This is a genomic window from Mycolicibacterium canariasense, from assembly GCF_002101555.1.
GTDB classification, from domain to species: Bacteria; Actinomycetota; Actinomycetes; order Mycobacteriales; family Mycobacteriaceae; genus Mycobacterium; species Mycobacterium canariasense.
Genome location: NZ_LQOL01000061.1, coordinates 1 through 57,671 on the forward strand (window position 1 = coordinate 1; position 57,671 = coordinate 57,671).

Consider the following 57,671-nt stretch of genomic DNA (forward strand, 5'->3'; position numbering starts at 1 on the left):
CGTACTACCCTCACCACCAGATCGGGAAGCACACCGGTCACACGAAACGAGGTGTGCATCAAACCCGGGATGCTTCACCTGCTCCCAGCCACACGTACCCCTGGGTGCGGGCGCGATGCTCGTTCATTGCCCGGTGTCGACCCGTCATCTCTCAATTCCCGTCTCACGTCTTCACGTCACCAATCTGACCTTGACCCTATCGAAGACCCTATCGAATTAATACCCCAGGAAGGGACGCGGCGGCCAGCTGACACTGAACCATCCCGCGTTTGATGCACGTTTGATGCACGTTTGATGAACACTTCTTTTCGTAGGAAGGTGCATTTCATGACGAGCAAGTACGATGTCGCTTGCCAGGATGAGATCCCCCCTCCCGAGACCGTGGAGGCACGATCTCGGGGCGCCGCTTAGTCTTACTTAGCACTGCGCCGATGCCGGTCGCCGCCGCCAACCCCGTCCACCACGGGCAGGTGGCGGTGCAACAGCAGCACCTCGACCAGCTCACGGGTTCCCCGGGCCATCACCGTGAGCACGTCGCGCCGCGGCCCAGAACGCCTCATGGGCGGCGGTGAACACACTCGCGCCGTGTGGCTCACGATGCCATTTCTCGCAGAGAAAACGGCTTGCAATCATGTTTTACTGTCAGTAAATGCGATGTAGCTGAAACCTCGGCATGCGCGACTGTCCTTGCCTGGTGTCAGGAGGAGGGTTGATGAAATGAGTTGCTAGGCAGCAACAAATCTAAACAGCGCGACGAATCGTTGACTGGAATGCTGCTGCTGTTGCGCAGTTCACATTGTTGCTAAAGCCGTGCTGAAGTCACTCTGGCGGGCAGGAATTTGACCGCGGGAGTGCAGAGGACGCCATGGCCGCCGCTTGACCGTCCTGCCCACGCCGGGCCGCACCCACGTGGGCAGCCCGCTTCCTTCGATACCGACGGAGGTCACACCATGACCGTGGACATCACCACCGACCCGCCCGCTCAATTGACCGCTCCACGCGCGACCACCGGCACGTTGGGAGAACTGGACGTCGACATGGTGGCGGCGCTCTGCCGGGCGAGTACTCGGCGGGGATTCAATCCGTTCATCGACATCGACTGGGACGCACCCGAGAACCTGTTGGATGCGAACGATCCGCGCTGGCAGCTCGATCCCGCCGTCGCTCCGCTCGCGACGACGTCTTGGTATGCGCAGCAACCACTTCAGCGGCGCATCGAGATGAGTCGCTGGATCACCGCGAACATCCTCAAGGTCACCCTCCAGTTCGAAATGATGTTGATCCGTGGCGTGATTCACTACGCCGGGACCTTGCCGAACGGCTCTGTGGTGTTTCGGTATCTGCTGCACGAGCTGACCGATGAATGCCATCACATCCAAATGTTCCAGGAATTTGTCAACCGCTCGGGCGACGACGTTCCCGGGATGCGGCGAGGCTCACGGATCTTCGGGCCAATCCTGGGCTTTATTGGCGGCTACGCCAACATCTTTCTGTTCATCGGAGTTCTGTGCGGGGAGCAGCCTCTGCACTTCCAGCAGACGCTGCAACATCGTGGCTCGACTGCGGTGCCCCCGCTGCTGAACAAGATCACCTCCATTCACCTGGCGGAGGAAGCCCGGCACATCTCGTTCGCCAACCAGTATCTGGCGCAGCGCGTTGCCGCGGCGGGACGGTGCCGGCGGATGTTGTACGCCTTGGCATTCCCTGTCTACCTTCGGTGGTTGATCGGCGAAATGATCGCACCACCACGCGCGTTCGCCCGGCAGTTCGGCATTCCCCGGCGCGTGTTCAAGGCCGCCTATTGGCGTAGCGCCCGATCGCGGCAGATGTTGGCTGAATCGGCCGCTGACGTGCGGCGCGTCGCCGAAGACCTTGGGCTACGCACGGTCTGGTCACGGTGGCTGTGGTCGCTGCTGGGTATCGACGGGCGGTTACCGCGGTACCGCGGTGAACCCGATCGGAGTCAACCGTTCATCCGTATGGCAGGGCTGCCAGCAGTGATGTGGCGGCGTGTAGCGGCCGCGGCGATGATGGCGGGCGTTGCTCTTGCGGCGACACCGGTCGGGTTGCGGATCATCGCGGTGGCCGCGGCCGCAGCAGCAGTGTGGGCGTCCTACCATCTGCTGCGGGCCCGTCGCGGTGGTGTGGTGGGCAACCAGCCTTTTGAGTGGCCCAGGCTGGTTGTCTGGGTGGTGGTCTGCGTGGCCATGGTTCCCGCCGGTGGGTTGATCGGACTGGCGTTGGTGGTGTTCATGATCCTTGCACTCGCCGAATTCATGCCGACGTTATGACCGAATTGCCATCCTTACTATGCACGCGCCGGTCGGCTGACATCGGTTAGCCTAGCTGGCGGTCGCCGGTGCGGGAAAGACGATGGCGGGTGACATCGCCGGAGGAGGCTGCGATGGGCGCGGCGCCGGTGTAGGTGGCGAACGCGTCGGCTGAGCGGAAGCGGGTGAACGGTGCCGACTCGGGCCACGATTTTGGCGGCGTTGAGGACCCCGATTCCGGTGAGCTCGGTCAGGGTGGTTCCGGATGCTTCGACGGCAGCTGCGATGTCGCCGGCGGCTTTGGCGATGCGACGGTCGAGTGCGCGGATCTCGGCGACGAGGTCAGCGGCCAGGCTGCGCAGCGTTTGAGGGCGACTTCGCGGGACCGGATCTGGCGCAGGATGTCGGCGGCGCGGTCAGCAGTCAGGCCACGCGCAGCGCCTGACGGTGTGAGGTGGGTCAGCAGGACGTGCAACCGGTTGAATGGTTTGAGTGCGCGTCTTGACCAGGTCCCCGCGGTGTTCCACCACGGCGCGCAGGGCGGTGATGGCCGTGTCGACCGAAGCAGCGTGAAGCCGAGTGGCAGTCCCCCTACCTTCAGCGGTTCCGCCCCGCGTGTTTTCGTGGCATCGGAACAACGACGTTGGTTCCGTAGGTTTCGTGCGTGAGTTCGGTGATCACCGCGGAAAGCGTTCTGATCTTGCTTCTCAGCTGAGCGTTTTCGGCAGCCAATTCCTGGTGGTGATGACGGGCCTGTGCAAGTTGTCGTTGCAGTGCCTCGGCATTCGGAGCGACGGGTCCGCACCCGACCGATGCCTTGAACTCGTTCAGCAGGTCGCTGTGATGTTCGTAGAGTCTCTGCCGTGATATTCCGGATTCGTCAGCCAAGGCCACAATAGTGTGCGCTCCGTTGCTGCGCTCGGCTTGGTTTTCTCGGAGGCGGATCATGGCGGCCTGGACCAGCAGTCGTTCCTCATCGTTACGGGTGGCTTTGCGCACGAGAGTCATTCGTTCTCTCCGCCCTGTTGTGGCGTCGGCGGTCGGCTGGATTCGTGTTCTGCGAGTGCCTTTCGGTGCTCGGTCAGGCGAGTCTGAATTCGTTGCCGCAGCGGTTCGGGGAGTGCGGGGGTAGCCAGGTCTTGTTGGAGTGCGTTGACATGCTGGCGAAGGTTGGCCGCGTCGCGGTCGGTACGGGCAGCATTGACGCAGCCAAGACGGCACCGACCCCAGGAGGGTTCAGCGGAGCTGTCAGTAGGGTCAAGACACGCCGCAGTGGCGCGCCGGAACACGCACGTCACGACCGCGCCGTGGTGGATCTGCAAGTCGGGGTTTGATAGTGCGGTGTTGATCTGACTCTTGGTGGTGATTGTCAAACCCGCAAATTTCCTTGCTCTGGTGACGCGGGCCCGGTACTCATCGGCAGCCGGACCGGAGACGTGCTCGCCGCGCTCGAGCCTTTGGGAATCGTCGTGGATGGTCTCAGCGCGGTGGAGAAACTGTTCGAACGTGATCTCGTCGAGAAATCCCGAGTCTGCTCCGCCGGCGTAACCTTGAATCAGTTGTGTGTGCAGGTGGCCGTATTGCGTTGCGCCGGCGATCGTTCCGCCAGGCCGCCGCACGATGTGCCAGGCCAGTGTGCGCCGCAGGCGCGGCACTTGGATCTTGCCCTGCGGATCGGCAGCGATCAGCGGATGGCTGATTGCTGGACAGAGCTCGCGGTTGAACCATTCAATGAATCGTGTGATGTCGGTGTTAATGGACCCTGGCGTCCTGGTACGGGTGGAGCCGTAGAGGAATCGCTCCTGGGAGCACAAATTGAAGGCTGGGAAGAGGAGGTCGCTGACTGTGATCTGCCCAAGGACGCTGACGGCATGAGCGGTTTCGTCGGTCACGACCCACGGGACCGTGGCAGGGGATCGGTCCCGGCGCCGGTCATCGGCCTTCAACTGGTGGCCGGACATGAATGTCAACGCCAGCTTCGAGTCTCGGGTTATGCAGCCGCGCCGCAGGTTGAGCGCCTCGCCGGTGCGAACACCCGAGAGGTAGGCGATCACGATGAAACAGGCTGCTGTGACGTGGCGAAGCAGTTCAACGAGTTCCATCGCATCGACGGGGTCTTCACGCCAGGGGCGCGTGCCGATGGCGCTGAATGTGTTGACGCGCAACATGTCAACTTCGATCGGCAATCCATACTCGGTCAACATGACCGAAGTTTCTTTCATACGTTTCAGTTCGCCGTGGTTCAGCCATCCGCCCACGGCCAAACCCATCAGATCGACACTGGTAGTTTCGCCCGTCCGGACACCCGGAAGTGAGGCGTCGTTGCGGTCAAGCGCGGCAAGCACGCAATCGAGTTGCTGCTTGGCGGTCTCGAATACCGACACCGTACGAGCAGGAGCACGGCGGATGTCGGGTGCGATCTGATGGGCTAAGTGACGCATCGCGAGAAGGTTGCGCGCTGCGGGAAGCAGATCGGCAGCGACCGAATTGGTAACCACCAACGCCGCCGAGAGCAGCGGTTCCATGACGTCGGGATGAATACGAGGGGTCGTGTTCGGCTTGCCCCAGGATGACTCATAGTTGGCAAGCCCTCGCGCACTCGCACCACCCCACAACGCGCCCGCGGGAAGCCGGCAATGCGCAGGCAGGACCTCCCGGTACAAGTGCAGACGCTTGATCGCCTGTAGCGCCGAGCGTTTGGATCCGGCGCTGACACCTCTCATTTCGGTGACATGGCGCAGATAGCCGTTGAGGTGTTCGGTGCTGACCTGCCCGAAGGATGTCACCCCCATCTCCACCAGCCACATCGTGAACCTTCGCAACGGCACCAGCTCACCCCAGATTGTCTTGATATGCGGATAGAGTGACCGGGCGCCGTCAAGCCGGGGTGCATCGTCAACCACGTTGAGCAAGGCGAACAGGTAGAGCTTGCAGGCGTGGCGAAAAGGCGTCGGGAACCCATCCCAGTGCACGGCTTGTCCGGCACTGTGCCGGTCCTCGATCGCCGCGGACAGGTCCCACACCGGGTCGCCAAATCGGCACCGGCTCCCATCGACGTGAAGGGTGCGGTTCAACAAGACCTCGGTGTCGGGGGCGACGTCGACACCGGCCACCAGGTCGAGTGCTACAACTGTTTGCGTCATGACGCTTCCAGGTTTCCCGACAGCAAGAGATTGACTGTGCGGTGATCGCTGTCGGTGATCTCGGCTCGCGCGGCGGTCAGCTGGGCCTGCTCGTACTCGGCGAAAATGTCGTCCAGTTGCGCGAGGGGACCCGCGTGATCGGTGATCCACTGCCCGATGGGCATCTCCTTGCGCAAGTCACGGAGCCGGTCAGCAACGACCAATTGAACGGGCAAGTGGCGCGGGAAGGCGCGGGCGTTGCTGCAGTCAAGGCATGCCATAAACGACTGGCGACACCGTTTACCGTCGATCGGCGAGTGCTCAAAATCGGCGCAATTGCCCAGCACAGCGTCCTGGGCGGATCCGTTGTCGTGGTTGTCCGGATGCACCGTCATCGAGCGCCGGGCCAGCGCTTGTGCTACCTGCTCATCGAGCGCCTCGGCCACGATCTGGAACCCCTCGTTCCTCACCGACTCCATTCGGCCCAGATAACGAGCCAACGTGGCCGGCGTGTGGGCCGTGGGCTTTCGGACCTGCTCCAGGTAGGTTTTGCGCAGCCGATCCATACTGATCCCGAGGAGCAAGTCGTCATGCCCGGGATCGCCGGTGAGCCACGGTGCCATCCAACGCCGTCGAGCGCTGACGCCGGACGCAGTTCTGCTGATGCCGTATCCGAAGGGTTTCTGTTCGACATTGTCTGGCTGGGCACTGTAGTAGACGAAGGCGTGCTGGCACCCGGTCAGCGTGCGGGCCGGTTCGGTCAGTTCCAGCAGCAGCATGAAGACCCCGTAAGCGGTAGTCAGCGACGTGTTGGCCACGGCGGCGCGCCGATTGTCGCCACCGTGCGGCATTGGTTCAGGGCGCAGCGCGGTCACTGGCACCGTCATGGCCGACCGGTTCCCACGGCGGGGCTTGTCGGCGTTGACGAACACGATGCCGGGCTCGTCTGGGCTGCTGGCTTGTCGGTGTGGGGCGGGCAGCGATTCGAGCGTTGACAGGTTCAGGCCGGTCAGTCCGGATAGGAGAACAGCGAACGCCCATGCTTCTCCCGGGCTCAAGTGCAGCAACGATTGAAGTCGGCATCCGCCAGCTGCGGTCACCGCGCGCCGCGTCACGAAAGCCCTTGCACCTGAGGCAGTGCGGGGGAAGTCGCCCTCACGGGCGCAGTGATCAAGCACTTCGGCCAGACTGCGCCCGGGGTGGGCACGGGGTTGATGATCGAACTGTCCCGCACGATAGTCAGCGACCATCCCCCAATGAGTCCGCAATCGTGCGCGCGCCCGCCGAACTATTCCCCGTGCCACCACGTTGATTCGGCGCATCTCGTCGGCGGAGTACGGTTGTCGCGCCTTCGCGTTCTTCTGGTGACGCACGCGCGCGAACGCCTGACGTGCCTCATCGGAGACGACAGGACTGCAGCGCAGCAGCGTCTTGAGGCTCGGTGCGGGGCCAGGGCCGCTGGGTACCCGACACGATAGGGCGAGCAGCCGGGCATCCGAGGCTGACAAATCTGCCAGTCCCCCTATTCCTGGACGGTTTTCGGCGAGCCAGCAGCAGGCATGCCGGGCAGCCTGCCACAGCGCCCCAGCCCCCCGCAATCGCTTGGATACGCCCAGCACACCGGTGGCATCCTCGAACGCGATCGCGAAATCGTGGCGGATTCCGCTGTTGCCCGGCAGGGAACCGAAGTCGAAATCCTTCGACTGAGCACCATCCTCGCTGACGAACGTCACGATGAGCCCGCGTCGCCGCAATACCGGTCGCCACGCCGGATCCGGCTGCGCCGCGCGGCGACCCGTCATATTCCGACCGTCAACACACGAGACTCACCGACGCCAGCTGCTTCGACGAGACGCTCAAGGGATTGCCGATCGTCAGCATCCATCAGCGCGATCAGCTCCTCAACCTGCAACGCCTGAAACGGCTCAAGATAAACGCTGCGTGTCACCTCAGCACTACGATGTCCAAGAAGTGTTGCCATGAGAAACCAGACATCACCAAGCTGATTGCGGAAGTCCCGCTGCTCCTGCTTCGTCAACATATCGGTACGGCGCCACGCCACGAAAGTGGCAATGCAATACCACCGCAGCGCAAAGGAATGCCTCAGCATGTGGGGACGGCACCACAACGGCGTACCTCCCACTTGCACAATCGCTTTCGCGACCCTGGCGTTCGCGCGGTCGAATGTCTTGTACCAGGAGTGTTTAGGGCGAGGTATCCCGTCGTGATTCAGCCACATCCACATCGGCTCCAGGCCATCGGGTCCCCTGCGGAACAACTTCATTCGTGTCGACGGCCCGAGTGCGTCCAGGAGGACCGTACGACGCGATCCCGTCGCATCAACAACCTCCAGTTGCCCATCCCGCCGAACGCGCTGAACAATCCAATGATCCGCAATGTGCTCATACCGACCAGCACCTTGCGCGCGGGCGATCGCAGCAGTGCGACTGCCTTCCTGCAGATAGAAGTGAACTTGTTGGGCGACGCGGCGCCGCATCCAGAACGGTCGCCCGCTACCACCCTTCGCGCAACAAGGCGCCACGCGCGAACGCACAAGCCCCTCAGACCCCGGCTTGGGCACCTCGATGGTTAACATGCTGGCCCACTCGCCGATTCGCAAACCCGTCCCGAACAACCCCTCAACGAACGCGACATCGCGGTCCTCAGTCACTCCGAGCCAATCCGGACGCGGCACGCCCTCCACCGTGAAACCACGCAACCCCAGGTTCCGCCACAACCGAAATGCCTGCGGGGTAAGCCACTTCACGTCGGCCCTGCGTATCCCGGAGGGAGTGCTCTCCAACACGACTTTGCCCCCAACCACCCGCGATGTGGCAATCACACGGGCTCGGACCGGGTTGTCGATTCCGTGCTGCTCGGCGGCCCACAAGTAAAAGCTGCGGATCGCGGCACGATCGACACAGAAACTATTGGCACTCACATGCTGAGGGTTTTCCTCAGCCGACAACCGCCACTCCTTGAACGCAGCCAGTTCCGATCGCGACGCCTGACCCCATCGAACGCCCATCGCGTGCAGAAAATCCAGCCACACCTTCAACGACAAGGCATAACGACGCAAAGTCCCCGTTGCTCGTCCCCTCACCAGCGGATCCCGCCAGTAGGCGTTCACCAACGCATCCGCACGCCCCCACGGATCAACAAAGAACGGAGTGCCATCACGCGCACCGTTTCGCCTCGCCCAGGTCTCGACATCACCCAAACCCGGAACCACTTCGTCCACCGATACGAACGGCTGGCGGAAATCGTAGAAATGAAGAGTCCAACCATCAGCCGAAGCACCAGCCATCCCCGGCCCCCTCGCCTCACGAACATTGCCCCCATCATCACCGACATACTTCCCCGAACGTCTTCGACACGCCTGTCGGGCAGAGAACGGGGGACTGGATCCGCCCGGGGCAGTCCACCACGGTCGAGGTGTTCACGAATTCGTTGACGGCCTTCTGCAGCGCGGCCGAATCCACCAGCAGCGAATAGGTCGCCGACACCGGCCCACCCTGATCGGTGTTGGCAGTGCAGGCCACGGTCGCCATCGCACCCGCCAGCCGCACCACCGGCGTGCACGCACCGGCCGGATAACCCGCCGGGAGCGCACGCATCAAACGGGACGTGGGATCGCCGGGCTGCTCGCTGGTGCCCGACGGCGCCGACGACGATGCAGTGGGCTGGGCGGGCGCTGCCGGCGTCCCGGAATCACCCGAAGACCGCAGCAGCAGGAAGGCCGCGCCGGCGCCGACCGCGGCCACGGCCGCCACCGCACCGACGATGATGCCGATGTTCGCGCCGCGCCGCGGGGGCGCCGGGCGCGGAATCACCGGCGGGGGCCCTCCACCATCCCATGACCCGGGCGTACTCACGCAGCAACCTCCTTGGCAGTCACCCCACCAAACTAAGCGATGGACAGCGCGATGCCGTCCAGGATGTCGTGCTCACTGACGACAAGTTCGTCGATGCCGGCCAGCTCACCGAGGACCGTGGCCAACTCCTCGACGATGATCGCGCCGCCGCCGATGACATCGGCCCGACCCTCGTGCATCGGCCCCAGCGCGGCACGTTCGGCCGCGCTCATCCGGATCAGGGTGTCACACATCGCTAGCAGATCACCGAAACCGGTGCGGGACAGGTGGATCAGCTTCGGGTCGTACTCCTGCAGGCCGTGCGCGAGCGCCGCCAGCGTGGTGAACGTCCCGGCCACCCCCACCCAGGTCCTGGCCTGGCTGACCGGAACCGCCCGTAGCGCCTCGTCCAGCCGTTCGCGCACCATGGCGCGCGCTTCCCCGATTTCGGCGGCGGTGGGCGGATCCGTCTGCAGGAAACGCTCTTTGATGCGCACGCAGCCGATATCCGCCGAGTAGCTGGCGGTCACGCCGGACTCGCCGAGCACCAATTCGGTGGATCCGCCACCGAGGTCGACCACGACGAAAGGCCCTGCGGCCGGGTCGAGTTCGCCGACCGCCCCACGGAACGACAACTCCGCCTCCTGGGTGCCGGTGATCACCTCGGCCACGGTGCCCGGCACCACCTGGCCCAGCAGCCAGGCCGTCATCGCGAAGAACTCATCCCGGTTGGCGGCATCGCGGGCGGCCGAGGTGGCCACCATCCGCACCCGCTGGACACCGTGGGCGCGCATGGTCGCCGTGTAGTCCGACAGCGCGGCTTCGGTGCGGGCCAGGGCGGCCGGGGCGAACTCGCCGGTCGCGTCGACGCCCTCACCGAGGCGCACGATGCGCATCTCCCGGTGCACATCGCGCAGCCCATCCGGTACGACGTCGGCGATCAGCAACCGGATGGAGTTGGTACCGCAGTCGATAGCGCCGACTCTCACGTCCACACCTTCGGGTCCAGGATGCCGGCCATGGCGGGTTCGACGGCCAGCAGTGCGAGTGCCTCGTCACCGAACGGGTTCACGCCGGGGCCTTTGGCCAACGCGTGGGCCATCAGCACATGCAGGCATTTCACTCGGTCCGGCATCCCGCCGCCGGAGAACGTGGTGCCCAGCGATTCGATGGCGTCACGTTCGGCCAGGTACGACTCGTGCGCACGCCGGTAGCCGGCGGCCAGCTCGGGATCGGCGGCCAACCGTTCGGTCATCTCCCGCATCAGCCCCGAGGATTCCAGCCGGCTGGCTGCCGCGGTCAGGGCGGGATGGGTGAGGTAGTACAACGTGGGGAACGGGGTGCCGTCGGGCAGCCGCGGCGCGGTCTTGACCACGCCGGGTTCCCCGTTCGGGCAGCGATAGGCGATCTCCAGGACGCCACGCGGCTCGCGCCCGAGCTGCTGGGCCACGGCGTCCAGATCTGCCGACTCAACCACCGGCGGGCGGGGGTCCGGGCGGCGGGGCATCCGGGCCGGGCGGTGCGCCCGGCGGGGGTGTCATCACCGGTGAAAGATCATGTGGCGCATCGGCAATGGTGTGCCACAACGCGGTGTACCAGGGATCGTCGGACTTCACCGGCGCCCCCTCGACCCCGGGCGCGACGGGTTGCGCCGCCGACGGTGGCAGCTGCACCTGGTACGGGATGTCGCCGGGCATGACGAAACCCAGTCGTTCCCGCGCCTGCGCGGCGATGAACACCGGATCGGCAAGTTTCACCTTCTGCTGCTCAAGATCTTCGATCTGCGAACGTAATTGGGTCTCGGCGGCTTTGAGCTGATTCATCTCGGCGCGCTGCGCGAAGTAGGTGCGCACCGGCCCGGCGATGGTGAGCGTCAGCACGCACACCACCACGGCCAGGATCGCCGCCCGCCGGGCGGCCGACCCGAACCGCTGCTCGGACTGGGTGTCCAGCGATTCGGCCGCCGCCTTGCGGATCGACTCGGCGACGCTCTCGGCGACCGGTTCGACGGACTCGGCGCCGTCCTGTCCCGGCTCGGCCGGACGCGGCTCGATCCGACGCGGAACGGCACGCGACCGGGCGGCACCCGGCTTGCCCGGCCGGGGGGCCGGGCCTCGCCGCCGCTGGTCGGGCCGTTTCGCGTCGGGCATAGAAGCGAAGTTACTGGCTCACCGGCGAGAACCGCGGGAACGCCAGGTCACCGGCGTACCGCGCGGCATCGCCGAGGGTTTCCTCGATGCGCAGCAACTGGTTGTACTTGGCCACCCGCTCGCTGCGGGCCGGGGCGCCAGTCTTGATCTGGCCGCTGCCCACCGCGACCGCGAGATCGGCGATGGTGGTGTCCTCGGTCTCCCCGGAACGGTGGCTCATCATGGTGCGGTAGCCGCTGTTGTGTGCCAGGGCGACGGCGTCCAGCGTCTCGGTCAGGGTGCCGATCTGGTTCACCTTCACCAGCAGCGCGTTGCCCGCACCCTTCTCGATGCCCTCTTCCAGGCGCTCGGGGTTGGTGACGAACAGGTCGTCACCGACCAGCTGGACACGGTCGCCGATTGCGGCGGTCAGCGCCACCCAGCCGTCCCAGTCGTCCTCGGACAGCGGATCCTCGATGGACACCAGCGGGTAGGCCTCGAGCAGGCCGGCGTAGAACTCGGCCATCTGCTCGGCCGTGCGGGTTTCCTTCTCGAAGGCGTAACCCGTTCCGTCGGTATAGAACTCGGTCGCGGCCACGTCCAGCGCCAGCGCCACATCGGTGCCCACCTTGAAGCCGGCGGCTTCGATCGCCGAACCGATCAGGTCCAGCGCGGCCCTGGTGCCGGGCAGGTCGGGAGCGAAACCGCCCTCGTCCCCCAGGCCGGTGGACAGGCCCTGCTTCTTGAGCACGGACTTCAGCGAGTGGTACACCTCGGCACCCCAGCGCAGTGCTTCCTTGAACGACGGCGCGCCGATCGGAGCGATCATGAATTCCTGCACGTCCACCCCGGTGTCGGCGTGCGCGCCGCCGTTGATGATGTTCATCATCGGGACGGGCAGCACATGCGCGTTCGGGCCGCCGATGTAGCGGAACAGCGGCAGCCCGGCCGCCTCGGCGGCACCCTTGGCGACCGCCAGCGAGACACCCAGGATGGCGTTGGCACCGAGGCGCGACTTGTCCGGCGTTCCGTCCAGGTCCAGCAGGGCCTGGTCGACCAGGCGCTGGTCATCGGCGCTCAGCCCGATCACGGCCGGGGCGATCTCGTCGAGCACGGCCTCGACCGCCTTCTCGACGCCCTTGCCGCCGTAGCGGGCGCCGCCGTCGCGCAGCTCGACCGCCTCGTGCTCGCCGGTGGACGCGCCCGAGGGCACCGCGGCGCGGGAGATGGTGCCATCGATCAGGGCAATCTCGACCTCGACGGTGGGGTTACCGCGCGAATCGAGGATCTCGCGGGCTCCGACCTGTTCGATGATGGGCACGGGTCCTCCTTGTTATGACGGGCGTGACGGGTCATGCGCTCGACCAAGAGCCTAAAGGGTGGGGTCGCCGACGGCGTCTTCAGAGTGGGTGCCCGGCGGCGTACGCCGTCGCCCAGTCCCGCACCGTGCGGGCGTACTGGTCGGAAAGGTTGTAGGCCCGCAACGCGTCCATCCAGCCACGCGGCTTGGACAGGTCTTTTCCGCGCCAGCACAGGTATCCCGCCGCCGACAGCGCGGCGTCGTCGATGTTGTCGGGGCTGACCACCCCGTCGTTGTTGGCATCCACCCCGTACAACCGCCATGTCTCGGGGATGAACTGCATGGGGCCCATGGCGCGGTCCATGGTGGCATCGCCGTCGAGCTTGCCCCCGTCGGTGTCCGGGATCTTCATGTTGCCCATGGTGCCGTCGAGCTGGACGCCGCGGATCGGTGGCCGCACGTCACCGTTGGGGGCGACGACGGCCCCGCGGTAGGTGCCGTGATGACTCTCGACCATGCCGATCCCGGCCAGTGTGGTCCACGCCAGATTGCATTTGGGGTTCTCCACCTGCGCGACCCGTGCGGCATAGGCGTACGCCTCCAGGGCGGTCACCGGGATGCCCAGTGCGGGTGCGCGTTCGGCGGCCCAGGCGTGCAGCGCGTCGGCAGGCCGGCCCTTGGCGTGGGTGTCGACGGATGGCACCGGGTCACCGGCCGGCGGCGGGACACCGTCGGGAATCGGGATGCCGGTCTGCCAGGAACAGCTCGAGGCCATCAACAGGGCCGTCGCGCCGATCACCACGACAGCCCGCAGCCAACGCACTGGCGACACCGGACTCCTCAAACCGCTCTGCTTGCTGCCATCGTCCCATGCGTCGACTGTGATCCCGCTCAGTCACACCCGGCCGGGTCCCCTGTCGCAGCGCTCGCCCCGGGCGGACTCCTTGCGCCCGCGGCCCCTGATAAGGTACGCCACACCTATCTTTGGCAAGGCAAAGCTGGGTAAGCACGGGTAGCGAGGACAACACCATGACGGCTCTGGCGGGACATCCGGCCACGCTGCTGGCCACCGCTCCCAATCTGACCTCACAGCTTTTCGGCAGCGGACTCATAGGTCTGCGCGAAGGGCTGGAAACCAGCATCGTCGTCTCGATTCTGGTGGCGTTCCTGGTCAAGTCCGGCCGCCGCGACGCCCTCAAATGGGTGTGGCTCGGCGTCGCCGGCGCCATCGCGATGACCATCGGGGTGTTTCTCACCATCCAGTTCAGCGCCTACACGGTGTCCGGGCTGGGCGCCGAGGCCATCGCCGGGGTGGCCTCCCTGGTCGCCGTCGTCATCGTCACCACGATGGTGCTCTGGATGAAATCGGCGGCCGCGACCATCTCCGGCGAATTGCGCACCGACATGGCCAGGGCCCTGGAAACCGGCGGATTGGCGGTCACCGCCCTGGCCTTCCTGGCCGTCGGCCGCGAAGGTGTCGAGACCGCGCTGTTCATGGTGGGGTTCGCCGAGGCCGAGACACTGTGGCCGCTGGTCGGCCTGGTGGCCGGGGTGCTGATCGCCATCGCGATCGCCTACGCGATGTACGCCGGGGCGATCCGCATCAACCTGGCCAGCTTCTTCAAGTACACGGCCGTGTTCCTCATCCTGGTCGCCGCGGGGATCCTGTCCTACGGGGTCGGTGCGCTGCAGACGGTCGGCTGGTTGCCCGGCCTGGCCAGCAAGGCCTTCGACATCAGCTCCTGGTTCAACTGGTCGTCCTGGTACGGCCAGGTCATCCAGGGCGTCTTCAACGTCACGCCCACCCCCACCGTGCTGCAGTTCGGTGCCTGGCTGGTGTATCTGGCCATCGTGCTCGCCGTGTTCCTGCGGCCGACCGGTGCGCCGGCCAAGGGTGCCGACGCACCCCAGCCCGAGGGCCCCTCGTCCGACGCGGTCCCGGATCCGGAACCGTCCTCCACCGCAGAAAAGCACTGAAAGGTCGCCCACGTGAACAATCGCACCGCTCTGACCGCCGCGATGCTGGCCGGTCTGACGGGCCTCTTCGTGGCGGGCTGTACCGCCAAGGAGACCGCCAACTCCAGCGATCCGTCCAAGGCCGGCGCCGCCGGCGACGCGACGATCACCGTGACAGCCTCCGACGACAAGTGCGAACTGTCCGGCACCGAGGGCAAGACCGGTCCGGTCACGTTCAACATCACCAACAACGGCACCAAGGTCACCGAGTTCTACGTCTACGGCGAGGGCGAGCGGGTGATGGGCGAGGTGGAGAACATCTCCCCCGGCCTGCAGCGCAAGCTGATCGTGCAACTGGCCGAGCCGGGCACCTATCAGACGGCGTGCAAGCCGGGCATGATCGGCGACGGAATCCGGGGTGACTTCAAGGTCTCCGGTGACACCGTCCAGGTCGACACCGAGGGCAAGTTCAAGGAAGCCGCCGACAGCTACAAACGCTACGTCAACAGTCAGACCGACGCGCTGATCCCGGCCACCCAGCTCTTCGTCGACGCCGTCAAGAAGAAGGACGTCAACGCGGCCAAGGCCCAGTTCCCCATCGCCCGCACCTATTACGAGCGCATCGAGCCGGTCGCCGAGTCGTTCCCCGACGACCTGGACCCGCGTATCGACCTGCGCGAGGCCGACCTGGAGCCGGGCCAGAAGTGGACGGGCTTCCACGCCTTGGAGAAGCAGCTGTGGGTCACCGGGTTGCAGCCCGACGCCGACGCGCTGGCCGATCAACTGATGGCCGATGTGAAGGAACTGGACGCCGGGGTGAAGGCGCCGGACTGGACCATCGACTCGACCCAGATCGCCGGTGGCGCCCAGGGCCTGCTCGACGAGGTCGGCGCCAGCAAGATCAGCGGCGAGGAGGACATCTTCAGCCACACCGACCTGTGGGACTTCAACGCCAACGTGCAGGGCAGCCAGACCGCGGTGGCCTCGGTGCGGCCCATCCTCGACGAGCGCAACCCGGACCTGGGCAAGCGGGTCGACCAGCAGTTCGCCAATGTCGAAGCGCTGCTGGGCAAGTACCGCAAGGGTGACGGCTTCGTGCTCTACGACACGGTGACCGAGCCGCAGCGTCAGGAACTGTCCCGCGCCATCGACGCGCTGTCCAAAGAGGTGAGCCAGGTGCAAGGTGTCATCGCACCCCAGTAACCCCGCCGAAGAACCGGCCGAGCGGACCGGGCTGTCGCGGCGCCGACTGTTCGGTGCCGCGGGCGTGACCGCCGCGGTGGTCGGCGCGGCCGGCGCGGGGGCGCTGGCCGGTCGGGCATCGGCCACCAGCACGCGGACCTGGGAACCGCACGGCGCGGTGGCCTTCCGCGGCGAACGGCAGGCCGGCATCATCACCGAGGCCCAGGACCGGATGCACTTCTGCACCTTCGACGTCACCACGGACAACCGCGAGGATGTGGTGGCGATGCTGCAGGAGTGGACCGCCATGGCCGAGCGGATGACCAAGGGCGAGGACGCCGTCAAGGACGGCGCCGTGGGCCTGAACCCGTACGCACCGCCCGCCGATACCGGTGAGGCCCTTGGCCTTCCGCCGTCGCAGCTGACGCTGACGATCGGCTTCGGCCCGACGTTCTTCGTCAAGGACGGCAAGGACCGGTTCGGCATCGCGGACAAGAAACCGGCCGATCTGAACCCGCTGCCCAAATTCGCCAACGAGAACCTGGACCCGGCCAAGTGCGGCGGCGACATCTGCATCCAGGCGTGCGCCAACGACCCCCAGGTGGCCGTGCACGCGGTGCGCAACCTGGCCAGGGTCGCGTTCGGCACCGCGGCGGTGCGCTATTCCCAGCTGGGGTTCGGCCGCACCTCGTCCACCACGCGGGACCAGTCCACCCCGCGAAACATGTTGGGGTTCAAGGACGGTACCAACAATCTCAAGGCCGAGGACACCGACAAGCTGAACCGCAACGTCTGGGTCGCCCAGGGTGACGGCCCGGACTGGCACACCGGTGGCACCTATCTGGTGACCCGGCGCATCCGTAACCGGATCGAGGCGTGGGATCGCACCACGCTGATGGAGCAGGAGCGGGTGATCGGCCGCACCAAGGGCACCGGCGCACCGCTGGGTTACGACGACGAGTTCGCGCCGTTGGACTTCGACCTGAAGAACGCCAAGGGCGGTCCGATGATCGACCAGGATGCCCACGTCCGGCTGGTGCATCCCGACCACAACGATGGCATCGAATTGCTGCGCCGCGGTTACAACTTCACCGACGGCTCGGACGGCTTCGGACATCTGGACGCGGGCTTGTTCTTCATCGCGTTCACCCGGAACCCGCGGACGCATTTCGTCCCGGTCATCTCCAAGATGTCGTCCGACGCGCTCAACGAGTACATCTTCACCAACGGCACCGGCGTATTCGCCTGCCCGCCCGGCCTGAAAGACGGTGACAAGTCCGCGTACTGGGGCTCTGGCATCTTCGCCTGAGTTTCTCGGGGGTCCGCTCCGGAACTGCTGTGAGTTCGCCTTGCCCGCGTGCAGGGCCGGTCACGGCTGACATACTAACATTCGTATTACTGTACAAGTATAGGAATGATGGTCATGGACTCTCGACGTTTCCCCCTGGGCCGGGCGCGGGCCAAGCAACTGCGTTTCGTCACGGGCATCGGGGCGGTGTTCACCATGCTGGCGGCCGCGGTATCGGTCGACCACGCTTCGGATGCACCACAAGACACCACCTTCAGCCACTCCAGCATCAACACGATCGGCATCTCCACTCCCTACACCACGCCGACCACGCCGTCGATGAACATGGGCGCCACCATGGCACCTGAAACTGCACTACCGATCCCGGTCGTCGCCTCCGCCACCCCGTCGCTCTGAGGCCGACCGGCGGCGCGCATCAGTCGGGTAGGTGGCGGTTGCGCCGCAGACCCGTCACCGTCGCCGCCACCAAACCCACCAATCCCAGCCACATCCAGCCCGCGCGGGCCGGACCGCGGATCGTCTGATAGCCGATGTCCCGGTCGAGAGTCCCGTACACCTGCGACAGCTGAGCCAGGCTGTCGGCGTGGAACGCCTGTCCGTGGGTGATTTCGGTGATATGCCTGAGCGTTTCGTCGTCCACCGGCACGGGAATGTGCTGGCCGTCGAAGTCCACCACGCCATCGGGGGTGCCGAACGAGATCGTAGAGATCTGCACCCCCTGCTCGTTGGCGGCGCGTGCCGCGGTGAAGGCGCCGCGTGGATCATCCGGATTGGATGGAACCGTCTCCTTCCCATCGGATTCCAGCACGATCCGCGCCGGTGGCGGACCGTCGCCCCCACCGAGCACCGCCGTCGTCATCGCGATGGCCTGTAAGGCCGTGAAGATCCCCTCACCGGTGGCCGTGCGGGGTTTCGGTCGCAGGGAGCCGATCGCCTTGGACACCTCGCCGTGGTCGGTGGTGGGTGCCACCAAAAGTGTTGCTCCGGAAGAGAATTCAACCAATCCGAGATTGATACCGGCGGTGAGACCATCCGCGAACTGTTTACCCGCCTGCTTGGCGGCCTCGATCCGGCTGGGCGCCACATCGACCGCCGCCATCGACTCCGACACGTCGATGACGAGCATCACCACCGCACGGCTTCGCGGTATCCGGACGTCGTGCGTGGGACCGGCCATCGCGATGGTGAGGGCCACCAGGGCAACGACCAGCGCGAGTGCCGGCAGGTGACGGAGACGATCGGCTCGGCGCCCGGCGGCGATCGTCTGCAGCAGATCCAGGTTGGCGAAGCGCAACACCCTGCGCCGGGTCCGCCGCGTCGTGAGCCAGTAGGCAACACCCACGCCGGAGACGACCACCAGGAACAGCAGCATCCACCCGTCGGTGAATCCGGACAGGCCCAGGACCGTCATGTCGGCACGCGCCGGTTCATCAGCAGCGCCAGAATCGTTGCGGCCGTGGCGAGCAGCACCGCCAACCGAAGCCAGGCCACATCGGCGGGCCCGCGACTGGTCACGTATCCGAACTGGTCGGCGACCGCGGCGTAACTGCGATCCAAGTCGGTGTCGTCGGTCGCACGGAAGAACTGACCGCCCGACAACTCGGCGATCCGCTGCAGCATCGCGTCGTCGACGGGAACCGCCGCCATGGTGTCCCCCAGCCTCACCCGACCGCCTGCGGTACCGAAAGCGATGGTGGACACCGGGATCCCGGCATCACGGGCCGAACGTGCCGCGGTATATGCCCCTTTCGGGGCGTCGGGGTTGGACGGCTTGTTCTCTGCTCCGTCGGACAACAGCACGATGCGGGCAGGGGTGGCGCTGTTCGGGGCAGCAAGGACGGCCGAGACGGTCCGGACCGAGGCCAGGCCGGCAAAGATCGCCTCACCGATCGCCGTCGAATCCTGCGGGGTCAGATGGTCGACGGCGTCAACGGTGGCCTGATGATCCGGTGTCGGAGACACCAGAACGCTGCTGGTGCCCGCGAAGCAGATCAGCCCCAGGTTGACCCCCTCGGTGAGGTGCGTGGCGAACCGGGTGACCGCGCGTTTGGCCGCCTCCAGCCGCGTGGGATCTTCATCGTCGGCCCACATGGACTGTGACACGTCGATGGCCACCATGATGACCGCACGGTTTTGCGGCTTCCGGACATCCGTTGTGGGACAGGCGATCGCCACGACCAATGCCGCGACCGCCAGGAACATCAACACCATCGGCAGATGCCGTCCGGCCGTGGGCGGCCGGGAGCGCACGGTGCCCCAGCGCGCACGCTCGGCGAATCGCGACAGCCGCTGCCGCCTGCGCAGCTGGACCCACGCGTAGCTGCACGCCAGCACCGGTGGCAGCACCAGCAGGGCGAGATACGCCGGATGTTGCCAACCGGTCAGCGATATCGGACCCAGAGTTGCGACCGTCATCACCCTCCCGCCGTGTCCAGGTCACGCTCATCCGCCCGGCGCGTCGCCATCGGAGCACACGTTACATCACTTGTACAGTTATACAACTATGACTACGTTGCGTTCGCCGGCCGCGTGCGTCAAATGATCGGCGCGTAACGGCCACAACCCCCACCCGGTAAAGTCCGGCCTGTGAACTCGCCGAAGGCCCACGCGCACTGGTTGCGCGGCGGGCTGGTCGGCGGGAGTTCGGCCGTGCTGGCCACCTCGGCGCACGCCGGCGCGGCCGGTGCGCTGCCGCACGGTGCCGCGCTGGTCGCCGCGCTGCTGGTGTGCGCGACGGCCGGAGCCGCCGTCGGCGCCGTCGAACTGCGCGCCGGCTACACCCGGGCCGTCGCGGTGTTCGCCGCGCTGTGCGCCGCGCAGTTCCTCAGCCACGTCACGCTGGCCGTCACCGGCGGGCACCATCACGCCGGCGACGGCATGGGCCTGACGCCGGCCATGATCGCCGCACACACCGGCGCCGCGGTGGTGCTCGGCTTGTCCATCGCGGTGGTCGAACACCTTTACACCGTCTGCGCCACCCTGCTGACCTGGCTGCGGCTGTTCGCGGTCAACAACCCGCGGCCGGCCTCGCCGCCGATCCGGTGCGCCGAGCCCGTCGTCGTCCGTCCCGTGCTGCTGCGCCCGGGCCTGGGGATGCGCGCGCCGCCGTTCGGGATTCTCCCAACCGCCTAGCGGTTCGCCTCTCACATCACCGCAGACCCCCATGGGGCTGCGGTCGTGCGCGTATACCCGCGCGCCCCCACTTCTTTCGCAGCGATTCAGAGAGCACGTCTCATGACCATTCCCGAAAAAACGTCCACATCCGACCCCACCGACCTACCACGGCCCCGGCGCAGCTGGCGGCCGCTGCTGATGCGGTTGCACTTCTACGCCGGCATCCTGGTGGCCCCGTTCATCGTCGTCGCCGCCGTCACCGGCGGGCTGTACGCGATGGCACCGACCATCGAACGGTTCGCCTACGGCGACCTGCTCTACGTCGAACCATCCGGCCAACCGGTACCTCTGGGTGATCAGGTCGCCGCCGCCAGGACCGCGCACCCGGACCTGCACATGACCGGGCTGCGGCCCCCGGCCGACTCGGGCGAAGCCACCCGCGTCTACTTCGCCGATCCCACCCTCGACGCGGAGTTCCGCCGCGCCGTTTTCGTCGACCCGTATACCGCCCGGGTGCTCGGCGACCAGCCGACCTGGCTGGGTTATCTGCCGGTCAGCACCTTCCTAGACGGCCTGCACCGGCATCTCCAACTCGGCGAGCCGGGCCGGATCTACAGCGAGATCGCCGCATCATGGCTGTGGGTGGTGGCACTCGGTGGGCTCGCCCTGTGGCTGCTGCGGCGCGGGCGCATCCTGACGGTGGCCCGCGGTCTCAAGGGCCGCGCCCGCACCCTCAATTGGCACGGCGCCACCGGCGTGTGGCTGCTGGCCGGTCTGCTGTTCCTTTCCGCCACCGGCATCACCTGGTCCACCTACGCCGGGGCACACGTCAGCGATCTCCGCGCCGCATTCAATTGGCAACGGCCGGTGCTGAGTTCGGCCGTCTATGCGGCCACCGTCACCGACCCGGCGACCATCGACTACGACGCCGCAGTGCGGGCGGCCGGCCGCGCCGGGGTGCGGCTGCCCGTCGAGGTGGCCCTGCCCACCGAACCCGGCGCCGGGCTGGCCGTCACCGAGGTGGACAAGCCCTACCGGCTGACCACCAACGCCGCCACCGTCGACCCGGCCACCGGCATGGTGACCGGCACGCTGGACTACTGGCGCGACTATTCGGTGGTGGCCATGCTGGCCGACTGGGGCATCCGCGCACACATGGGTCTGCTGTTCGGCTTGCTGAACCAGCTCCTGCTGCTCGGTGTCGCGGTGGCGCTGGTGGCCGTCATCATCGGCGGCTACCGGATGTGGTGGCAGCGCCGCCCGACCCGCGGCTCGGCCTGGGCGGTCGGCAGGCCACCGCTGCGGGGTGTGTTGCGCACGCTGCATCCGGCGGCGGCGGTGGCCCTCCTGGTCACCGCCGCGGCGGTCGGCTGGTTCCTGCCGTTGTTCGGAATCCCGTTGGCGGCCTTCCTGATCGTCGACGTGGCCATCGGGGCGGTGAAGCGCCGTGGGTAGGCGCGCGGTACTGCTGGTGCTGGCCTCGGTGCTCGCCGTGCTGATGGCGGGCTGCACCGGCACCCACCGGGAACAGTCGATGGCGGCCGAGGTGACCGTCCGGGATCAGTGGGCCAGCGCGGCCGACACCGGAATGGCCGCGGTGTTCGGCACTTTCGCCAACAACGGACACCATGAGGCCCGGATCGTCTCGGCCACGTCGCCGGTCGCCGGCCGAATGGAGCTGCACGAGGTGAGCGCCGACGCGAGCGGCACCAAGACCATGCATCCCAAGGCGGGTGGCATCGTGATACCGCCGGGCGGAACCCACGATCTGGCGCCGGGCGGCGATCACCTGATGCTGATGGATCTCAAGGCGCCGCTGACGCCCGGCGCCGACGTCCCGGCGACGGTGACGTTCGAGGACGGCTCGACCCTCGATATCACCGCGCAGGTCCGCGATTTCGCCGGGGCCAACGAGAATTACCAACCGCATGGCTGAATTGAAGCGGCGGCGCCTCCTGACCGGGGGCGCCGCCGCGCTCGCCGCCGGTGCCGCACTCACCCAGAGCGGATCGGCTCAATCGGCAACGCCGCAAGGCGGATTCGGAACCGAGGTCGAACCCTTTCACGGTGCACACCAGGCCGGCGTGGCCACCGCGCCGCAGGCGCACGCGTTGTTCGTCGCGCTCGACCTGAAACCCGGCGGCGGCCGCAAACAGCTCGCCGCGGTGCTGCGACTGTGGAGCGCCGACGCCGCCCGGCTCACCCAGGGGGTGCCCGCCCTCGCCGACACCGAACCCGAGCTGGCGCTGCGCCCGGCCAGATTGACCGTCACGGTGGGTCTCGGCCCCACGGTGTTCGACCGGGCCGGGCTGGGGCATCGGCTTCCGGACACGGTGTACGAGATGCCGGCGTTCGGCACCGATCGGCTCGAATCTCATTGGTGTGGCGGCGATCTGCTACTCCAGCTGTGCGCAGACGACCCGATGGCGCTGGCGCATGCGGCCCGGGTGCTGCTGAAGAACGTGCGCAGCCTGGTGGTGCCGCGGTGGCGGCAGAGCGGATTCCGGCACGCCGCGGGAGCCGATCGATCCGGGGCCACCATGCGCAATCTGATGGGGCAGGTGGACGGGACGGCGAACCTGCGCACCGCGGCGGAGTTCGACCGGCACGTCTGGGACGACGGCGCCGGGCAGCCGTGGTTTGCCGGCGGCACCGTGCTGGTGCTGCGCCGGATCAGGGCCGAGATGGACACCTGGGACGAACTCGACCGGGAGAGCAAGGAATTCGCGGTCGGGCGCCGACTGGGCAGCGGCGCGCCGTTGACCGGGCAGCGGGAATCCGACGAACCGGACCTGACCGCCCAGGTCGGTGGCATCCCGGTCATCCCGCCCAACGCGCACATCGCGCTGGCCCGGCACCGCACCGCCGACGAGCTGATGCTGCGGCGCCCGTACAACTACGACGACCCGCCGCCGGCCGGTGTCACCACCGACAGTGGGCTGTTGTTCGCCGCCTACCAGCGCGATCCGGGTACCAGCTTCGTCCCGGTGCAACGCCGGCTGGCGGCAGCGGATGCGCTGAACACGTGGGTCACCACCATCGGCTCGGCGACGTTCGCGATCCTGCCCGGCGCGCCGCCCGGTGAGTATCTGGGGCAGTCGTTACTCGGTTGACGGCCAGTGCGCGCGCCGAGACGGGGTGTCACTGGAGCTTGGCCGCGATCTCGCGCGCGCCCGCAATCACCCTGTCGCCCGCGTGTTCCAGGTTCTCCGGATCCAGCCGATGCGTCAGGAAGCTGATGCTCAACGCATAGCGGGCGGGCCCGCCGCCGAGGGCGGGCACGGCGGCAGCCACACAGGTGAGCTCCTCGGCGGCCTCCTCCCGGTCTACGGCGAAGCCTCGCTCGCGGATCTCGTTGATCTCGGCCGCCATCTTCTTCATCGAGGTGATCGTGTGGCTGGTCAGCGCAGGCATGCCGGCCGAGGCGACGATGTCCCGCCAGACACTGTCCGGCATCGTGGCCAGCAGCGCCTTTCCCAGCGCGGAGGCATGCCAGGGATCGGTCTGCCCGACGTCGCTGACCTTGGTGACCGCTCTTCTGCCCTCGACCACGTCGAGGATGACGACGCTGCGGTCCTTGTGTGCGGCGAAGTTCACCGTCTCGTTGAACTCGTTCATCAGTCGCTCCATGGTCGGTATCACCGCATCGGAGGGAACCTGGTTGGAGAACGCGCGCTGCCCAAGCCGGAAAATCTCCCAACCCAAGCGGTACTGGTTCGCATTGAACCGTTCGATATAGCCGAGTGCGGCCAAGCTGTTCAGATACCTGAGCACGGTGGCCTCGTTCAGCTCTGTGCGCCTTGATATTTCGGCAAGATTTCCTACCTCGGAATCCGCCACCGCCGCGAGAATTCTCGCCGTGCGCTCGACGCCGATGAGGGTGGACGCCTTCTCCGTTGCCGCTGCTGTTTTCACTCAGTGAAGGTTACCAGCATCCAGTGCAGGCGAAGTCACACGCGCGCTTTCTGTTGACAGACCGTCGGCCACCTCATACATTTTCAATCAGCGCAGTTGTATATCACTCAGTGAAAGACGGACCAGCGCAGTCCGACCCTCGAAGGAGACGCGATGCCCACCGCAGCCGACAGCCGTGCCACCAAGGTCGACGGAGCCAGCATCCTGGCCTCGCAAGGCCTGCTGACGGCCGACGACTACGGCCTCACCCCGTCCGCCAAATCCTTCGACGACGGCGGCAAGTATCGACTGGAAATCTCTGGCGTCGAACGACTTTCGACACTGGAGGCGATGCTGGACGAGGCCGCCAAGCAGGGCGTGTTCATCCACCGGATCATCGCTTTCGGCGGCGGCACCACCTTGCTCACCACGACCGAACTGAGCGACGTCGCCGCTCTGGCAGCCGAGCACTCCATCGATCTGGTGGCCGTGCCGGGGCCGCGCACCGGATGGGACCTCGGTCGGCAGGCACTGAGCACCGAGGGTCAGGCCGGCGGGCGTCGCGTCCGCGGGCTCGACAATGTGCGGTATCTGCTCGACGACTACCTGCGGATCTTCTCGACGGGTATCCGGGGCGTGTTGGTTTGGGACGAGGGTGTTCTCGACATCCTGAACAAGGCGCGCGATGCCGGACACCTCCCCGCCGATGCCAAGTTCAAGATCTCCGTCTACGCCGGTCACGCCAACCCCGCCTCGATCAGGATCCTGCAGGACCTCGGCGCCGACAGCGTCAATCCCGTCGGCGACCTGAGTCGGCCGATGCTCGCCGCGATCCGGCGGTCGGTCGACATCCCCCTCGACGTCTGGGCGGAGACCTTCGAATCCTTCGGCGGCATGAACCGACTCTGGGAGGCCGGGGACATCGCCCGCGTCGCGGGACCGGTCTACTTCAAGATCGAGCCCGGCGAATCGGAAGCGGTCATGTACAACGGCTGGGTCCGCCCCGAGTTCCACGAAGAGCTCGTCCGGCACAAGGTCCGGCACGCCGCCATCCTCAACGAGCTCGTACAGACCAACGCCGCCGACGTCGCCGTGTCTCCTGGTCCGCGCACAGCGGCACGCGCACTGGCCAACTGACGCCCGGAGCCGAACGGAAGAGAGCACGACGTGACGAGACGTCATCATGCTGCATGCCGAGCGGCACGACAGGAGGACCTACTCGCCGAGCTGGCCCTCGACACGAGGAGGTGAGCGAACCGCCCCAACCCGGTTCGGATCCACTCGTCGTCGAGCGAACCGGCGCTCGTCACCAGTATCGTCACACGCCAAACCCGAGAGATGAACGACCATGGAGAACGTCACCGCATCCTTGCCACCCCGACGACCCGATGCGACATCACCGTCGCATCTGCCCGGCGCCTCGCCGCCCGCAGGGCGAGGCAACCACGGCCTCAGAGAGAACAGCCTCGGGGTGCCCAGCATCTTCTTCTACATCATCGCCGCGGCGTCGCCGCTGACCGTCGTGGTGGCGTTGTACCCGATCATCATCGGTGCGGGCAACGGCGTGGGTATGCCCGGCGCATTCGTCATCGCCACCGTGGTCCTGATGATCTTCGCGGTCGGCTACGTCGCGATGAGCCGGCATGTCACCAATGCCGGCGCGTTCTACGCCTACGTGACGCTCGGCCTCGGACGAATTCCCGGATTGGGCTCGGCATTCCTGGCAATCTTTGCCTACAACGCCATCCAGGCCGGCCTCTACGGTGGCTTCGGCTACTACGCATCCGAGTTGATCAATCCCGCCCTCGGGATCGACATCCCTTGGTGGGCCTATGCATTCGGCGCACTGGTGGTGTGCCTGGGCCTGGGGCTGCAGGGTGTTCACTCCGGGGCAAAGGTGCTGGGAGTGTTCATGACACTGGAAGTCACCATGATCACCGTCCTCAGCGCGTTCAGTCTTTTCGGTGACACCGTTCCGGTATCGCAGTTCTCCTTCGAACCCTTCCGCCCGAGTGTCGTTCTCGGCGGCGCGTTGGGCGTCGCCCTGATGTTCGCGCATGCGTCGTTCATAGGTTTCGAGGGATCGGCGATCTACGGGGAGGAAGCACGCAACCCCACCCACACCATCCCGCGCGCGACCTATCTGTCCATCGCGTTCATGGGCATCCTCTACGCCGTATCCGGTTGGCTCATCATCAACGCGCTGGGGATCGACAAGGTGGTCGGAATGGCCAACGACACCGGCGGAAACTTCATCTTCGCGGCCAGTGACGCCATCATCGGGCACAACATCTCGGTGATCTTCCAGACGCTGATCGTGTCGGCGACCTTCGCCGCCATCGTCACCTTCCACAACAATGTCTCGCGCTACCAGTTCTCACTCGGCAGACAAGGACTGGTGTGGCGACCGCTGGGCTGGACACTGGCGAGCCGTCGGACGCCATGGGTGTCGGGCATCGTCCAGAGCGTGACGGTCGGCATCGTCATCGCGTTCTTCGCGCTGTTCGGCCAGGACCCCTTCGCCACCCTGTTCACCTGGGCGACGGGCATCGGCACCATCGGGGTCATCCTGTCCCAGTTCATCGCGGGCATCGCGATCTTCGCCTTCTTTCGCAAGTCCGATGTCGACAAGCGCCCGTGGAACACCGTGATAGCCCCGATCCTCGCGATCATCGGACTCGGCGCATTCTTCGTCCTGACGCTGAACAGCCTCGACGTCCTGCTCGGCGTGCACGGCGCGATGGCGGCGCTCATGCTGTCGCTGGTCTTCCTCGCGCTGCTGGCCGGCGTCCTCTACGGGGTCTACCTGCGGGCGTTCGCGCCGGCGAGGTATGCACTCGTCGGGCAGGCGCTCAACGAGCGCGCAGGGGACGATCCCGCGCCAGGGGCGCACTAGCGTCCATTCGATTCTGGATTCAGCGCGCATGGCCGTCCGCCGTTACGTACATTTGTCCGTATCGATGCGTACAAATGTTCCTAACCAGAGGGGATGGGCATGCCTTCCACGCCACGACGGGTTCGACGACACGACCCGGACAGAAAGGACCGCATCGTGACCTCCGCACTCGACGTGCTGGCCAGAGACGGCGTCGCGGGAATCACGCACCGCGCCATCGCCACTGCCGCGGACGTACCGCTGGGGTCGATCACCTACCACTTCGGAACCCTCGACGACATCGTCCACCAGGCGTTCGAGGTCCACGTCGACAAACTGGCCAGCCGCTTCGAGGCACGACTGGCGTCCTGCCCCGACGGCAACGACATCATCGAATGCATCGCCGCGGCCGTCACCGACGATTTCGCCGCGCATCCCGACGAACTCGCCGTGACCTACGAGCTCTACGGGGACGCCGTGCGCAGGCCCGAGACCAGGCGCCTGACTCAGCAGTGGATGGAGCGGGCCCAAGACGCGCTCGCCGAGCACTTCGACCGCGCCACCGCACGGCTGCTCGACGTCGTCGTCGAGGGCTTGATGGTGCATATGTCCATTGCGCACCAACCCGTCTCGAAACAAGAGGTCCGCAGTCTGCTCACCATGGCAGCCGGCGGAGCACGTCAACGCTGACACCGGCCATACCTACGCCAACACCACCAAGGAGTGATCATGACCTTTCACCACAAGATGTTCATCGACGGCAGCTGGACCGATGCGATAGGCGGCGCCGTCGATCACGTGCCCGCCCCCGCCACCGGTGAGGCCTTCGCCGAGATCGCCCACGGCGGGGTCTCCGACGTCGACCGCGCCGTGGCGGCCGCCGACGCCGCCTTCCCCGGCTGGGCCAGAACGCCGGTGGGCGAACGGGCCCGGGCCTTTCTCACCCTCGCGGACCGGGTCGAGGCCGACCAGCGCACCCTCGCCGAGATCGAATCCCGCAACGTCGGCAAACCCATCAGCCTGGCACTCGAAGAGATGGCGATGATCGCCGACCATCTCCGGTTCTTCGCCGGTGGAGCCCGCGCCATGGAAGGCCGCGCCGCCACCGAATTCGTCCGCGGTAAGACCAGCATCATCCGGCGCGATCCGGTCGGCGTCGTCGGCTCGGTCGCACCATGGAACTACCCGCTGCTGATGGCGATCTGGAAGATCTCCCCGGCGCTGCTCACCGGAAACACCCTGGTGCTCAAACCCTCCGAACACACACCGTTCTCGGTCCTTCGGCTCGCCGAACTGGCTCAGGATCTTTTTCCCGCGGGCGTTTTCAACGTCGTCACCGGCGATGGTGAAGACGTCGGCGCCCGACTCGTCGCCCACCCGCGGGTGCGGATGTCCTCGCTGACCGGGTCCGTCGAGACGGGCCGGGCGCTGATGCGCGCCTCGGCCGACTCGAACCTCAAGAGGCTGCACCTGGAACTCGGCGGCAAGGCGCCCGTGCTGGTGTACCCGGACGCCGACGTGTCCCTGGCGGTCGGCAAGATCATGGAGGGCGCCTTCTGCAATTCCGGCCAGGACTGTATGGCCGCCTCCCGTCTCTACGTTCACGAGACGGTGCACGACGAGCTCGTCGCAGGCCTCGAAAAGGCGGTCAAGGAACTCGATCTAGGTGATATCGCCGATGAGAGCACCGCGATGGGTCCGGTCATCACCGCGGCACATCGCGACCGCGTCGAGGGCTTCGTCGCACGGGCGAAGGCCACCGGGCACACCGAACTCATCCAGGGCGACAACCCCGCGACAGGCTTCTACACCGCCCCCACCGTCGTCGTCGGCGCCAGACAGGGTGACGAGATTGTCGGCACCGAGGTCTTCGGGCCCGTCACGTCGGTGACCAGATTCGGCGACGGCGACGACGTGATCGGCTGGGCCAACGACACCGAATACGGCCTTGCCGCTTCCGTTTTCACCAACGACATCGCTCGGGCCCTGACCGCGTCCCGGGACCTTCAGTTCGGCACGGTGTGGATCAACGACCACCTGCCGGTCACACCAGAGATGCCGCACGGCGGCTTCAAACAATCCGGCAACGGCAAGGACATGTCCGTGTACGCCCTCGAGGAGTACACCGAGATCAAACACGTCATGATCAACACCGAGAGCGCCTGACATGGCCGTCAGCGCGGTCAACACCTTTCGGCTACGTCCGGGGGTCAGCACCGAGGATTTCGAGAGATTCTCGGCCGAACTCGACCGGCCCACCTGCCTGGCCCTGGAGGTCGTACTCGGATTCGACGTCTTCTTCGTGGAACCCGTCGGGCCTGCCGACCCGCACGTCCTCGAGATCATGACGGTCGCCTCCTGGCCGGAATGGGAGCGGATTCGCGACACCGCACCAGAACTCAAGCCGGTCGTCGAGAAGTTCCACGCCCTCGTCGAGCCCGGCAGCGTCGTGACGCTGCTGACTCGCAAATCACCCCAGCCGCAGGAGACCTGACATGACCCCGACACCGGATTACGACGCCGTCATCGTCGGCGCCGGCCACAACGGCCTGGTGACCGCCAACTATCTGGCCCGCGCCGGGAAGCGGGTCCTGGTGCTGGAGGCGCGCCATGTCGTCGGCGGGGCCTGCGTCACCGAGGAGCTGATCCCCGGCAGCAAGTGGTCCTCGTGTGCTTTCATCGCCGGCCTGCTGCGGCCCGAGATCATCGCCGAACTCGAACTGGAGAGATTCGGCCTGGACCTCTATCAAGGTGATGCGCTGTCCTTCAGTCTCTTTCGGGACGGTACCTCTTTCACCATGTGGAAGGAAACCGACCGGACGCTGCGCGAACTGGAGAAGATCAACAAGCACGACGCGCAGGCTTTCCTCGACTTCGGGGTTCGGCTACAGCGGTTCGCCGGGCTCGTGACGCCGTACCTACTGACCCCACCCCCGCAACGCTCGGAGGTGTTCGCAGCGTTCGAGGCGGCGGGCGAGCAGACGCTGTTCAACGAGTTCACCCTGCTCTCGGTGCGCGACCTGCTCGACAGGTACTTCGAGGACGAGCGCATCAAGAGCATGCTGACGTTCTTCGGGATGGTGTCGATCTTCGGCGGTCCGTCATCGCCGGGAACGGCCTACACCTACGGACACCACTCCTGGGGTGAATTCAACGGCAACTTCGGTCAGTTCGGCCTCGCGCGTGGCGGGATGGGCGCCATCAGCGAGGCGTTGGCCGCGGGGGCTCGTCACCACGGTGCAACGATCCGGACCTCGACACCGGTCGACACCGTGATCGTCGAACGTGGAACGGCCACCGGGGTCCGGCTCACTGACGGGACGGTCATCACGGCCGGGCAGGTCTTCTCCAATGCCGACCCCAAGCGGTCCCTGCTGCAGTTGATCGAGCCCGGTCTACTACCGGCCAAACTCGTCCGCGACGTCGAAGCGATCGATACCCGTGGCTCGATGGCACGGATTCACCTGCTGATCGACGAACTGCCGCAGTACCTTCCGTTCTCCGATGCGACGGAAGGCCCGCAGCACCACGGACATCAACTGCTCGGGCCCAGCAGGGAGGCGTTCGAGGAGGCCTACGAGGCGCAACGGCGCGGCACCTTCCCCAGCACGTTCGTCATCGAGGCCGTCACCCAGTCGGTGACCGACGACTCGCTGGCTCCCGCCGGCCTGCACACGATGACCCTGGGCATCCAGCAGCTCCCGTCCCAGCTGAGTGGGACCACGTGGGCGGCCGAGAAGGAGAAGTGGGCCGACCTCGTGCTGTCGGACCTGTTCACGTACGCCCCCAACCTGCGCGAGCACATCCTCGATCGGGTGATCATCACGCCCGACGACCTGAACGACGAGTACCTGATCACCGACGGCAACATCTTCCACGGCAGCATGATGCTCGACCAGCTGTTCGGGGCGCGCCCCATCCCGGAACTGTCGAACTACCGCACGCCCGTGCGCAATTACTACCTCTGCGGCTCCGGAACCCATCCGGGCGGTGGCGTCATGGGCGCCAACGGCCACAACGCCGCGAAGATCGCGCTCGCCGACGCGCAGGGCAGCGTCAACACACCGGGCGCCCGGAGCGGTAACCGAAAGGCCCCTTGGCAACAGCGGCTCGTCGGCACCCTGATGTCCACCAGGCCGGGGCGCTGGGTGGGATACCAGGCGGCACGGCAACGCGCGCTACGCAAGATCACCGCGTACGCGGCACGCGTCCGCTGATCGATGCCGCAAAGGAACGAGGAACTACGGTGTCACCAGAGTCGAGTGGGCTGAGAAGCGCAAAATGGTTTGCGGGCAAAGATGTTCCCGGATTCGTCCACCGCTCTGCGATGCGCGCCTCGGGATTTTCCCGGCTGGCCTTCGAAGGCCGCCCGATCGTCGGGATCTGCAACTCGTGGTCCGAAGTGGTCAACTGCAACATGCACTTCCGCGGCCTGGCCGACGCGGTGCGGCGCGGTGTACTGGCGGCGGGCGGGTTTCCGCTCGAGTTCCCCACCATGTCGCTGGGCGAACAATTGATGAAACCGACCACCATGCTCTTTCGAAACCTGATGGCGATGGACGTCGAGGAGTCGATTCGGGCCTACCCGTTCGATGCGGTGGTCCTGCTCGGCGGATGTGACAAGACGGTCCCCGCACAGCTGATGGGCGCGGCGAGTGCGGATGTGCCCGCGATCGCCCTGACCGGCGGTCCGGCCGCTCCCGCGGTCTTCGACGGCAAGCAACTCGGTGTGGGGACCGATCTCTGGCAATACATCGACGACGTGCGGGCCGGCCGTATGTCGATGGCCGACTACCAGCGGCTGGAGGCTGCGGCCGGACCCTCCCGCGGACACTGCCCCGAGATGGGCACCGCCTCCACGATGGCCACCCTCGTCGAAGGTCTCGGCATGACCCTGCCGGGAACCGCCGCGATACCTGCCATGGATTCGCGCCGGATGCAGGCCGCCGAGGAGTGCGGGGCCAGGGCTGTCGGGCTGGCGATCGAACGGTTACGGCCGTCCCAGGTGATGACGGCCGAGGCCTTCGACAATGCCATCACGCTGATGCTGGCGGTCGGCGGATCGACGAACGCGATCGTGCACCTGCTGGCGGTGGCCGGCCGGGTCGGAGTCCCGTTGTCGCTGGACCGCTTTCACGAACTCTCGGAACGCACACCGCTGGTGGTCAACGTGCGCCCGGCCGGCGAACACCTCGTCGAGCAGGTCTTCCACGCCGGCGGCATACCGGCGGTGATGAAATCGATCGAGTCCTTGTTGCACACCGACGCCCCCACCGTCACCGGCAAGACGGTCGCCGACAATCTCGCCGCCGTCGCTGCAACCGATACGGCCGTGATCGCCCCGCTCGGTGCACCCTTCCAGCCCCCCGGTGGCCTCGCCGTGGTGCGCGGCAACCTCGCTCCCGACGGCGCGGTGATCAAGTGCAGCGCGGCCAGTCCAGGGCTGCTGGTCCACCGGGGACCCGCGGTGGTCTTCGAGAACATGCCAGATCTGATGCGCCGGTTCGACGATCCCGATCTGGAGGTGACTGCCGACTCCGTGTTGATCCTGCGTTCGGCCGGCCCGCGCGGCGCACCGGGCATGCCCGAGTGGGGCCAATTGCCCATCCCGAGCAAGCTCCTTCGGCAGGGTGTCACCGACATGGTCCGCATCTCCGACGCCAGGATGAGCGGGACCGCCTACGGCACCTGCGTGTTACACGTCAGCCCGGAATCGGCGGTGGGGGGACCGCTCGCGTTGGTTCGCGACGGCGACATCGTCGAACTCGACGCGCGGGGCGGAAGACTGGACATGCTGGTACCGGAGGACGAGTTGTGCGCGCGGCGAGCCGAATTGGCCCCTGCACCGGCGCGGCATACCCGCGGGTACGCCGCGCTGTACACCGAACGCGTGCTCCAAGCCGATCAGGGATGCGACTTCGACTTCCTGGTCGGGCGCTCACGACGGCCCGAGGACGAACCCGAGGCGATCTTCGAAGGGTGGATAGGCGGATGGTGATCACGGTTCGGCGTGCGGCCAGTGCGCGCGCCACTCGTCCGCGGTGATCGCCGCCGGCGGCGCGTCGGCGATGTCATCACCACGGCGATCGGCCAGCACGGCTTGCTCGACCGCGCGGACGGTGTCGATGAACTCCAGAACAGCCGCGCGCAGGGCGTTTTCGGGGTCACCGCCGACGTCGATGCGCACTTCACGCAGGGCGGCCGGTACCAGGTCCTCGGGCAGCCCGGCGCCGGTGGCCCGTTCGAGAATCTTGTGCGCCAGGGCCAGGGCCGGCTGACCGGTCGGCACATCGTCCATGCACGAGGTGCGGGCCTTGGAGAGCTTCTCCTGCGCCTTGCGTTCCTCCCACTGCGCCAGCTGTTCTTCCAGCGAAACCGATTCCCCGGCAAGCACACCGAAGGCGCGGTTACCCAACTTGCGCACCAGCGCGTCGGCGACGTCGTCGATGCCGAACGGGTGTGTGGGCGCGTCCTCGGCGATGCGGGCGTGGAAGAGCACCTGCAGCAACACATCCCCGAGCTCCTCGCGGAGTTCGTCGGCGTCACCGCTGCGCACCGCGTCGAACAGTTCGTAGGTCTCCTCGAGCAGGTAGCGACGCAGCGAGTCGTGCGTCTGCTCGCTCTCCCACGGGCCGTCGGTGCGCAACTTGTCCATCATGGCCACCGCGTCGACCAACCGCTCACCGGGCTGCGGTGCCGGGGCGGCGATCAGCCGCTCCCCCGCCGCCAGCCGGGCCTTCACCGCGGGATGCTCGGGGTCCGACGACAACAGCACCGGGGCCGGTTCGCCGTCGTATTCGGGCCGGGCCGACGGCAGCGACCACGGCACCTTGATCGGCATCTCCTCGGTGTACTGCACGTCACCGGCCAGCAACTCGACGGCATCCACCGGAACCAGGGCGGGCCGGCGCGGATCCACCAGAACGACAGTCATTTCGCGCCTCCGGCACGGGAAGTCATTTCGCGCCTCCGGCACGGGAAGTCATTTCGCGCCTCCGGCACGGGACGCGCCATCTCCGATGACCTCGTCCACATCCCCGGCGGGCCGCCCGTCCAGTGTCAGCAACAGACCCGCCACCGCCTTCACCAACTCGAGGTCGCGGATGCGTGGCGCACCCACATTGGTCCCGGCCCGCGGGATCGGGATCTGCACCGTCGAGGTGGTCGCGCGGTACGCCGCACCCGGGTACACCCGCTTGAGCCGCAGCTGCTGGGAATCCTGCAGCGTCAGCGGCGCCACCCGCAGCGTCGACTCCGAGAGCGCCGACACCTCGGTCACCCCGTACTGCCGGCACAGCAGCCGCAACCTGGCCACCGCGACCAGCCGCTGCGCCGGTTCGGGCAGCGGGCCGTACCGGTCGACGAGCTCATCGACAACGGCGGCCACCGCCGCGTTGTCCGCCGCCGCGGCCAGGCGCCGGTAGCCCTCCAACCGCAACCGGTCGCTGCCGATGTAATCCGGTGGCAGGTGCGCGTCCACCGGCAGGTCGATGCGTACGTCCTTCGGTTCCTCAACGCCGACAACCGTTTTGCCATCGACCGCGGCCCGGTAGGCTTCCACCGCTTCGCCGACCAGTCGCACGTACAGGTCGAAACCGACACCGGCGACGTGCCCGGACTGCTCGACGCCCAGCACGTTGCCGGCCCCGCGGATCTCCAGATCCTTCATCGCCACCGCCATACCCGCGCCCAGGTCGTTGTTCTGGGCGATGGTGGCCAGCCGGTCATGCGCGGTCTCGGTGAGCGGAACGTCGGGCGGATACAGGAAATACGCGTAACCGCGTTCCCGGCTGCGCCCGACCCGGCCCCGCAACTGGTGCAACTGGGACAGGCCGAAGGTGTCGGCGCGTTCCACGATCAGGGTGTTGGCATTCGAGATGTCCAGGCCCGTCTCGACGATCGTGGTGCACACCAGGATGTCGTACTCCCGGTTCCAGAAGCCCTCGACGGTCTTCTCCAGCGCGTCCTCGTTCATCTGGCCGTGCGCCACCACGACACGGGCCTCCGGCACCATCGCCTGCACCCTGGCGGCGGCCTGGTCGATCGACTTCACCCGGTTGTGGATGTAGAACGCCTGCCCGTCGCGCAACAACTCCCGGCGCAGTGCCGCCGCCACCTGCTTGTCGTCGTGCGGGCCGACGTAGGTCAGCACCGGGAAGCGCTCCTCGGGTGGGGTCAGGATGGTCGACATCTCCCGGATGCCGGCCAGGCTCATCTCCAGCGTGCGCGGGATCGGGGTGGCGCTCATGGTGAGCACGTCGACATGGGTGCGCAGGCTCTTGATGTGTTCCTTGTGCTCCACGCCGAAGCGCTGTTCCTCGTCGACGATCACCAGGCCGAGGTCCTTCCAGCGCACCCCGGTCTGCAGCAGCCGGTGCGTGCCGATCACGATATCGACACTGCCGTCGGCCATTCCGTCGATGACGGCCTTGGAATCGGCCGGATCGGTGAACCGGGACAACCCCTTCACGGTCACCGGGAACCCGGCCATCCGCGCGGCGAACGTCTGCAGATGCTGGTCGGCCAACAGCGTGGTGGGCACCAACACGGCGACCTGTTTGCCGTCCTGCACCGCCTTGAACGCGGCGCGCACCGCGATCTCGGTCTTGCCGTAACCGACGTCGCCACAGATCACCCGGTCCATCGGCACAGGCTTTTCCATATCGGCCTTGACCTCGGTGATGGCGGTCATCTGGTCGACGGTCTCGGTGAACCCGAACGCGTCCTCCATCTCGGCCTGCCACGGGGTGTCCGGTCCGAACGCATGCCCCGGTGCGGCCTGGCGTTTGGCGTACAGCGACACCAGTTCCCCGGCGATCTCGCGGACCGCCTTGCGCGCCTTGGTTTTCGTGTTGGTCCAGTCGCTGCCGCCGAGCCGGCTCAGGGTGGGCGCCTGCCCACCGACATACCGGGACAGCTGGTCCAGCGAGTCCATCGGAACGTAGAGCTTGTCGGTGCCACCGCCGCGCTTGGCCGACGCGTACTCCAGCACCAGGTATTCCCGGCGGGCCCCGCCCACCACCCGCTCGGTCATCTCGACGAACTTGCCGATGCCGTGCTGGTCGTGCACCACCAGGTCGCCGGCCGTCAACGCCAACGGGTCCACGACGTTACGCCGTTTGGCCGCAAGCCTTTTGCCTTCGTTGGCGGTGACCCGGTTACCGGTCAGATCGGTCTCGGTGATGATGACCAGGTTCACCCCCGGCAGCACCAGGCCGTCGTGCAGCGGGCCCTTCAGCACACCCACCACGCCCGCCGTCGGTGCCGCCCCGGAGGCCAGAAGGGTTGCGGGGATATCGGATTCGCCGAGCTGTTCGACCACGCGGTGCGCGGTACCGGTACCGGGTGTGACCACGGCCGCATACCCACCGGTGGCCACGTGCGCGCGCAGCATCGCGAAGATCTCGTCCAGTGACTGTTGCGAGCGCGCCGACGGGGCCGGGCGCAGGTCCAGTTCGGTGGCGTCCTCGGCCGTCAGCTGGCTCAGCGTCCACCACGGATGCCCGCCGGCGCGGGCGGCGGCCCGCACCTCGTCGAGCTCGCGGAAGCCCGACCCGCCCAGCTGCTCGACGTCGATCGGGGCTTGACCGCCCATCGCCGCCACCGACCAGGACGCCTCCAGGAACTCGCGGCCGGTCTTGATCAGGTCGGCGGCGCGGGCGCGCACCTTCTCCGGATCGCATACCAGCACCGGGGTGCCGGCGGGCAGGTGTTCGGTGAGCAACACCAGGTCGTCGGGGCGCAGCACCGGAGCCAACGCCTCCATGCCGTCGACGGTGATGCCCTCGGCCAGCTTGGCCAGCATGTCCCCGACGGTCCCGGCCATCGTGTTGTCGGTCTCGGGGCGCGCACCGGCGAGCTGACCCGCCCGCTCGCGCACGTCGGGGGTCAGCAGCAGCTCCCGGCACGGCATGGCGATCAGGGTGTCGATCGCGATCTCGGGGATGGACCGCTGGTCGGCGACGGCGAACATGCGCATCTCCGACACCTCGTCACCCCAGAACTCGACGCGCACCGGATGCTCGGCGGTGGGCGCGAAGACGTCGAGAATGCCGCCACGCACCGCGAACTCGCCCCGCTTGGCCACCATGTCGACGCGGGTGTAGGCCAGTTCCACCAGCCGGGCGACGGTCTGGTCGAAGTCCGCCTCCCCGCCCACCGTCAAGGTGACCGGTTCCACGTCGGCCAGCTCCGGGGCCATCGGCTGCAGCAGCGACCGGGTGGTGGTGACCACCACCCGCAGCGGCGGACCGAGGCGCTCGTCGTCGGGATGGGCCAGCCGGCGCAGCAACCGCAACCGGGCGCCGACGGTCTCGACCCCGGGTGAAAGCCGCTCGTGCGGCAGCGTCTCCCAGGACGGGAACAGGGCGGCGGCGTCGCCGAAGACGGCGCGCAGTTCGGCGGTCAGGTCGTCGGCTTCCCGGCCGGTGGCGGTGACGACGAGTAACGGCCCCGCCTGCGCGGCGGCCGCCGCGACGAATGGGCGGGCACTGGCCGGTCCGACGAGGTCGTGTTCGGCTGCGCGATCGGTGACAGCGCGCAGGCCGGGATCGGTCAATGCCAATTCGATGAGGCCCGCCAGCGGGGTCTCGACAGAAGGGTGCCCCGGTGCGGTCATGATGCCACCATCGTAACCGGGGCCGGTGATCACGAATCCGGGCCGGGCACCGCCCCAGATACCGGTCTGTCGCCGGCCCGACTCGTCAGGACTCCAGGGGCAACAGGCCCACCGTGACCAGTTCTTCGGCGCTCAGATCGACGACGGCGAAGGCCGTCGGCACCCGATACTGGCGCGGCCCGAACCGCAGGTCGACCAGCCGATGACCGTGCCGAGGATCACCGAAGTTCACCTCCTCCACGATGATTCCCGTGCCGGTGTCCACGTCCACCCCGGACTCGGTGAGCCGCCCGTCACGCCGCACGATGTCGAGTGCCCGGGCCCGTTCGGCGGCCGCCAGCGCCGGGATCGCCGGGGCGGCCGAGACCGCCAGCACTTCCCGTGCGTCGACATCGACCAGCACCTCCACCGCGAGGTCGTCGGTGTAGTTGTAGATGGTCACGACGGGCACTTCCCGGGACCGGTCCAGGGCACGCATGCCCACCCCGAGAACTGCGTAGCGCTTTCCCTCGAGCAGTCCGGCGACGCGAACGGATTCCAGTGCGATGGCCGGCGCCTGCGCCGTCGGTTCGGATGGCGTCATCGGTTCGGATGGCGTCATCGGTTCGGATGGCGTCATCGGTTCGGATGGCTCAGTCATGCCCCCATGCTCGAGCCGGTGCTGCCCGGACGGCCGAGTAGTGGGCTACTCGAATTGCCCGGCAGCCGTCAAGAATTCGTCACAGCACGTCAAGAGACCGTCAAAGTCCTCGACTGTTCCGGCGTGCACGCGCACCGTCAGGGCATGACTCTTCTCGATGCGGTGCACTCGTTGCGCCGGGCCGCCCCCCAACGGATCGATCCCGCGGTGTGGCCGGTGACCGCGCAAGTCGATGTCGAAGGCCGGTTGTGTGTGGGCGGTGTCGCGCTGACCGAGATCGCCGACCAGTTCGGGGCCCCGGTGCAGGTGCTCGACGAAGCCGAGTTCCGGTACCGGGTGCGCGGGTTCCGGGTACGGCTGCCGGAACGGCGCACCGTGTACGCCGGCCACACCCTGCTGACCAAGGCGGTGGCCCGGTGGGTGGCCGAGGAGGGCGCGGGTCTGGCGGTGCGCACCCCGGCCGAACTCGCGCTCGCCGTGAGCGCCGGGGTGGACCGGGACCGCATCGTCGCGCACGGCTGCGCCCAGACCACCGCCGACCTGCGCGCCGCCGCCAGGGTGGGCCGCATGGTGCTGGGCTGCGGCACCGAGATCGCGCTGCTGGCCTCCCAGCTGAGCCGACCGCAGCAGGTGCTGACCGGTTCGGCCGAGCTGGCCGCGCGGGTGCTGGCGCAGCCGATGCTGCGGCTGGTCGGGTTGCGCTGCGCGGCCGACGAGATCAAGCAGGCGGTGTCGGCGATGGCCGATATCCGCGATCGGCACGGCGTCGAGTTGACCGAACTCAACATCGGCGATGTCGCCGCCGACGCCGACCTGATCGACCTCGACGAGGCGATCGACAACGCGCTGGACGACGCGTGCGCGGCCGAACGGTTCCCGCGCCCCGTCGTCGTCGTCGAACCGGGGCAGGCCATCTCCGGCCGGGCCCTGGTGAGCTGCGCGCGGGTGGTGGCGGTGCGCGACGGTCTGGTGACGGTCGACGGCGCGGGAACCGGGACCGTCGCGTTGGCCAACCGGCATCCGCTGGGCCCGACCCGGCCGGTCACCGTCGTCGGCCGCACCGGCGAGGTGATCTGCGCGCAGGTGACGCTGCCGGCCGATCTGCATCCCGGTGATCTGCTCGCCGTTGTCGGACCGATGCCATCCGGCGCCGCGCTGACGGCGCGGCCCCCGGTGGTGACGGTGCGCGACCGGCGGGCGCGGCTGTCGGTGCGCCGCGAGACCACCGAGGACCTGCTCGGCCGGGAGCTGAGTTAGTCGGCTTCCAGCACGGGATCGGCCTCCAGATGCGTCAGCCCGTTCCACATCAGGTTCACCAGGTGCGCGGCCACCACTTCCTTGCTGGGCTGGCGCACGTCGAGCCACCATTGCGCGGCCATCGACACCGACCCGACCAGGGCCTGCGCGTACAGCGGCGCCAGGTCGGGATCCAGGCCGCGGCGGGAGAAGTCACCGGCCAGGATCGAGGCGACCTGGCTGACGGCGTCGTTGAGCAGCGTCGAATAGGTGCCCGAGGTGATGGCGGCCGGTGAATCGCGGATCAGGATGCGGAACCCGTCGGTGCGCTCCTCGACGTAGGTGAGCAACGCCAGCGCCACCCGCTCCAGGCGCACCCGGGACCGGTTGTTGGTCAGCGAGGAGGTGATGCCGTCCAGGAGGGCCGACATCTCCCGGTCGACGACGACGGCGTAGAGGCCCTCTTTGCCGCCGAAATGCTCGTACACCACCGGTTTGGAGACGTTGGCGCGCAAGGCGATCTCTTCGATGGCGGTGCCGTCGTAGCCGCGTTCGGCGAACAGCGACTTCGCGATCTCGATGAGCTGCTGGCGGCGCTCACTGCCCGTCATCCTGGCGCGGGGGATGCGGGCCTCCTTCTCAGGTGCTGCCACCGGCCCAGCCTAACGCCGCGGCGCTTCCCCACAGCCCTGCCGGGAACATCGATCCGGTCGACTAGAGTCTCCGATTGATCGGTCCGTCGTGGTGTAATCGGCAGCACCTCTGATTTTGGTTCAGATAGTTCAGGTTCGAGTCCTGGCGACGGAGCAATCTCATACCGCGAGCGGCCCCTAACTGACAGCGTTGCCGGCGTGTCCGGGTACAGACACGGTCGCTCGCGGGAGGAGGAGAGAATCGTGTCCACCACCGATATCGCGGTCGTCGTCATGGCGGCCGGCGCGGGCACCCGGATGCGCTCGGCCACCCCGAAGGTGCTGCACCCACTGGCCGGACGCAGCATGCTCGCCCACGCCCTGCTCGCCGCCACCGCCCTGCAACCCCGCCACATCGTGGTCGTCGTCGGCCATGGCCGCGAACACGTCGCCGCGGAGGTCGACCGCATCGCCGAGCGGACCGGCCGCGCCATCGCCACCGCCGTACAGGAAGACCAGCTGGGCACCGGGCACGCGGTCGGCGTCGGCCTGTCGGGCCTGCCTCAGGATTTCGCCGGCACCGTGGTGGTCACCTCCGGGGATGTGCCGTTGCTCGACGGCGAGACGCTCGCCGCGCTGGTGCACACCCACGGTGACGGCGGGGCCACCATCCTGACCACCACCGTCGCGGACCCCACCGGATACGGACGCATCCTCCGCGACGAGACGGGCGCCGTCCAGGCGATCGTCGAACAGGCCGATGCCGACGAGCGCCAGCGCGCCATCGGTGAGATCAACTCCGGGGTGTACGCCTTCGACGCGGCGGCGCTGCGGTCGGCGCTGAGCCGACTGCGCACCGACAACGCCCAGCAGGAGCTCTACCTGACCGACGCCATCGCCCTGGTCCGCGGCGACGGTCTGCCGGTGCGGGCTCAACACGTCGCCGACAGCACCCTGGTCGCCGGCGTCAACGACCGCGTCCAACTCTCGGTGCTGGCCGCGGAATTGAACCGCCGCATCATCGAGGGCCACCAGCGCGCCGGTGTCACCATCGTCGACCCGGCCACCACCTGGATCGACGCCGACGTGGAGATCGGCCCCGACACCGTCGTCGCCCCCGGCACCCAGCTGCTCGGGGTCACCTCGATCGGGCCGAACTGCACCATCGGACCGGACAGCACGCTCACCTCGATGGAAGTCGGCGACGGCGCCTCGGTGATCCGTACGCACGCCGAGTTGTCGGTCATCGGCGCCGGCGCCACCGTCGGCCCGTTCACCTATCTGCGGCCGGGCACCGAACTGGGCGCCGACGGCAAGCTGGGCGCGTTCGTCGAGACGAAGAACGCGGTGATCGGCACGGGCACCAAGGTGCCGCACCTGACCTACGTCGGCGACGCCGATATCGGCGAGCACAGCAATATCGGCGCGTCGAGCGTGTTCGTGAACTACGACGGCCAGAACAAGCACCGCACCACCGTCGGCTCGCACGTCCGGACCGGCTCGGACACCATGTTCATCGCGCCGGTCACCGTCGGTGACGGCGCCTACACCGGGGCGGGGACGGTGTTGCGTGAGGATGTGCCGCCCGGCGCGCTGGCCGTCTCGGCCGGCCCCCAGCGCACCATCGAGGGCTGGGTGCTGCGCAAGCGGCCCGGCACCGCCGCTGCGGCCGCGGCGCGCGCGGCAAATGACGCTGCCGCGGCGGAAGCCGCAAATGACACCTCAGCGGCCCGCAAGGCCACCGAGGAAGACGCCTGACGTTGGCAATCTGGTAACCCGGCAACGACCGCCCGAATGCACTACGTACGATTGGCGCGTATTCGACCCCGACCGGCGAAGGCACAACAGTGAGCCACGACTGGACCGATAACCCTAAGAACCTGATGCTCTTCTCGGGCCGGGCTCATCCCGAGCTTGCTGAGCAGGTGGCCAAGGAACTCGATGTTCCCGTCACCGCGCAGACGGCACGCGACTTCGCCAACGGCGAGATCTTCGTCCGCTTCGACGAGTCGGTGCGCGGTTGCGACGCCTTCGTCCTGCAGAGCCATCCCGCGCCGCTGAACCAGTGGCTGATGGAACAGCTGATCATGATCGACGCGCTCAAGCGCGGCAGCGCCAAGCGGATCACCGCGATCCTGCCGTTCTATCCGTACGCGCGGCAGGACAAGAAGCACCGCGGCCGCGAACCCATCTCGGCGCGCCTGGTCGCCGACCTGTACAAGACCGCGGGCGCCGATCGCATCGTCACGGTGGACCTGCACACCGATCAGATCCAGGGCTTCTTCGACGGGCCCGTGGACCACATGCGCGCCCAGTCGCTGCTGTGCGGCTACATCGCCGAGAAGTACGCCGATGCCGACAAGGTCGTCGTCTCCCCCGATTCGGGCCGCGTGCGTGTCGCCGAGAAGTGGGCCGACTCGCTCGGCGGTGTGCCGCTGGCCTTCATCCACAAGACCCGCGACCCGCTGGTGCCCAACCAGGTGAAGTCCAACCGCGTCGTCGGTGACGTCAAGGGCAAGACCTGCATCCTGACCGACGACATGATCGACACCGGCGGCACCATCGCCGGCGCGGTGAAACTGCTCAAGGAGGACGGCGCCGAGGACGTGATCATCGCCGCCACCCACGGGGTGTTGTCCGATCCCGCCGCGCAGCGTCTGGCCGACTCGGGTGCCCGCGAGGTGATCGTCACCAATACGCTGCCGATCGGCGAAGACAAGCACTTCCCGCAGCTGACCGTGCTGTCCATCGCGCCGCTGCTGGCCAGCACCATCCGCGCGGTGTTCGACAACGGTTCGGTGACAAGCCTTTTCGACGGTTCCGCCTAGCGGCGAGCGTCCGCGCGAGGAGTAGTTTTCAGATATGGCGGCCCGCATCTTCCACAACCCGAAGTGCTCGACGTCCCGTAAGACGCTGGAGCTGTTGCGGGACAACGGGCTCGAGCCGGAGATCGTGCTGTACCTGAAGACGCCGCCGACCCGCGCCGAACTGGCGGCACTGATCGCCGACGCGGGTATCCCGGTACGCGAGGCGGTGCGCAAGCGCGAATCCCTGTACACCGAGCTGGGCCTGGCCGACGCGTCGGACGACGAGCTGCTCGATGCTCTCGCCCAACACCCGATCCTCATCGAGCGCCCGTTGGTGGTGACGGACAAGGGCACTCGGTTGGCCCGCCCCATCGATCGGGTTCGCGAGATTCTGTGAGGCTCGCGGTGTCGCTGGCGGCGGTTGCCGTCCTGGTCGCGGGGTGCGGCGACGACGTCCCGGACTACCAGTCGCTGTTGACCACCACCACGACGACGACCACGAGCGCCGCACCCGGGGCCCAGAAGCCGGTGCCGCTTTCGCAATATCTGGAAAGTGTCGGGGTGACCGGCGACCCCGTCGCACCGGAGAAACTCACCGACCTGACGGTCGAGCTGCCGCGGCCGGCCGGCTGGCAGGCCTACAGCAACATCAACCTGTCACCGGGGACGCGAGTGATCGCCAAGGGTGACACGTATCCGACCGCCATGCTCATGGTGTTCAAGCTGACCGGCAATTTCGACGTCGCCGAGGCACTCAAACACGCCGACGCCGACGCGGAGCTGTCGCAGAACTTCGTCAAACTCAACGGCTCGAACGAGAACTTCCGCGGCTTCCCGTCGTCGATGATCGAGGGCACCTACGACCTGAACGGCCGGCGGATGCAGAGCTACAACCGGATCATCTTGCCGACCGGGACGCCGCCCAAGACCCCGCCGGGGGCACCCGGCCAGCGCTATCTGGTCCAGCTGACCATCACCAGCTACGCCGAGGAGGCGCAGAAGCAGGGCAAGGACATCGAGGGCATCATCTCGGGGTTCAAGGTCGCCGCCAAGTAGGGTGCGGCGGGCAGGAGCGAAGCGACCCGGGAATTGGCTACGCTCCCACCATGACCTGGACCGCCGCAGATCTGCCGTCCTTCGCGGGGCGCCGCGTCATCGTCACCGGGGCCAACAGCGGCCTGGGCCTGGTCACCGCCCGTGAACTGGCCCGCGTCGGGGCGTCGGTCACGCTGGCGGTGCGCAATCTGGACAAGGGCAACGCGGCCGCCGCGCAGATGCCCGGCGATGTCACGGTGCGCAAGCTCGATCTGCAGAGCCTGGCCTCGATCCGGGAGTTCGCGGCCGGGGTGGACGGGGTCGACGTGCTGGTGAACAACGCCGGCATCATGGCGGTGCCGTACGCGCTGACCGCCGACGGCTTCGAGAGCCAGATCGGCACCAATCACCTCGGTCATTTCGCGCTGACCAATCTGCTGCTGCCCAAGCTCACCGACCGCGTCGTGACCGTGGCCTCGCTGATGCACCTGTTCGGGTGGATCGACCTCAAGGATCTGAACTGGCGCTCGCGCCCCTACCTGGCCTGGCCGGCCTACGGCCAGTCCAAGCTGGCCAATCTGCTGTTCACCAGCGCGTTGCAGCGCCGGCTCACCGCGGCCGGTTCACCGGTCCGGGCGATCGCCGCGCACCCCGGGTACTCGGCCACCAACCTGCAGGGCCAGACCGGGAACCCGATCGGCACCAAGGTGTGGCTGGCGGCCAACAAGATCGCCACCGACGCCGATTTCGGGGCGAGGCAGACGTTGTACGCGGTCTCCCAGGACGTTCCGGGTGACAGTTTCATCGGGCCCAAGTTCGGGATGCGCGGCCCGACCGGCCCCGGACCGCGCAGCCCGCTGGCTCGCTCGGCCCGCACCTCGGAACGGCTGTGGGAGCTGTCCGCGCAGCTCACGGACACCGAATTTCAGATCTGAGGCCCGCGTCGGCTACCCTTGCTGACGTCACGGCGAGGGTGGTCTACCACCGTTATCGACGGGAACCGATTCTGTTGGACCCTGGCCGTGTGTGAACCGGTTACAGGAGGAACAACACATGGCCAAGAATTCGGCCCCCAACAAGCTGACCGCCGACGTGCGTACCCGCACCGGTAAGGGCGCCTCGCGCCAGGCCCGCCGCGACGGCAAGGTACCCACCGTGCTCTACGGGCACGGCACCGATCCCCAGCACCTCGAGCTCAACGCCCGCGATTTCGCCGCCGTGCTGCGGCACTCGGGCACCAACGCGATCTTGACCCTGGACATCGCCGGCACGGAGCAGCTGGCACTGACCAAGGCCGTGGTCACCCACCCGATCAAGCGCAACATCGTGCACGCCGACCTGCTGGTCGTGCGCCGCGGCGAGAAGGTGACCGTCGATATCGCGGTCGTCGTCGAGGGTGATGCCGTGCCGGGCACCCTGGTCACCCAGGACGCCAACACCATCCAGGTGGAGGCCGAGGCGATGTCCATCCCCGAGCAGGTGACCGTGTCGGTCGAGGGCCTCGAGGCAGGTACCCAGATCACCGCCGGCCAGATCGAGCTGCCCGAGGGTGTCAGCCTGATCGTCGACCCGGAGACCCTGGTGGTCAACGTCGTTGCCGCGCCGACCGCCGAGGACTTGGACGCCGAGGGCGCCGGCGAGACCGCCGCCGCCGGTGGGGCTGCCGCGGAGCCCGCCGAAGCCGAATCCGCCGAGTAGTTTGGCCGAGCCGTTACTGGTGGTTGGGCTCGGTAACCCCGGGCCCAACTACGCCAAGACCCGGCACAATCTCGGCTTCATGGTGGCCGACATCCTGGCCGGTCGGATCGGCTCGGGTTTCAAGGTGCACAAGCGCTCTGGCGCCGAGGTGACCAGGGGCCGGCTGGGTGGCCGGTCCGTGGTGCTGGCCAAGCCCCGGGTGTACATGAACGAATCCGGCCGCCAGGTCGGGCCGCTGGCCAAGTTCTACTCCGTGGCCCCGGCCGACGTGGTGGTGCTGCACGACGAGCTGGATATCGACTTCGGCCGGATCCGGCTCAAGCTGGGCGGCGGCGAGGGCGGCCATAACGGGCTGCGCTCGGTGGCCGCCGCGCTGGGCACCAAGGATTTTCAGCGGGTGCGCATCGGCGTCGGCCGCCCGCCCGGTCGCAAGGATCCCGCCGCCTTCGTACTGGAGGCGTTCAATTCCGTTGAGCGACCCGAGGTTCCGCTGTTGTGCGAGAACGCTGCGGATGCGACGGAACTGCTGCTGAAGGTCGGCCTGGAGGCCGCCCAGAACACCGTGCACGCCTGGTAGTCAGTCCGAGGTACGCCTGGCGTAGGCCCGCAGCGCGAACGGTGCCAACACCGCGGTCATCGCCAGGGACCACGCGACGGTGGCCAGCACGGGGTGGTGCAGCGGCAGTTGCGCATCGGGTGGGGCCGCCGGACCGTTGCCCCACAGCTCCCGCATGGCCTGTGCCAGCGAGGACACCGGGTTCCACTCCGCGGCCACCCGAAGCCAGCGCGGCATCGGCTCGGTGGGCGCGAAGGTGTTGGCCAGGAACGTGATAGGGAACAGCACGGTGAACATCACGCCGTTGACCGCCTCGACGGAGCGCATCAACGAGCCGACCAGGATGCCGAACCAGATCATCCCGAACCCGAACACCAGGATGAGCGCGAACGCCAGCACGGCATCGGCCACGCTGCCGCGGATGCGCCAGCCGATACACAGCCCGGTGACCGCCATGACCACGATGCCGATACACGAGTGCAGCAGGCTGGCGATGCTGCGCCCGATCAGGACCGCCGACCGCCGGATGGGCAGCGAGCGGAACCGGTCGATGATGCCTTTCTCGGCGTCGGCGGTGATCCCGGACGCGACGACGAACGCGGTGAACACGATGGTCTGCGCCTGGATACCCGGCAGCAGGAATTCCCGATAGGACGCCCCACCCCTGGTGGCGATCGATGCGCCGAACACGAACGCGAACAGCAGCACGAACATGATCGGCTGAACCGTGACATCGCTGAGCATCTCGGGCATGCGTTTGGTGTGGATCATATTGCGTTTCACCATGATCCACGACTGCTGGGCGATGTTGGTGGGCCGGATCACCGGGTGCCCGACGATGGCCTTCTCCGATACGGCGGTCACGTCGGCACCTCCTCGGTGTTCTCGGCGCGGTGCCCGGTGAGCGACAGGAACACGTCGTCCAGGCTGGGCCGCGACAGCCCGATGTCGTCGACTTCGATGGCGTTGTCCTGCAACCAGTTCGCCACGCGGGTCAGTTCGGCGATGCCGTCGGCCGCCGCGGTGAGCTGCCGGGCGCCGAGGTCGACGTGCACCTCGGCCCCCGCGCGGCCCAGCAGTTCGCGAGCCGCGGGCAGGTCGGCCGCGTGGGACACCGTCACCACCAGGCTGGCATTGCCGGCCTGCTGTTTGAGTTGCAGCGGCGTGCCTTCGGCAATGATCCGGCCGTGGTCGATGACGACGATGTCGTCGGCGAGCTGATCGGCCTCTTCCAGGTACTGGGTGGTGAGCAGCACGGTGGTGCCGCCGGCAACGAGCTCGCGCAGAACCTCCCACAGGTCGCTGCGGCTGCGCGGGTCCAGCCCGGTGGTGGGCTCGTCCAGGAACAGCACCGGCGGGGCGGCGATCAGGCTGACCGCCAGGTCGAGCCGCCGGCGCATCCCGCCGGAGTACGCGCGCACCGGACGGTCGGCGGCGTCCACCAGATCGAACTGTTCGAGCAGCCGGTCCCCCAGCTGTTTGAGCTGCTTGCGACCGATCCCGTAGAGGCCGCCGATCATCCGGATGTTCTCCCGGCCGGTGAGCAGTTCGTCGACGGTGGCGGCCTGCCCGGTGAGCCCCATGTTCCGGCGCACCATATCGGGCTGGGTCCGCACGTCGTACCCGGCGACCCGCGCGGTGCCGGCGGTGGGTTCCGACAGCGTGGTCATCATGCGCACCGTGGTGGTCTTGCCGGCGCCGTTGGGCCCCAGCAGGCCCAGCACCGCGCCTTGCGGCACGGTGAAACTCACCCCGTCGACCGCGCGATGCGCGCCGAACTCCTTGACGAGGTCGATCGCCTCGATGGCCGGCATGTCGCCTTCCCCCGTCGCTTCGCTCGCCCTGGTCATGGGGTCAACCGTAGCGAGACACCCCGACAACCCACCATCGTTTTTCCGGCGTCAAGATCGCCGCGTATCGCGTAAAGATTCCGTTCACGAGACCGCCGCCGCTGCCGACGCGGCGTAGACCTGGTATCCATGAGCACCGCCACGCAGACCACCCGTTGGCATCGCCTGATCGACGGCAACCGCTCCTGGGGGTCGTTGCACATCTCGGCCACCCGCTACGGCGTCACCCGGTACCGGCTGGTGCTCTTCCCGCCCGGCCTGTCCACCGAGCAGCGTCGCCTGCTGCGGGTCTGGCGGGCCTGGCCTACGTGGGGTCTGGCGGTCTGGCTGGTGCTGGAGGTGGCACTGCTGCCGACCATGGGAACCGCTGCGGCGCTGACGCTTTCCACCTTTGTCGCGGTCTCGGCCGGGGCGGTGTCGATGGCGTGCGTCGACCAGTTCCGGCGCGAGGTCCGGACCTTGACGGTGCTGAGGATGGCCGGTGTGAACGAGCGCGAAACGGCCGAGATGTTCGCCGAGTTGAAGCGGCACGCCACCACGCTCGCCCTGGCCGACCGGCACCTCACCGGGGCCGACCACGAGGCCGCGGTGTGGCGCGTCTACGAGCGGATGGCGGCCTGAGGCGCGCCGCGGATCAACCACACCGCCAGCGCCAGCACCGCGGCCACCTCGAACCCGGCGATCCCGCGCTCCACCAGGCCGAGCGGGATGATCCGCCACCAGGACCGCTCGGTCACCGCCGCCACCGCGATCGCCCCGAACAGCACGCCGAGCCACCCGATCGACCCCCAGGCCAGCCAGCGCGCGGTCCGGGCCCAGATCTCGCGGCCGCGGGCGATCACCAGGACGGCCACCGGCAGCGCCAGGAACGCCAGCAGCGTCGCGACCCGGTGCACGGTACCGCTCGTGCTGGGCCCGACCGCCCAGTTGTGTTTGGGAAAGGCAACCACGCCGAGCAACCCGATCACCCACAGCGCCATCAGCACCGACCCCGGGGAGAGCGGGGACAGCCGGCCGGCGTGGATCAGCCCGGCCAGCAGCAGCGCCGACCCGGCCGCCAGTGCCAGCACGGCGGTCACGAAAAGCCAACCGCCGGTGGTGAACACATACTCGGAGATGGTGGCGCGGCGCAGTGTGCGGCCGCGCAGCGGCTCGCCACCGAGGACGGCGTCCAGTGCCAGCACGGTCAGCAGGGACGTGGCCGCGCCCGCCACCGCGATCCAGCCGAACAGCACGTGAAGACGCCGGTTCATCGAACCAGCCTACCGATCAGCGGCCCCGGACCCCGCTGTCGACCACCTTCACCGTCTTGTGCGGATACCGTTTCTCGGCGTGCGCCTTGGCCGCGGAGTTGGGCAGCACGTAGAGCGTCTCCTTCTTTTCCTGCAGGGGTTTGAGCACCAGGTCCATGAATCCCTTGCGGTCGTCGAGGTAGGGCTCGATCACATCCTCCCCGGCCGGGCAGACCGCCAGGCAGTACGCCGCCTTGTAGTTGGCCTTGAACGACAGGCTCTGCCACATCGAGGCGTTCTCCGAATCGGTGACCCTGGACCGGAAATCCTGCCCGTCGGCACTGTCGGCGATGGTCTGCACCCAGTCGGTGAACCCGCCCATGAATTCCCGGTAGTTGTGCACCGAGCAGGCCATGAAGTCGAACTCGCCGTCCTTGCCGATCGCGCCGACGGGACAGGCCGCCACGCACAGCTTGCATTCCAGGCACGGTGAATAGTCCAGCGGCGCACCGTATTCGGAGATCGGTGCGCCCACCAGCAGGGTGCCCAGAATGATGAAGTTGCCGAACTTGGGGTGGATGACGTTGCGGTGGATGCCCATGACGCCCAGGCCCGCCGCGACGGCCACCGGCTTGTGCGCGATCACCCAGATACGACCGGGGAACTTGTCCATCTCCATCGGGAACGTCGCCGACGGGTTGATCACGCGATAACCGGTGTCCTCCAGCGTCCGGGTGATGCGGTGCGCGGCCTCGTTGATGATCTCGCCGGTGCGGTGGAACTCCTGATTGGCCACGCTGCGCTCCGACGAGCGCACGTTGTCCCGGTTCATCTTCACCACGAGCGAGATGTAGCTGCGCACCCCGGGCAGCGCGGTTTCGGCGTGTTCGCGTTCCGATGCCAGGGCGGCGTCGTCGAACGACGCGAACGCGACATCGTCGGCACCGGCGTCCAGACAGATCCGGCGCAGCCAGTCCGCGTCGATCACCGGTGGCACGGCCGAGCGGGGCCGGGCGCGCACCGCCTGCACGGTGGGGTGGTCGGCGAGGCGCGCGGGGAGTTTGTCCGTCATCCATCTGAGTATAGACATATATACTCAGATGGGGCCGGGCCGGCGCCCTTCGCTCATCTCCGACGACGTGGTGGACGAACCGGCCCGCCGACGACCAGAAGGTCAGAAACGACGAGGCGCCGCTACCTCAGCAGCGACGCCTCGACGTATGCCAGGAACTAGCCGGTGACCAGCGCGACCGAATTGGCCCGGCGCAGCTTGCCCGACGGGGTCTTCGGGATGGTGCCCGGGCCCAGCACGACCACGTTGCGGGGACGGACGTCGACCTCGGTCACCACCTCGTGCGCCACCTGATGCTCGATGCGGCGCACCTCGGCGGGATCCTGGTAGGCGTTGGACTCCACCGCGACCGCGAAGGTCTCCCGGGAGTGCCCGGCATCCAGCCGGACGGCGACCGCGCAGCCGGGGCGCACGCCCTCGACGCGGCCGGCCGCACGCTCGATGTCGGTCGGGTAGATGTTGCGCCCGGCCATGATGATGACGTCCTTGACGCGGCCGCAGACGACGACGTTGCCGTCCTCGGTGAGGTAGCCGAGATCGCCGGTGTCGTACCAGCCGTGCTCGTCCTGGGTGGGCAGGAAGCCGGCCATGGTGATGTAGCCGGGGGTCACCGACTCACCGCGCAGCTGGATGACCCCGACGCCGCGGGCCGGCAGCACGTTGCCGTCCTCGTCGACGACGCGCGCCTCCAGATCCTGGAGCAGTGGGCCGAGCGTCGCGAGCCGGCGGGTGTTGCCCTTGCTGGCGGGCACCGCGCGGCGCAGCGCGGCCAGCAGGTCGGCATCCACCTCGTCGACCACCAGACCGGCGTTGCACGGGGAGAACGACACCGCCAGGCAGGTCTCGGCCATGCCGTAGGCCGGCAGGATCGCCGAGGACTGCAGCCCGAACGGCTTGCCCGCGTCCAGCAGGTCTTCGACGTCGGCGGGCTCCACCGGCTCGGCACCGGACAGGGCGAAGCGCAGGGTGGACAGATCGAAGTCGCCCGGCTTGGCCTGCCGGCGCAGCCGCTTGGCCAGCAGCGCGTAGGCGAAGTTGGGGGCCGCCGTCATGGTGCCCTTGTACTTGTCGATCAGCTTGGCCCACAGGAGCGTGTCGCGCAGGAAGTCCATCGGCGTCACCTTGACCAGCTCGGCGCCGAAGTACATCGGGATGGTGAGGAAGCCGACCATGCCCATGTCGTGGAAGCAGGGCAGCCAGCTGACCATGACGTCCTTGTCGACGTCGTACTGCGCGCCGATGAACATGGCCTCGGCGTTGGAGTAGATGTTGCGGTGGGTGATCTGGACGGCCTTGGGAGATCCGGTGGACCCGGACGTCAGCTGCATCAGCGCGAGGTCGTCCTCGTCGGTCTCGACCGGGTCGATGGGGTCGGCGGCGAGCAGGTCGCCCACCTTGAGCACCGTGATGCCCTTCTCCTCGAGCACCGGGATGGCGACGATGAACGGCTCCGAGACGATGACGGCCTTGGCCTCGATCATGCCGATGACGGTCATGGTGTCCTCGGCCCAGACCGCCAGGTCGGTGCGCGGGGTGGGCTGGTGCAGCATGGTCAGGCTGGCACCGCGCATCCACACACCCTGCGCGGTGGGCGCGATCTCGACCGGGAAGCCGGCCAGCACACCGATGGCGTCGCCGGACCCGATGCCCGCGGCAGCCAGGCCGCCGGCGATGCGGCGGGCGCGCTCGTGGACTTCACCCCAGGTGTGGCGGATGGGGTCGTGCGGCTCACCGGTGACCATGCCCCGCGCGCTCTCCCTGGCGCTGCGGTACATCTTGTCGGTAAAACGGCTCACGGCAACCTCCTGGATGTCTGGAGGCGCGTCGCATGCGACGTCGACCCCAGTGTCATTGCACGTTTCCCTATATTCCGCCTGCTAGCGCACACTTTTCGAGAGGCGCGCGCACACAATTGGGAAGCAGTTGTGTCTCGAAACGGTGATGGACCAGCGAACCCAGTTCCCCCGAACGGCTCTGTTGCGTAGGGAACGCCCGGATAAGCGCCAGTCTCCACCGTCAGCCATCTTAAGAGACCCTTAAGTAACTGCCAAACTGTCGCGAGAATTGAGGGATGGGTCACATCCCGTCGCTGCGCGCGCCCGGGTTCCACATCCCGTCGCTGCGCTCGCCCCGGGTGCCATATCCCGTCGCTTCGCTCGCCCAGGTGGTCACACCTCGGCGATCACCCGCGCCCCCGGCACCGGCCCGCTGGCCACCCGCACCGTGCGGCACACCCCTGCCCCCGACAGCGTGGCGCCGATCTCGACGGCCGACTCCGCCGACTCGCACAGGAACGCGCAGGTCGGGCCGGATCCGGAGACGATGCCGGCCAACGCCCCGGCCTCGGTCCCGGCACGCAGCGTGCGACGCAGATCCGGGCGCAGGCTCAGTGCGGCCGGCTGCAGGTCGTTGCCCAGCAGGGCCGCCAGTTCCCGCGGATCACCGGCGGCCAGCGCCTCCAGCACCGGCTCGACACCGTCCAGCCGCGCCGGGGCCTCCCGGTCCGGCGCCTCGCGCAGCCGGTCGATCTCGCCGAACACCGCGGGCGTGGACAACCCCTTGTCGGCGAAGGCCAGCACCCAGTGGAAGGTGCTGCGGGCCAGCACCGTGGCCAGCTGCTCGCCGCGACCGGTGCCCAGCGCCGTCCCGCCGTGCAGCGCAAAGGGCACATCGCTGCCCAGCTTGGCGGCCAGCGCGTGCAGATCACGCCGGGCCACCCCCAGTTCCCACAGCGTGTTGATGGCGACCAGCACCGCGGCCGCGTCGGCGCTGCCGCCGGCCATCCCACCGGCCACCGGGATGGACTTGGCGATCGAGATCGCGACGTCGGGCGCCCGGCCGACGTGGTCGGCCATCAGTTCGGCGGCGCGCCACGCCAGGTTGCGGTTGTCGGTGGGCAGCCCGGCCACGCCCTCCCCCGTCATGCGCACCGACAGCAGGTCGGCGTTGCGCACGGTCACCTCGTCGAACAGTGACACGGCGTGGAACAGGGTGGTCAGCTCGTGGTAGCGGTCCTCGCGCAGGTCGCCGACACCGAGATAGAGGTTCACCTTGCCCGGCACCCGCACGGTGACCGAACCGGTGGGCACCCACTCGGACGCGGTGTTTCCGTCTGATGAGCGCACGGGACGACCTTATTCGCTCGGCATCGGCTGCGGCCAACGACCGGTGCTGTCAGGCTGGACCGGTGGGCAGTCCCCGATTCGGCGGATACCTGCCGGACGAGGCGGTCGGGCATGGCGGCTATGCCGTCGTCTACCGGGCGCACCACCGCGACGGCGGTGGCCCGGTCGCCCTCAAGGTGCTCGACGAACGCTACCGCCAGCCGCCGCACCTGGACCGGCTGGCCCGCGAGTTCGCCTTCGCCGAGCGCCTCGCCCATCCCCATATCGTCCGGATGCACCGCTTGGGCGACGGCTGGCTGGCCATGGAACTGGCGCGCGGCGGCACGGTCACCCACCTGACCGACCGCCGGGCCCGGCTGCGGGCACTCACCGAGATCGCCGGCGCCCTCGACCACGCGCACCATCGCGGCATCGTGCACTGTGACGTCAAACCGGCGAATATCCTGCTTTCTGAACCGGATTCGGGCCGGGCCGTGCTGGTCGACTTCGGTATCGCGCACGCCGTGGCCGAGGACGTGTGGCATCACCCCGGGCATCCCGATGCGTCACTGCCGTACGCCGCGCCCGAACTGCTCACCGGCCACCACCCCTGCGCGGCCACCGATCAGTACGCGCTGGCCTGTACGGCCGTCGAACTCCTCATCGGGGCACCGCCTTTCGGCGCCGACACCGCGCGGGACCTGATCGCCCAGCACGTGAGCGCGCCGGTGCCGCGTTACCACCCACACATCGACTGGATACCGCACGCCTTCGACTCCATCCTGGCCAAGGCGATGGCCAAGGATCCGGACGCGCGTTACCCGTCCTGCACCGAGTTCCTGACGCTGGTCGACCGGGCGCTCACCGGGTGAACTCGCCGGCGATCTCGCGACGGCAGACGAACTCGGTGAGCGCGTCGCCCGTCAACCCCATCCCGGTGCCCAAAGACGTTTTCACATAAGCGGTTTCGGCACGCATCCAGCGGAACGGGATCAACCCGGCCGCGGCGAAGCCGGTCACGGACTCGTAGGCCGCGACGTCATCGGGAACGGGCCCCAGGAACACCGGCACGCCGGCGGCGCCGCACCGGCGCGCGAAATCCAGAACGCTGGTCGACGCTCCCACCGCGCACGCGGTACCGGAGTGATACGTCTCGTGCACCACGGCGTCGAAGCCGGCCGGGTCGATCGCCCGGTAGTCGAGCCCCGGATAGGGCCGCAGATACAGCACGCGATCCCCGAACTCGACGGGACCGGCAGGCCAGGGCGGCGGCTCGAATCGCGGGCGCGGCAGCTCGTCCAGGCCGGTGATCGGCACCTCGCCGTCGCTGTGTACGTAATGGCTCAGTGGTGTCGACGGTTGCAGCCGCGCGGCCGCGTGCACCAGGCGGGAGCCGTCGGGGTTGCGGAACGTCACGTAGACGCCGCCGGGCACGGTGTCGATGACCTCGAGAGCGTCACGGAAGTTGCTGTGCCCGTTGGCTTCCGGGTGATCCAAGGGCCGGTTGCTGGCGACGACGACCACGGGCAGTTGCACGTGGGTCAGCGCGAAGGCCAGCGCGGTGGCACCGTAGGACAGCGTGTCGGTGCCGTGCGTGACGACAACGCCGGCGTGTTGGGGGCCGACCGCCGAGGTGACCGCGGCCGCCATCGCCGTCCAGTCCGCGGGACGGGCGTTCTCGCTGAGCAGCGACAGCGGTTCGATGACGTCGAATCCGTCGGCATCGCCGTACGCCTGCAACAGCAGGCGGGTCTGACCGGGCACCAGCCCGATGACATCACCCGAGCGTCGTGAACCGATCGTGCCGCCGGTGAAGACGACCAGAACGGTCCGGCGTGCTCCGCTCAGCTGAGCGAGGGCTCGGCGTCGCCGACCGACTCCACCCGCTCCCGTTCGGGGGCCTCCGCCGCCAGCTCACCGGAGCGCTGCAGCAGCCGGACGAAATCGGTGATCGACAGTGTCTCGCCGCGCCGGGCCGGATCGATGCTGGCGGCCAGCAGCCGTTCGGCCGACTCGTTGCCGGACCCGGCCCATTCGGCGAACGCGTTGCGCGAGGTCTTGCGGCGCTGCGCGAAACCGATGTCGATGAGCTCGAATACCTGCTGGCGGAACGACTCGTCGGTCGGCCACGGGGAGGTCTCGTACCGGTCGATGCGGACCAGACCCGAGTACACCCGCGGGATCGGCCAGAACACCGTCGGCGACACCATGCCGTAGCGGCGGACGTTGCCGAAGAACCTGATCTTGGCGCTGGGCACGCCGTAATCCTTGCCGCCCGGCTCGGCGGCCAGCCGCTCGGCGACCTCCGCTTGGACCATCACCATCACCGTCTTGATCGACGGGAATTCCGACAGCAGGTGGATCAGCGCGGGCACCGCGATGTTGTACGGCAGATTCGCCACAAGTGCAGTGGGCTGCTCATCCAGATCAGCGGAGCTGATGGTGAGGATGTCGCGGTTGAGCACCGTCAGCCGGCTGATCTCGCTGTGCGAATGGTTGGCGATGGTCTTGGGCAGCTGGTGGGCCAGCACCGGATCGATCTCCACGGCGGTGACCCGCGCGCCCCGATCCAGCAGCCCCAGCGTCAGGGACCCGAGCCCCGGCCCGACCTCCAGGACGCAGTCCTGGCGATGGATACCGGACGCTGACACGATGCGCCGCACCGTGTTGGCGTCATGGACAAAGTTCTGTCCGAACGCCTTGCGTGGCCGGAAATCGATCTCCCGCGCCAGATGCCGTATCTCGGTTCTCCCGAGGAGTCGGATCGTCATCGGACCCTCCCGCTACAGACCGGCCAGGCACCCCATCCTTGACGTGCCCTCGTTACTTCAGCAATCGCGATCTGCTCCTCACGGGTAGCCAGATCGGCCCGCTGAGCATACCGCAGACCGCCCTGTCGTTCCCATGTGTTCTGATCAAATTGAACACCACCGAAATATCCGTTGCCGGTGTTGATGGCCCAATTACCTCCCGATTCGCACGATGCGATGGCGTCCCAGGCGCTGCCGTTGGTCACCGGCGGCACCTCGGTGCCCGGTTTGGCGCCGACCCGCAGCACAGCGTCGCGCGCCGGCGCGAGGACGACATTGGCTACTGGCAATCTCCCGGTTTCGATCCCGTTGACCTTCGCCACAGCAAACGTGACGTCCTGGAGGCCGGGCGTTCCGGGATCTTCGACGACCTGCCGGCTCATGTTCATCGTCGTGTCCTCGATGCGGCGACTGGCCGGCGGCAGCGGCAGCTGCTCGGTCACCTTCTCGATCCGCACACGCGTCACCTGGATCTGCATGCCGTCGACGACGGGCGCCGAAGCAGGCGGGTTGACGGTGTCGCGCTGTTGCAGCGGGGCGCCCGCGGCATCGAGCAGGCCGGCCACGTTGGGAGCGGCCAGGTGCACGGTGCTTTTCACCCCGCCGTCGTCGATCTGCACCGTTTTCGCGCTGACCACGGGCAATGCCATTCCGGCCAGGGGGACGCGGGTGCCGCGGGAGGCCGCGGCGGGAGCGGTATCGGTCAACGCCAGCTGCGCCAGGGCGTCCTGGACAGTGGACGCGGTGGTCCACACTTCTTTGCTGTTCTGACCGTCCAGGGAGATTTGCACGGGACGGCTGCGGCTCAGCACGATGGTGTCGGCGTCGTGCACCGGGGTGTCGGCGGACGGGTAGAGATCATCGCGGTCGCCGACGGTGAAGCCGTTCTCCCGCACCACGTCGATGACCTTGGACTTCATCGTCGTCACGGTGATCGGCGCCCCGTCGACGGTCAGTGTCACGGTCTTGTGGGAGGTCACCGCCAGGCCGCCAGCAAACACCAGCGTCAATAACAGCGCGCCGACGAGCAGTCGTAACGCAGGCGATCGCACCTCATGGATTCTGTTCAAAACACTCAAGAGTCTGTTGTCCCCGGCTCTCGACCCATGCGGGCCCGCGGAATCCGCGGCCCGGCTGGCCGCCCGCGTTCTATAACAGGAAGGTAACGAAGATCGATGGTCGGCGCCAATCTAAGCGGCCGGCAGCCGGTAGGTGCGTCGGGCGTTGGCGGTACTCACCTCGGCCAGCTCGGTCGCCGGCCGGCCCGTCAGCTCGGCCAGCGCCCGCACCGTGTAGGGCAGGCAGTAGGGCTCGTTCGGGGCGCCCCGGAACGGGTGCGGGGTGAGGAACGGTGCGTCGGTCTCGACCAGCAGCAG

General features: G+C 67.6%; 55 protein-coding genes and 1 tRNA gene (1 of these 56 running past the window's edge). 27 read left to right on the forward strand and 29 right to left on the reverse strand.

Features of this window, described 5'->3' with window-relative positions:
• Positions 1 to 413: 413 nt before the first annotated feature.
• The gene (locus AWB94_RS35225) at positions 414 to 560 is read right to left on the reverse strand and encodes a hypothetical protein (protein WP_162563617.1); all 147 of its coding nucleotides are present in this window, start codon (positions 558 to 560) and stop codon (positions 414 to 416) included.
• Positions 561 to 950: 390 nt separating this feature from the next.
• Here AWB94_RS35225 and AWB94_RS21995 point away from each other — a divergent pair, with 390 nt between their 5' ends.
• Complete coding sequence (locus tag AWB94_RS21995) at positions 951 to 2,291, forward strand: AurF N-oxygenase family protein (protein WP_082762321.1); 1,341 nt, start codon at positions 951 to 953, stop codon at positions 2,289 to 2,291.
• Positions 2,292 to 2,337: 46 nt separating this feature from the next.
• On the opposite strand, the gene AWB94_RS35895 is transcribed toward AWB94_RS21995, so the two are convergent.
• From AWB94_RS35895 to AWB94_RS22050, 11 genes are all read right to left on the reverse strand, one after another.
• Positions 2,338 to 2,406: a hypothetical protein gene (locus AWB94_RS35895; RefSeq protein WP_234785600.1), complete on the reverse strand. Its 69-nt coding sequence runs from the start codon at positions 2,404 to 2,406 to the stop codon at positions 2,338 to 2,340.
• Positions 2,407 to 2,867: 461 nt separating this feature from the next.
• A complete protein-coding gene (locus AWB94_RS22005) occupies positions 2,868 to 3,278 on the reverse strand; it encodes a coiled-coil domain-containing protein (RefSeq protein ID WP_062654861.1) in 411 nt (136 codons plus the stop codon).
• On the reverse strand, positions 3,275 to 5,413 hold the full coding sequence (locus AWB94_RS22010) for a hypothetical protein (protein WP_062654860.1): 2,139 nt from the start codon (positions 5,411 to 5,413) through the stop codon (positions 3,275 to 3,277). Before AWB94_RS22010 ends, AWB94_RS22005 begins: the two co-directional genes overlap by 4 nt.
• Positions 5,410 to 7,194, reverse strand: a complete 1,785-nt coding sequence (locus tag AWB94_RS22015; protein ID WP_084394953.1) for a hypothetical protein — start codon at positions 7,192 to 7,194, stop codon at positions 5,410 to 5,412. The genes AWB94_RS22010 and AWB94_RS22015 overlap by 4 nt, the downstream gene beginning before the upstream one ends.
• The gene (locus tag AWB94_RS22020) at positions 7,191 to 8,699 is read right to left on the reverse strand and encodes a site-specific integrase (RefSeq protein WP_062654856.1); all 1,509 of its coding nucleotides are present in this window, start codon (positions 8,697 to 8,699) and stop codon (positions 7,191 to 7,193) included. Before AWB94_RS22020 ends, AWB94_RS22015 begins: the two co-directional genes overlap by 4 nt.
• A 37-nt stretch (positions 8,700 to 8,736) precedes the next feature.
• Positions 8,737 to 9,267: a hypothetical protein gene (locus AWB94_RS22025; protein WP_131805192.1), complete on the reverse strand. Its 531-nt coding sequence runs from the start codon at positions 9,265 to 9,267 to the stop codon at positions 8,737 to 8,739.
• A 32-nt stretch (positions 9,268 to 9,299) separates the two neighbouring features.
• The gene (locus AWB94_RS22030) at positions 9,300 to 10,241 is read right to left on the reverse strand and encodes a Ppx/GppA phosphatase family protein (protein WP_062654852.1); all 942 of its coding nucleotides are present in this window, start codon (positions 10,239 to 10,241) and stop codon (positions 9,300 to 9,302) included.
• Positions 10,232 to 10,723, reverse strand: a complete 492-nt coding sequence (locus AWB94_RS22035; protein WP_062654933.1) for a DUF501 domain-containing protein — start codon at positions 10,721 to 10,723, stop codon at positions 10,232 to 10,234. The genes AWB94_RS22030 and AWB94_RS22035 overlap by 10 nt, the downstream gene beginning before the upstream one ends.
• On the reverse strand, positions 10,716 to 11,396 hold the full coding sequence (locus tag AWB94_RS22040; protein WP_062654850.1) for an FtsB family cell division protein: 681 nt from the start codon (positions 11,394 to 11,396) through the stop codon (positions 10,716 to 10,718). Before AWB94_RS22040 ends, AWB94_RS22035 begins: the two co-directional genes overlap by 8 nt.
• A gap of 10 nt (positions 11,397 to 11,406) precedes the next feature.
• Complete coding sequence (gene eno, locus AWB94_RS22045) at positions 11,407 to 12,696, reverse strand: phosphopyruvate hydratase (RefSeq protein WP_062654848.1); 1,290 nt, start codon at positions 12,694 to 12,696, stop codon at positions 11,407 to 11,409.
• Between the two features lie 79 nt (positions 12,697 to 12,775).
• Entirely contained in the window at positions 12,776 to 13,507 is a 732-nt protein-coding gene (locus AWB94_RS22050; RefSeq protein ID WP_062654846.1) for a lytic transglycosylase domain-containing protein, read from the reverse strand.
• 197 nt (positions 13,508 to 13,704) lie between these two features.
• On the opposite strand from AWB94_RS22050, the gene efeU reads away from it, so the two are divergent.
• The 4 genes from efeU (at position 13,705) to AWB94_RS22070 (ending at position 17,518) form a co-directional block, all read left to right on the forward strand.
• Positions 13,705 to 14,652, forward strand: a complete 948-nt coding sequence (gene efeU / locus AWB94_RS22055; protein ID WP_062654844.1) for an iron uptake transporter permease EfeU — start codon at positions 13,705 to 13,707, stop codon at positions 14,650 to 14,652.
• Positions 14,653 to 14,694: 42 nt separating this feature from the next.
• The gene (efeO, locus tag AWB94_RS22060; protein ID WP_062654932.1) at positions 14,695 to 15,834 is read left to right on the forward strand and encodes an iron uptake system protein EfeO; all 1,140 of its coding nucleotides are present in this window, start codon (positions 14,695 to 14,697) and stop codon (positions 15,832 to 15,834) included.
• Positions 15,815 to 17,122, forward strand: a complete 1,308-nt coding sequence (efeB, locus tag AWB94_RS22065; RefSeq protein ID WP_062654842.1) for an iron uptake transporter deferrochelatase/peroxidase subunit — start codon at positions 15,815 to 15,817, stop codon at positions 17,120 to 17,122. Before efeO ends, efeB begins: the two co-directional genes overlap by 20 nt.
• 114 nt (positions 17,123 to 17,236) lie before the next feature.
• A complete protein-coding gene (locus AWB94_RS22070) occupies positions 17,237 to 17,518 on the forward strand; it encodes a hypothetical protein (protein ID WP_131805191.1) in 282 nt (93 codons plus the stop codon).
• Between the two features lie 19 nt (positions 17,519 to 17,537).
• Here the strand turns inward: AWB94_RS22070 and AWB94_RS22075 are convergent, their stop codons facing one another.
• The gene (locus AWB94_RS22075) at positions 17,538 to 18,533 is read right to left on the reverse strand and encodes a VWA domain-containing protein (RefSeq protein ID WP_062654838.1); all 996 of its coding nucleotides are present in this window, start codon (positions 18,531 to 18,533) and stop codon (positions 17,538 to 17,540) included.
• Positions 18,530 to 19,537, reverse strand: coding sequence for a VWA domain-containing protein (locus tag AWB94_RS22080; RefSeq protein ID WP_062654836.1), 1,008 nt, complete (start codon positions 19,535 to 19,537; stop codon positions 18,530 to 18,532). Before AWB94_RS22080 ends, AWB94_RS22075 begins: the two co-directional genes overlap by 4 nt.
• Positions 19,538 to 19,708: 171 nt before the next feature.
• On the opposite strand from AWB94_RS22080, the gene AWB94_RS22085 reads away from it, so the two are divergent.
• The 4 genes from AWB94_RS22085 (at position 19,709) to AWB94_RS22100 (ending at position 23,349) form a co-directional block, all read left to right on the forward strand.
• Complete coding sequence (locus AWB94_RS22085; protein WP_062654834.1) at positions 19,709 to 20,254, forward strand: hypothetical protein; 546 nt, start codon at positions 19,709 to 19,711, stop codon at positions 20,252 to 20,254.
• A gap of 102 nt (positions 20,255 to 20,356) precedes the next feature.
• Complete coding sequence (locus tag AWB94_RS22090) at positions 20,357 to 21,691, forward strand: PepSY-associated TM helix domain-containing protein (RefSeq protein ID WP_062654832.1); 1,335 nt, start codon at positions 20,357 to 20,359, stop codon at positions 21,689 to 21,691.
• Positions 21,692 to 21,734: 43 nt separating this feature from the next.
• The gene (locus tag AWB94_RS22095) at positions 21,735 to 22,172 is read left to right on the forward strand and encodes a copper chaperone PCu(A)C (protein WP_062654930.1); all 438 of its coding nucleotides are present in this window, start codon (positions 21,735 to 21,737) and stop codon (positions 22,170 to 22,172) included.
• On the forward strand, positions 22,165 to 23,349 hold the full coding sequence (locus AWB94_RS22100) for a Dyp-type peroxidase (RefSeq protein WP_062654830.1): 1,185 nt from the start codon (positions 22,165 to 22,167) through the stop codon (positions 23,347 to 23,349). Before AWB94_RS22095 ends, AWB94_RS22100 begins: the two co-directional genes overlap by 8 nt.
• A 28-nt stretch (positions 23,350 to 23,377) precedes the next feature.
• Here AWB94_RS22100 and AWB94_RS22105 read toward each other — a convergent pair whose 3' ends face one another.
• On the reverse strand, positions 23,378 to 24,151 hold the full coding sequence (locus AWB94_RS22105; protein ID WP_084394952.1) for an IclR family transcriptional regulator: 774 nt from the start codon (positions 24,149 to 24,151) through the stop codon (positions 23,378 to 23,380).
• Positions 24,152 to 24,304: 153 nt separating this feature from the next.
• Between AWB94_RS22105 and AWB94_RS22110 the strand changes: the two genes are divergently transcribed.
• The 7 genes from AWB94_RS22110 (at position 24,305) to AWB94_RS22140 (ending at position 33,003) form a co-directional block, all read left to right on the forward strand.
• Positions 24,305 to 25,267, forward strand: a complete 963-nt coding sequence (locus AWB94_RS22110) for a hypothetical protein (protein ID WP_062654827.1) — start codon at positions 24,305 to 24,307, stop codon at positions 25,265 to 25,267.
• A 211-nt stretch (positions 25,268 to 25,478) separates the two neighbouring features.
• Positions 25,479 to 27,026, forward strand: a complete 1,548-nt coding sequence (locus tag AWB94_RS22115; protein WP_084394950.1) for an APC family permease — start codon at positions 25,479 to 25,481, stop codon at positions 27,024 to 27,026.
• 156 nt (positions 27,027 to 27,182) lie between these two features.
• A complete protein-coding gene (locus AWB94_RS22120; RefSeq protein ID WP_062654823.1) occupies positions 27,183 to 27,695 on the forward strand; it encodes a TetR/AcrR family transcriptional regulator in 513 nt (170 codons plus the stop codon).
• 39 nt (positions 27,696 to 27,734) lie between these two features.
• Complete coding sequence (locus tag AWB94_RS22125) at positions 27,735 to 29,171, forward strand: aminobutyraldehyde dehydrogenase (protein ID WP_062654928.1); 1,437 nt, start codon at positions 27,735 to 27,737, stop codon at positions 29,169 to 29,171.
• 1 nt (position 29,172) lies between these two features.
• Positions 29,173 to 29,499 (forward strand): RedY/HapK family protein, encoded by a 327-nt coding sequence (locus AWB94_RS22130; protein ID WP_062654822.1) that lies wholly within the window; start codon positions 29,173 to 29,175, stop codon positions 29,497 to 29,499.
• Between the two features lies 1 nt (position 29,500).
• A complete protein-coding gene (locus AWB94_RS22135; RefSeq protein WP_062654821.1) occupies positions 29,501 to 31,222 on the forward strand; it encodes a phytoene desaturase family protein in 1,722 nt (573 codons plus the stop codon).
• 29 nt (positions 31,223 to 31,251) lie between these two features.
• Positions 31,252 to 33,003 carry a dihydroxy-acid dehydratase gene (locus AWB94_RS22140; protein WP_062654820.1) on the forward strand — a complete coding sequence of 584 codons (1,752 nt, stop codon included), beginning with the start codon at positions 31,252 to 31,254 and terminating at the stop codon, positions 33,001 to 33,003.
• On the opposite strand, the gene AWB94_RS22145 is transcribed toward AWB94_RS22140, so the two are convergent.
• From AWB94_RS22145 to AWB94_RS22155, 3 genes are all read right to left on the reverse strand, one after another.
• The gene (locus tag AWB94_RS22145) at positions 33,004 to 33,939 is read right to left on the reverse strand and encodes a nucleoside triphosphate pyrophosphohydrolase (protein WP_062654819.1); all 936 of its coding nucleotides are present in this window, start codon (positions 33,937 to 33,939) and stop codon (positions 33,004 to 33,006) included.
• Positions 33,940 to 33,987: 48 nt separating this feature from the next.
• Positions 33,988 to 37,623, reverse strand: a complete 3,636-nt coding sequence (gene mfd / locus AWB94_RS22150; protein ID WP_062654926.1) for a transcription-repair coupling factor — start codon at positions 37,621 to 37,623, stop codon at positions 33,988 to 33,990.
• Between the two features lie 85 nt (positions 37,624 to 37,708).
• Positions 37,709 to 38,263 carry a hypothetical protein gene (locus tag AWB94_RS22155; RefSeq protein ID WP_133058221.1) on the reverse strand — a complete coding sequence of 185 codons (555 nt, stop codon included), beginning with the start codon at positions 38,261 to 38,263 and terminating at the stop codon, positions 37,709 to 37,711.
• 144 nt (positions 38,264 to 38,407) lie between these two features.
• Between AWB94_RS22155 and AWB94_RS22160 the strand changes: the two genes are divergently transcribed.
• Positions 38,408 to 39,520: a diaminopimelate decarboxylase family protein gene (locus AWB94_RS22160; protein ID WP_064961221.1), complete on the forward strand. Its 1,113-nt coding sequence runs from the start codon at positions 38,408 to 38,410 to the stop codon at positions 39,518 to 39,520.
• Here AWB94_RS22160 and AWB94_RS22165 read toward each other — a convergent pair.
• Positions 39,517 to 40,110 (reverse strand): TetR/AcrR family transcriptional regulator, encoded by a 594-nt coding sequence (locus AWB94_RS22165; RefSeq protein WP_024455361.1) that lies wholly within the window; start codon positions 40,108 to 40,110, stop codon positions 39,517 to 39,519. The genes AWB94_RS22160 and AWB94_RS22165 overlap by 4 nt on opposite strands.
• Before the next feature lie 124 nt (positions 40,111 to 40,234).
• On the opposite strand from AWB94_RS22165, the gene AWB94_RS22170 reads away from it, so the two are divergent.
• From AWB94_RS22170 to pth, 8 genes are all read left to right on the forward strand, one after another.
• Positions 40,235 to 40,306: transfer RNA gene (locus tag AWB94_RS22170), tRNA-Gln, on the forward strand.
• An 89-nt stretch (positions 40,307 to 40,395) separates the two neighbouring features.
• Complete coding sequence (gene glmU / locus AWB94_RS22175) at positions 40,396 to 41,889, forward strand: bifunctional UDP-N-acetylglucosamine diphosphorylase/glucosamine-1-phosphate N-acetyltransferase GlmU (RefSeq protein ID WP_409365952.1); 1,494 nt, start codon at positions 40,396 to 40,398, stop codon at positions 41,887 to 41,889.
• A gap of 89 nt (positions 41,890 to 41,978) precedes the next feature.
• A complete protein-coding gene (locus tag AWB94_RS22180) occupies positions 41,979 to 42,959 on the forward strand; it encodes a ribose-phosphate diphosphokinase (RefSeq protein WP_062654816.1) in 981 nt (326 codons plus the stop codon).
• Between the two features lie 34 nt (positions 42,960 to 42,993).
• On the forward strand, positions 42,994 to 43,335 hold the full coding sequence (gene arsC / locus AWB94_RS22185) for an arsenate reductase (glutaredoxin) (RefSeq protein ID WP_062654814.1): 342 nt from the start codon (positions 42,994 to 42,996) through the stop codon (positions 43,333 to 43,335).
• A complete protein-coding gene (locus AWB94_RS22190; RefSeq protein WP_062654812.1) occupies positions 43,332 to 43,994 on the forward strand; it encodes an LpqN/LpqT family lipoprotein in 663 nt (220 codons plus the stop codon). The genes arsC and AWB94_RS22190 overlap by 4 nt, the downstream gene beginning before the upstream one ends.
• A gap of 50 nt (positions 43,995 to 44,044) precedes the next feature.
• On the forward strand, positions 44,045 to 44,908 hold the full coding sequence (locus tag AWB94_RS22195; protein ID WP_062654809.1) for an oxidoreductase: 864 nt from the start codon (positions 44,045 to 44,047) through the stop codon (positions 44,906 to 44,908).
• 118 nt (positions 44,909 to 45,026) lie between these two features.
• Entirely contained in the window at positions 45,027 to 45,671 is a 645-nt protein-coding gene (locus tag AWB94_RS22200; RefSeq protein ID WP_062654922.1) for a 50S ribosomal protein L25/general stress protein Ctc, read from the forward strand.
• A gap of 1 nt (position 45,672) precedes the next feature.
• Positions 45,673 to 46,248 (forward strand): aminoacyl-tRNA hydrolase, encoded by a 576-nt coding sequence (gene pth / locus AWB94_RS22205; RefSeq protein ID WP_062654807.1) that lies wholly within the window; start codon positions 45,673 to 45,675, stop codon positions 46,246 to 46,248.
• Here the strand turns inward: pth and AWB94_RS22210 are convergent, their stop codons facing one another.
• Together AWB94_RS22210 and AWB94_RS22215 are read right to left on the reverse strand one after the other, a co-directional pair.
• A complete protein-coding gene (locus tag AWB94_RS22210) occupies positions 46,249 to 47,091 on the reverse strand; it encodes an ABC transporter permease (RefSeq protein WP_062654805.1) in 843 nt (280 codons plus the stop codon).
• Complete coding sequence (locus tag AWB94_RS22215) at positions 47,088 to 48,077, reverse strand: efflux ABC transporter ATPase subunit, DrrA-related (protein WP_234811837.1); 990 nt, start codon at positions 48,075 to 48,077, stop codon at positions 47,088 to 47,090. The genes AWB94_RS22210 and AWB94_RS22215 overlap by 4 nt, the downstream gene beginning before the upstream one ends.
• A gap of 129 nt (positions 48,078 to 48,206) precedes the next feature.
• Between AWB94_RS22215 and AWB94_RS22220 the strand changes: the two genes are divergently transcribed.
• Positions 48,207 to 48,698 (forward strand): DUF6611 family protein, encoded by a 492-nt coding sequence (locus tag AWB94_RS22220; RefSeq protein WP_062654801.1) that lies wholly within the window; start codon positions 48,207 to 48,209, stop codon positions 48,696 to 48,698.
• On the opposite strand, the gene AWB94_RS22225 is transcribed toward AWB94_RS22220, so the two are convergent.
• From AWB94_RS22225 to AWB94_RS22245, 4 genes are all read right to left on the reverse strand, one after another.
• A complete protein-coding gene (locus AWB94_RS22225) occupies positions 48,677 to 49,330 on the reverse strand; it encodes a DUF998 domain-containing protein (protein WP_062654799.1) in 654 nt (217 codons plus the stop codon). The two genes, AWB94_RS22220 and AWB94_RS22225, sit on opposite strands and share 22 nt — an antisense overlap.
• A 16-nt stretch (positions 49,331 to 49,346) precedes the next feature.
• A complete protein-coding gene (locus AWB94_RS22230) occupies positions 49,347 to 50,381 on the reverse strand; it encodes a 4Fe-4S binding protein (RefSeq protein WP_062654797.1) in 1,035 nt (344 codons plus the stop codon).
• A gap of 158 nt (positions 50,382 to 50,539) precedes the next feature.
• Positions 50,540 to 52,177, reverse strand: coding sequence for a fatty acyl-AMP ligase (locus AWB94_RS22235; RefSeq protein ID WP_062654795.1), 1,638 nt, complete (start codon positions 52,175 to 52,177; stop codon positions 50,540 to 50,542).
• A gap of 372 nt (positions 52,178 to 52,549) precedes the next feature.
• A complete protein-coding gene (locus tag AWB94_RS22245) occupies positions 52,550 to 53,506 on the reverse strand; it encodes a 4-(cytidine 5'-diphospho)-2-C-methyl-D-erythritol kinase (protein WP_062654793.1) in 957 nt (318 codons plus the stop codon).
• Positions 53,507 to 53,568: 62 nt separating this feature from the next.
• Here AWB94_RS22245 and AWB94_RS22250 point away from each other — a divergent pair, with 62 nt between their 5' ends.
• Positions 53,569 to 54,357, forward strand: a complete 789-nt coding sequence (locus tag AWB94_RS22250) for a serine/threonine-protein kinase (protein ID WP_062654792.1) — start codon at positions 53,569 to 53,571, stop codon at positions 54,355 to 54,357.
• On the opposite strand, the gene AWB94_RS22255 is transcribed toward AWB94_RS22250, so the two are convergent.
• From AWB94_RS22255 to AWB94_RS22270, 4 genes are all read right to left on the reverse strand, one after another.
• A complete protein-coding gene (locus AWB94_RS22255) occupies positions 54,347 to 55,333 on the reverse strand; it encodes an asparaginase (RefSeq protein WP_084394949.1) in 987 nt (328 codons plus the stop codon). The two genes, AWB94_RS22250 and AWB94_RS22255, sit on opposite strands and share 11 nt — an antisense overlap.
• A complete protein-coding gene (rsmA, locus tag AWB94_RS22260; RefSeq protein WP_062654788.1) occupies positions 55,330 to 56,256 on the reverse strand; it encodes a 16S rRNA (adenine(1518)-N(6)/adenine(1519)-N(6))-dimethyltransferase RsmA in 927 nt (308 codons plus the stop codon). The genes AWB94_RS22255 and rsmA overlap by 4 nt, the downstream gene beginning before the upstream one ends.
• Positions 56,253 to 57,374, reverse strand: a complete 1,122-nt coding sequence (locus AWB94_RS22265) for a resuscitation-promoting factor (protein WP_062654786.1) — start codon at positions 57,372 to 57,374, stop codon at positions 56,253 to 56,255. Before AWB94_RS22265 ends, rsmA begins: the two co-directional genes overlap by 4 nt.
• A gap of 111 nt (positions 57,375 to 57,485) precedes the next feature.
• A protein-coding gene (locus tag AWB94_RS22270) for a TatD family hydrolase (protein ID WP_062654784.1) crosses the window boundary here: on the reverse strand, positions 57,486 to 57,671 show its final stretch. Its footprint extends 660 nt past the window's final position; only the last 186 of its 846 coding nucleotides appear in the window; its start codon lies off the right edge, out of view; it ends in the stop codon at positions 57,486 to 57,488.

Bases quoted from the DNA above. Each gene is read 5' to 3' on its own strand.
- AWB94_RS22200 (WP_062654922.1), top strand. From the start codon at position 45,027: ATGGCCAAGAATTCGGCCCCCAACAAGCTGACCGCCGACGTGCGTACC.
- arsC (WP_062654814.1), top strand. From the start codon at position 42,994: ATGGCGGCCCGCATCTTCCACAACCCGAAGTGCTCGACGTCCCGTAAG.
- AWB94_RS35225 (WP_162563617.1), bottom strand. From the start codon at position 560: ATGAGGCGTTCTGGGCCGCGGCGCGACGTGCTCACGGTGATGGCCCGG.
- AWB94_RS22230 (WP_062654797.1), bottom strand. From the start codon at position 50,381: ATGACGGACAAACTCCCCGCGCGCCTCGCCGACCACCCCACCGTGCAG.
- efeO (WP_062654932.1), top strand. From the start codon at position 14,695: ATGCTGGCCGGTCTGACGGGCCTCTTCGTGGCGGGCTGTACCGCCAAG.
- mfd (WP_062654926.1), bottom strand. From the start codon at position 37,623: ATGACCGCACCGGGGCACCCTTCTGTCGAGACCCCGCTGGCGGGCCTC.
- AWB94_RS22125 (WP_062654928.1), top strand. From the start codon at position 27,735: ATGACCTTTCACCACAAGATGTTCATCGACGGCAGCTGGACCGATGCG.
- AWB94_RS22010 (WP_062654860.1), bottom strand. From the start codon at position 5,413: ATGACGCAAACAGTTGTAGCACTCGACCTGGTGGCCGGTGTCGACGTC.
- AWB94_RS22075 (WP_062654838.1), bottom strand. From the start codon at position 18,533: ATGACGGTCCTGGGCCTGTCCGGATTCACCGACGGGTGGATGCTGCTG.
- AWB94_RS22220 (WP_062654801.1), top strand. From the start codon at position 48,207: ATGAGCACCGCCACGCAGACCACCCGTTGGCATCGCCTGATCGACGGC.
- AWB94_RS22215 (WP_234811837.1), bottom strand. From the start codon at position 48,077: ATGACCAGGGCGAGCGAAGCGACGGGGGAAGGCGACATGCCGGCCATC.
- AWB94_RS22015 (WP_084394953.1), bottom strand. From the start codon at position 7,194: ATGACGGGTCGCCGCGCGGCGCAGCCGGATCCGGCGTGGCGACCGGTA.
- AWB94_RS22090 (WP_062654832.1), top strand. From the start codon at position 20,357: ATGACCATTCCCGAAAAAACGTCCACATCCGACCCCACCGACCTACCA.
- AWB94_RS22005 (WP_062654861.1), bottom strand. From the start codon at position 3,278: ATGACTCTCGTGCGCAAAGCCACCCGTAACGATGAGGAACGACTGCTG.
- rsmA (WP_062654788.1), bottom strand. From the start codon at position 56,256: ATGACGATCCGACTCCTCGGGAGAACCGAGATACGGCATCTGGCGCGG.
- AWB94_RS22115 (WP_084394950.1), top strand. From the start codon at position 25,479: ATGGAGAACGTCACCGCATCCTTGCCACCCCGACGACCCGATGCGACA.
- AWB94_RS22135 (WP_062654821.1), top strand. From the start codon at position 29,501: ATGACCCCGACACCGGATTACGACGCCGTCATCGTCGGCGCCGGCCAC.
- AWB94_RS22095 (WP_062654930.1), top strand. From the start codon at position 21,735: ATGGCGGGCTGCACCGGCACCCACCGGGAACAGTCGATGGCGGCCGAG.
- AWB94_RS22165 (WP_024455361.1), bottom strand. From the start codon at position 40,110: ATGACGGGCAGTGAGCGCCGCCAGCAGCTCATCGAGATCGCGAAGTCG.
- AWB94_RS22080 (WP_062654836.1), bottom strand. From the start codon at position 19,537: ATGACGGTCGCAACTCTGGGTCCGATATCGCTGACCGGTTGGCAACAT.
- AWB94_RS22225 (WP_062654799.1), bottom strand. From the start codon at position 49,330: ATGAACCGGCGTCTTCACGTGCTGTTCGGCTGGATCGCGGTGGCGGGC.
- AWB94_RS22195 (WP_062654809.1), top strand. From the start codon at position 44,045: ATGACCTGGACCGCCGCAGATCTGCCGTCCTTCGCGGGGCGCCGCGTC.
- AWB94_RS22155 (WP_133058221.1), bottom strand. From the start codon at position 38,263: ATGACTGAGCCATCCGAACCGATGACGCCATCCGAACCGATGACGCCA.
- AWB94_RS22110 (WP_062654827.1), top strand. From the start codon at position 24,305: ATGCCCACCGCAGCCGACAGCCGTGCCACCAAGGTCGACGGAGCCAGC.
- AWB94_RS22070 (WP_131805191.1), top strand. From the start codon at position 17,237: ATGGACTCTCGACGTTTCCCCCTGGGCCGGGCGCGGGCCAAGCAACTG.
- AWB94_RS22130 (WP_062654822.1), top strand. From the start codon at position 29,173: ATGGCCGTCAGCGCGGTCAACACCTTTCGGCTACGTCCGGGGGTCAGC.
- efeU (WP_062654844.1), top strand. From the start codon at position 13,705: ATGACGGCTCTGGCGGGACATCCGGCCACGCTGCTGGCCACCGCTCCC.
- AWB94_RS22040 (WP_062654850.1), bottom strand. From the start codon at position 11,396: ATGCCCGACGCGAAACGGCCCGACCAGCGGCGGCGAGGCCCGGCCCCC.
- AWB94_RS21995 (WP_082762321.1), top strand. From the start codon at position 951: ATGACCGTGGACATCACCACCGACCCGCCCGCTCAATTGACCGCTCCA.
- AWB94_RS22100 (WP_062654830.1), top strand. From the start codon at position 22,165: ATGGCTGAATTGAAGCGGCGGCGCCTCCTGACCGGGGGCGCCGCCGCG.
- AWB94_RS22145 (WP_062654819.1), bottom strand. From the start codon at position 33,939: ATGACTGTCGTTCTGGTGGATCCGCGCCGGCCCGCCCTGGTTCCGGTG.
- AWB94_RS22160 (WP_064961221.1), top strand. From the start codon at position 38,408: ATGACTCTTCTCGATGCGGTGCACTCGTTGCGCCGGGCCGCCCCCCAA.
- AWB94_RS22020 (WP_062654856.1), bottom strand. From the start codon at position 8,699: ATGGCTGGTGCTTCGGCTGATGGTTGGACTCTTCATTTCTACGATTTC.